We start from the raw sequence: 57,671 nt of genomic DNA, 5'->3' as shown, positions 1-57,671 counted from the left end.
CCCAGGCGAAGATGCCAAAAGCTTAAGTAATTCGTATTCTTTGAAAGTCAGAAAGACAGGTCGACCTCCTAAATATACGTCATAGCGACCAGTATCAATGACCAAATCCTCTACCTGAATAACCCCAGGCCGCTCAATTACCGTGTTGCGCCCGATCTGCTGCGATATCCTAAGCGATAATTCCCCTTTGGACCATGGAACAACTATAAAATCTGAAACATCTAAGGAGGAATCCACAAGGCCGATCTGGGCTGAAGCAATGGCTGCAATTACCGGTATTTTGGAAGGCTGCAGATGCCGAAGTATATTACCCATTTCATGCGGATGAATATCCAGCAGATCTAAAAGAAGGGCATCACTATTAAACGACTGCTCTTCCATCCCAAAATTCACATTCTCTCGCTCCATTGCTTCAATAAGCATTTTACTGGGACTATGTGAAAAAGTGCGGACAGAAACATGAAATCGCAATCTTTGCCTCCCATTGGCGTCTCCGGGAAAGCTATCAAATTTCCTTACCACCAAACCTTACCTTCTATTTCTTCTTGAAGATCCTCATACTCTTTAGACCACAAGCCTGTGCTCAGATATTTCCAGCCACCGTCCGCAAACAGGCAAACGATATTAGCTTGTTGCACTCTGCTTGCAATTCGGCGAGCAGCACCTAATACAGCTCCGGACGAAACTCCAGCAAAAACACCTTCATTTTTCAACAATAGCGAAGTCATTCGAAAACTCTCTTCTCCGCTAATCATTATTCTCGAGTCTAACAGCGACAAATCTAAGATCGGAGGAACAAATCCTTCTTCCAAACTTCTTAGTCCTTGAATACGATCGTCCACTTCAGGAGCAGCAGCAATTATTTCTATTGCGGGATTAATTTCTTTCAGGTAGCGCCCAACCCCCATTAGCGTCCCACCTGTACCAAGCCCCGCTACAAAATGTGTTATCTCTGGAACATCTCTGTAGATTTCAGGTCCGGTAGTTTCATAATGCGCTCGTGGGTTTTCATTGTTTCCATACTGATAAAGCATAAAAAATTTACTGTCTCTACCAGCCATCTCCTTAGCCATCACAATAGATCCGTTAGACCCTTGCTCTCCGGGGGAGTACACAATTTCGGCTCCGTAGGCCGTAAGCAAATCACTTCTCTCTTTGCTTACATTGTCAGGCATAACAGCCGTGAACTTATAGCCTAACCTCTGCGTAACCATTGCTAAGGAAATACCTGTATTACCACTAGTCGGTTCCAGGATAGTTTTTTCCTTGGATAACTGACCTGCTCTTTCGGCTGACTGGATCATACCTCGAGCAATTCGATCTTTTACTGAACCTGTAGGATTAGAACCTTCAAGTTTTGCAAAAATATGCACTTCTTTTTTGGGACTTAGTGAAGGTAATTCAACTATCGGTGTGTTCCCTATTGAATCTATAAGGTTATTGCTACGCATGACGTTATACCGATTCATCTCTGGACCGCTGGCTTGTATTAGTCCCTTAGTGAGTCGGAGAAGATGCCTCCTCAGTTGGAACTAAACCACAAAATATTTCATAGTCTATGAGCTCAGTAACCGTTGGTGTGTCGCCACAAAGAGGGCAATTAGGGTTTCTTCTTGTCCGTACTACTCTAAATTCCATGTTGAGCCCATCTACGAGCAACAGTCGCTCCGTCAGGGTTTCTCCCACTCCTAAAATGAGCTTTGCAACTTCTGTAGCTTGAATACTACCGATAGTGCCTGTTAATGCCCCTAAAACACCAGCTTCAGCGCAGTTGGGCACAAGTCCTGGAGGAGGAGGTTCTGGAAATAAGCAGCGATAGCACCCTTTACCGGGTTCATATACCGTTACTTGTCCATCAAAAATTAAAATGCTGCCATCGACCACAGGCTTACTACTGAGATAAGCCGCATCATTGACCAAGTATCTTGTGGCAAAGTTGTCTGCTCCATTAACAACAATATCGTACTGAGAGATCAATTCCATTGCGTTCTCTGAGTTAATTGGGAATTCGTGAGGAATCACATTTACTTCTGGGTTGTAGCGAGAAAGCGTTAAAATTGCAGATTCAACTTTTGGCATGCCTACCGTTTCACTATTATGTAAAACCTGTCGTTGTAGATTGCTTAAATCTACTGTATCGAAATCTACCAATCCAATAGTTCCGACGCCTGCCAACGCTAGGTACAAAGCGACAGGTCCGCCCAGTCCGCCAGCACCAACAACCAACACTTTTGAATCGATTAGTTTCCGCTGACCACCACTACCTATTTGAGGCATGATTATGTGCCTGCTATACCTTTTTACTTGTTCTGGTGTCAGTTGCAATGCCGTAGCCATTGAATCTCCTATTCTTTAAACAAATCTAGGCTTTTTAATTAATAATTAACAAAATTAAGCGGTTGAACTACCTTCTTCTTTTGCCGAAACGCAAGCTCGCCAATCGAAGTGGTCGTTAGAACTGCGTTGATAGCCTCTTCAACGTCGCGCCATATATCTCTTTGTGCGCAGTCATCTGAAACAGCACAACACGAAGAATCATCAAAGCATTCTAATGGCGGTGTTCTTCCTTCGAGGGTGGCCACCACTTCATCCAGCGTGATTTCAAAAGAAGGTCGCGCAAGAACATGCCCTCCTTGAGGGCCTCGCCGGCTGCGAATAAAACCAAATTTATTTAGCGTAGTGAGTACTTGGTCAAGGTACGGTTCAGGTATTCCTTGCCTCTCTGCAATTTCTGCAGTTCGCACAAGCTTTCCTGATTCTATATTCTGAGCAAGTTCAATTAATGCCCTTACCCCATAGTCCACTTTCATAGGAATTCGCATTTGACCACCTCCTGCCAAAATGATGATACATGCCCATTTCACTTAAAGTCCACTTAATAGATCGACAATAGGTTATTGGCAAGCAAGTTACTGGAAAGAGAACAGCTATTCTGATATCCTTAGATGGCCCTGATCGCGGGGCAGTTTTTTTGTAAAGGCAATGAAAATGGAAGAGGCTATAGTAGAAGCAGAAAACCGGGTCGCTCTCGGTAAAAAAGTCGGAGCACTCCGACGATCTGGGATCACTCCTATTCATGTATATGGTAAAGGAGGCGAATCGCTTTCACTCCAAGCAGATACCTATAATCTCATCAAAACACTCGGCATAGTTGGCCACACTTCACCACTCACCGTTCGTGTAGGTAACGATGAGCATTTTGTCATGGTTCAGGGTATACAAAGACACCCAGTTACGGAGAGGTTACTCCATGTAGATCTGCTTCGTATTTCTAGAACTGAGAAAGTTCATGCGTCAGTACCTCTACATTTCCAAGGTGAGTCCCTAGGTGCACGGGGTGGAGCTCACCTCTCTGAAGACCTGCACGAAGTTGAAGTCGAAGCATTGCCTTCTGAAATCCCACACGATCTTATTGTTGATATCTCCGTTATGGATTCACCTGACTCTGTAATTCGTGCTGGTGATCTCTCATTACCGGCGGGTGTAACGTTGGTTACAGACCCTGATTCTTTCATTGCTCGTGTTATACAACGGAGAGGGGCTACTGCCGCGACCTCAGCCGAAGAAGCTACCGCCCCTTCCGGTGAAGAAATAGCAGTGAGTACTAACACTGTTAGCGACACCACTGAACCAGAAAGCTCCGAAGGCTCATCAGAGGAAGCTGAAGTTTCTACCGAAGAAGCTGATTAAGAAGGAAGCGTTGAATTAACAAATTCTTTTCGGCTTAGGATAAAGTCTTTTATTGACATGCCTTGCTTCCCTTCGGGTTTGACTACCTTCAGTGCTAAGGACCCTGCGCCTGTTCCTACTAGTATCTCGGTATTGGACAACCTGACTTCGCCTACTTTCAAACTTAATATCTGCGTAGATACCTGCGCTTCTAAAATTTCTAATTTTAGACCCTTCCACTGGGTCGAAGCCCCAGGCCATTGGTCAAATGCACGTATTTTACGCTCAATTATCTCTGCCGACTCTTGCCAATTTATTGTCCCGTCTTTTTTTGACCATCTACCATAAAATGAAGCCCCCTTCTCATTTTGAGGCTCCTCCATAACTCCTTCTCGTATCAATTTTGGCAGTAGTTCTTTTAGCATCTCTGCCCCCAGAGAAAACAATTGCCGCGTTAGCTTTTCGCTAGTTTCATTGCCTTGAAGTGCTACTTTTCTTTGGCTCAGTAAAGGGCCCGTGTCCAAGCCTTCGTCCATGCGAATTATTGACGTTCCCGTTTCCATCGCTCCTTCCAAAATTGCCCCCGCGACAGGAGCAGCTCCTCTATATTTTGGTAATAGGGAGGGGTGAATATTAATTGCTCCAAAAGGAGGGTCAAATAAAAAAGGAGGAGGTAAAAGTAAACCGAACGCCGCAAGAATTACCACTGTTGGTTCTAATCTTCTAAATTGCGCTATTGTACCTGCCTCCGTTAGTTTAGGAGGTGATAGAACTTCGATTCCTAACTCTTGAGCTCGTTCCTTTACCGGAGATGCAGTAAGTACCTGGCCTCTACCTTTTGGCTTATCTGGGGCCGTATAGACACAGGTCAGTTTCCATTTTTCTTCTTTACATATTTGATTTACTACATTGAGAACTGGCACCACAAATGCGGGGGTACCCATAAATACAACGTTCATTTGCTTCATGCTCTGATTTTACCATTGGAATTCAAGCCCATTTCATTTTTATGGCCATTATCTGCTTCATCTATAGTTTCCAATCTTGCAAGTGAAAACATCACCAAAATCCCTCCAATTCTGTCCTTGGTTTCGCTTCGGTTTCTAAGATAGGTTATTAAAACTTGAAGGTTTCTCCTTCAACACTTTTAATAATTTATCTTTCGGAGGCTAGGTTGTCAGAACCGGCAAACCGTCTTTGGGACGCTGCCCTCGGCAGGATTCAACTACAAATACCCCGGCCAACTTTCGACACTTGGCTCCGCAATACCCATGCGTTGCGCCTCGAAGGCAACCATTTGGTTGTCTCTGTTCCATCTACGTTTACGGCCCAATGGCTTGAAGACCGGCTACAGAAACTAATCCTAAAAACGTTATCTTCAATTTCAAGCCAGGAGATTACGGTGGCGTTTGTAGTCGGCACTGAAAATCCTCGGGGTAATTCCTTCTCGGAACCCGTAAACCCTAACGCTCCCTCTAGCATAAATAACCCCTTAGGAGGGACTGCATTCTATCCAGAATATACATTTAAAAATTTTATAGTTGGGCCTTCTAATCAACTCGCCTACGCAGCTGCATATGCCTTAGCCTCTGGTTCGCCTTCAGCATATAACCCTCTTTTCCTTTATGGTGGCGTCGGACTTGGAAAAACACACCTTATGAATGCAATCGGGCAGTTTGCTACTTCAATCGGGAAGCGGGTAATTTACGTTTCTGCAGAACAATTTACCAATGAATACCTGCGTGCAATCAAGGAGCGTAAAACCGATGGCTTTAGAGATCGTTATCGATCCGTAGATCTTCTTATGGTTGACGATATTCAGTTCTTAAATGGTAAAGAAGCAACCCAAGATGGTCTTTTCCATACATTTAATGAACTTCATCGTTCCGGCGGAAAGTTGGTCATGAGCAGTGATCGCCCCGCGGGCGAGCTACGGCTTTTAGAAGCCCGTCTACGCTCACGGTTTGAGGCTGGTTTGCAAGCAGATTTAAGTGCGCCAGAATTCGAAACAAAGCTTGCGATTTTAAATGCCCTCACTGAGAAAATATCGAACCCTATCGCTCGCGAATATTTAGAATTCATAGCAACGCATGTTCATGACAATGTTAGAACCCTTCAAGGAGTTCACAATCGCCTCCTTGCATTTATTGAGTTCACAGGGCAAGAACCCAGCTATGAATTGGCAAAAATGGCGCTAGGCCCATCTGCATTAAAAGAAACACCCCCTATCTTAGACCAAGGAATGATCTTAGATTTTTCTTCAAAAGCATATGGTATCTCGGTGAAGGCACTGATCAGCCCACAAAGAACTAAAGAAGCATCTAAAGCCAGGCAACTTGCTGCATACCTCTTGAACTCTAAACTCCGTTTTAGCCCTGATCAAATAGGGCAAATTTTGGGGAAAAGAGACAGAACTACAATTACTTATGCTATAGGACAAGCAAAGGAAGCATTAATAACAGACCCTCAGTTCAAAGAATTTGTCCTTTCATTGGAAAAAAATAAACAACATTCAGGTCATTTCAACAAAAATATAGAGTCCGCTTAGGTGATATTCAGGAAGGATATTATAGTTTTCCCTCTACTTTTCCCCGAAAACCTATCCTATTACTATTCTTATTACTCTATATAATTACTTAAGTACTATGGAAGATACAAAAAGATTAATGGTAATAGCAGGAGCAGGTGGAAACGGATCTGTTTCTTTTTTACGTGAAAAATTTAGACCGAACGGAGGACCTGATGGTGGCGATGGTGGCGATGGTGGGCCTATTATTCTTAGAGGTAGGCAGAACCTAAGATCACTTAATCATCTCGAAGGGGTTAATAAAATAATTGGAGAAGATGGCCTCCCAGGTAAAAGTAAACAAAGAACCGGGCGTAAGGGCAAGCCCTCTTTTTTGGATGTCCCTCTTGGAACAGTTGTTTGGTCCATTGATTTAAATGAGGAAAAACAAAGGCTTACAGAAGTTTTAGAAGATGGGGAAAAAATCTTAATAGCTTATGGGGGGCAAGGTGGAATAGGGAACACTCACTTTGCAAGCTCGGTTAATCAAGAACCGTTAATTGCTATTGGTGGAGAGCCAGGTGAAGAGAGGGACATTTATCTGGAAATTAAATTATTAGCGGACGTTGGCTTAGTCGGATTGCCCAATGCAGGGAAGTCTTCATTACTGAATGTTGTCACCAGAGCGAATTCAAAAATAGGAGATTATCCGTTTACCACTCTTGAGCCTATTTTAGGGGTGGTCAAAGTTTCAACAGGTTCTCTAGTCATGTTAGATATTCCCGGACTTATCGAAAATGCACATTTGGGCAAAGGACTTGGGTTAGAGTTTCTTCGCCATTGCGAACGGTCTGCTATTTTGCTTCAGCTAATTGATGGGCTTTCAGACGATTTTGTTCTTGATTACAAGACAATTAATCAAGAGCTTATTCTTCATAATGCAGGTCTAATTGAGAAACCAAGGTTTGTAATTGTTACAAAAGCGGACATCCCTGAAGTCAAAGAACGATTTGAAGCACAGAGAGAACTGTTGCGGGCAGAAATAGGTGCGGAGCCTTTTTTACTATCGTCAGCCACGGGTGAAGGACTTGATGATTTATATCATCTTTTAGATAACTATACGGATACGAGCGTAGGGGAAATGCAGCCACGCGGGCTCAAATACATAAAACCTTTACCGCCGGTTTCGCAGCGCCCCAGAGTAACAAAGGACGAGAGTGGCTTTATCGTCACATGTCCGCCTGCGGACCGGATTTTAGCTACAATTAATTTAAACAATTGGCGTGCGCGCTTACAATTTCACAACCATCTGAAAAAGATGGGGGTGATGGAGGCCCTAATCCGTGCAAAAATAGAAGAAGGCGATACCGTTTTTCTTGGGGGGTATGAATTTACGTGGGAATGAAAAATGCGTAGAGGAATATTAGGGGGCACCTTCGATCCTATCCATACAGGGCATTTGATCCTCGCACAAGAGGTCCTTTGGAGGTTTGGCCTAGATCAACTCTGGTTTGTTCCTACGGGTCTTCCTTGGATGAAGCGGGACGAAACAATTACAGACGGATATCATCGGCGAGCAATGGTAGAGCTTGCAATTAAGGAAAATAATGCTTTTTTCCTTTCTACCTCAGAGCTGAACAGACCAGGGGAAACGTATACGGTGGATACGCTTGAAGAAATGCGTTCAGGAGATATGGCGGAAGATGAGCTTTTATTTGTAATGGGTGCAGACACATTACATACTCTACACCTCTGGAAGGAACCGAAACGAATCCTTGAGCTAGCTAGAATTATTGTGGCCCTGCGTCCAGGGTATGGTCCTATCAACTTAGATCCTTTGCTTGAAATTGATCCCACGGCAGCAGAGAGGATTATGACAGTACAAATGCCGCTCATAGAAATAAGCGGCAAGGAACTACGAAGGCGCGCTAGTCATGGAGAATCAATTAGATACTTGGTTCCCGGCCAAGTTGCAGAGTATATTGACCAGCAAGGTTTGTATCGATCTTAGTTTCTATGGGGCATTTAAATGAGTACTCAACAGGAAATTGCTAAAGCTGAAGAATTACTGCTTTTGGCTACAGAATTAGGCGCATTGAGGTTTGGAGATTTTGTGTTGGCCTCGGGCCAGAGAAGCACATATTATTTTGATGGCCGACTCTTAACGCTTTCTCCTGCGGGTGCTAACTTAATTGCTGGATTACTATTACCTGCTTTACGAAGGTATGGGGCCCAAGCGGTCGGAGGGCCGGCGGTTGGAGCTGTGCCTTTAGTCACAGAAATAGCCATGCTGAGTGGTCTTGATGGCGGAAATCCTCTTCCTGGGTTTTTTGTAAGGAAAGAAGCAAAAGCCTATGGATTAGGAAACGCTATTGAAGGACCTCTTCAAAATAAAAATCCCGTAGCAATAGTTGATGATACTTGTTCAACGGCAGGATCTTTGTACATGGCTATCAATGCGGTAGAAGAGGCCGGGTACAAAGTTGCGGTGGTCGCTAGTATTCTCGACCGGGATCAAGGCGGAAGGGATCGACTCACATCTGACGGGTATACGTTTCATACTATTTTTCGTGCTAATGACGCTGGCGAAGTTACCCTTGCTGAGAATCCAGGCTAAACGAATTAGACGTCCAAGTTTTTAACCTGCCGAGCATGAGCTTGAATCCATTCTTTTCTAGGTTGAACTAAATCTCCCATTAGTTCGCTAAATGCCTTATCGGCATCAGGCTCATCAGGGACTCCTACTTGGAGCAAGGTTCGTGAGGAAGGATCCATAGTTGTTTCCCAAAGTTGATCAGGGTTCATTTCCCCAAGTCCTTTATAGCGTTGCAGACCAATCCCCTGTCGCTCTGAATTTCTTTCAAGGATTTGGGCCAAGTCTTGCCATTTAACATCATCTGCAACGTCACTATCCCGTCGAGAAACTTTGTAGGTGTGCCCGTTAACCCAATCGGCTAAAGAAGGAAATAGTTGCTGAGCTCTATGAGCTGCGGCTGACTCCAAGACCCTAGGGACATTTATCGTGCCATAACCAGGGAATTCAAGAAGAAATTCATTTTTCTTTGCGTTTATGATTGGCTTGCATTCAAAGCCTTGTTTTTGCATCCAACTTGCAACAGTATTGAGAGTTTCTTCTCCTTCAAAGGCTAAGCGATATGCACCATGTTGAGTTCCTTGCATAAATGGTCCGATTAATTCGGGTGCCAATCCAAGATTAAGTAATGGTTGCGTCCAACTAGAAAATTCCTTTAATCGTTCTACGAGCCCCTGCAATTTAGCCCCAGACATCGAGACGCTACCGTCACTAGAAGAGACTGCGATTCTGCCAAAAAGTTGCTTGGCTAACCAGGCATCCTTGTCATTTTCCGAATATTTGTACTCAACAGCACGGCCTTTGGATGTTCGGTACAAAGGAGGCTGGGCAATATATAAATGCCCTGCGTTGATAAGGGTAGGCATATTCCTAAAGAAGAAAGTGAGTAGAAGTGTCCTGATGTGAGCACCATCGACATCTGCGTCTGTCATGATGATGACTTTGTGGTAACGAAGTTTCGTAAGATTAAAATCTTCGCCCAGCCCGGCACCTAGAGCCGTGATGAGAGCGCGAATTTCTTCATGCGCAAGCATTCTGTCGGGGCGTGCTTTTTCAACATTTAGGATTTTCCCTCGAAGTGGCAGGATAGCTTGGTACTTCCTGTCTCGTCCCATCTTTGCAGAACCACCCGCAGAGTCACCTTCTACGACATAAAGCTCAGAAAGCTCAGGGTTTCTCTCTGCACAATCTGCAAGCTTGCCGGGAAGGGAACCCCCCTCCATTGCATTTTTACGAATAACTAGATCCCTCGCCTTGCGTGCAGCTTCTCGTGCACGCTGTGAAGTAAGGCACTTTTCGAGAATCCGACGTCCTTCGTGAGGGTGTTCTTCAAGGTAAAACTCTAAACCTTGAACAACGCTTTGCTCAACAGCATTTTTTATTTCGGCGTTACCTAGCTTTCCTTTCGTTTGCCCTTCAAATTGTGGCTCTTCAAGGCGTACACTGATTATTGCAGTGAGTCCTTCACGAGCATCATCGCCGCTGAAATTAACGAAATCATCTTTGAAAATTTTGCTCTTTTTGGCGTAGTTGTTGATGGCACGAGTCAGGCCTGTTCTGAAACCTACCAAATGAGTGCCACCGTCAGCTGTATTGATACAATTCGCGAAAGTTAATGTTGATTCGTAGAAACCAGAGTTGTACTGCATTGCGATTTCAACTTTAGCTTTACTGTTTTCCTTTGGTACTCCTGTTTCAATATCTAGTTCATAATAGAAGGGTTCATCCTGTAAGACTTCACGGTTTTGGTTAAGGTGCCGTACAAAACTTGCTATTCCGCCTTCAAAGTAAAAAGTTCGATCTGTTTCAGGGTGAGCCTCTGCAACAAAAGAAAGCCTGACTCCTTTGTTGAGGTACGCCATTTCCCTAAATCGTTGCACTAAGACATCACGATCGTAATTGGTAGTTGTAAAAATTTCAGAATCTGCTTGAAAACGAACGAATGTTCCCTGAATATAGGTATCGGCTGAGTCTATGGCTCCTTCATTTACTAAATCACCGGTAGGAGCACCGCGTGTATATTCTTGGGAATAAATACGACCATCTCTTCTAATTTCAACTCGCATGCTTTCAGCAAGTGCATTTACTACGGAAGCTCCTACTCCATGCAAACCTCCTGAGACGGAGTAGGCCTGGCTATCAAATTTTCCTCCCGCATGAAGGGTTGTCATAATGGTTTCTACCGCAGGTCGCCCAGTTTTCTCATGCTTGTCGATAGGGATTCCACGCCCATTGTCCCTGACGGAAATTTCGTTATTCATGTGCAAGGTGATCAAAATGTGATCGCAGTACCCTGCCATTGCTTCATCTATCGAATTATCTACGATCTCATAAACTAAATGATGTAACCCTCGGTGGTCGGTGGAGCCGATATACATTCCGGGGCGTCGCCTGACAGCTTCAAGCCCTTCCAGTACTTGAATGTCACTAGCATCGTATTGATCTTCTTTCCTCTTTGCCATCCAATGCTCCTATTGGCCGGTGAAGGTGAATAAGAACTGCATCTTAATAAATTCCTATCCATAAAGTATGCAATTATCATGCATTATTCTACTAAATATACGAGTAATGGTCAAAGGAAATGGATATATATTGTGGATTTACACTAATGTTCGCTTACTTGACGTATAGAAAGTTCGGACGCAAGATGCTCGCATGCCATATCCGAGCATATTTGCAATTGATGGTCCAGTTGCCTCTGGTAAAACTACAGTGGGACGAGAGCTTGCTAGGCAATTAGGCTATAGGTTTGTTGATACGGGCATGCTTTATCGCGCGTTGGCATATTGTTCTATTCAAGCACAAATCAATCCCTCAGAAGAGAAACGGTTAGTTCAGCTTGCGCATGAAACACGATTTACACTATCTGCTGCAGGTGAAATGATTTTTTGTGACGGCGTTGATGTCACAGAGCAATTAAGAACGCCTCAAGTTGAGGAAATAGTCTCTTTGGTTGCAAAAGTAAAAGCTGTTCGTCAGGAATTGCTCGGGATCCAACGAAGTATAGCGGAGGAAGGAAACGTCGTAATGGTTGGCAGGGACATAGGGACTATAGTTGTTCCTGATGCGGCAAAAATTTTCCTTGAAGCCTCTTTAGATGAAAGGATTCGCCGTCGATTTACTGAAGTTCAGGCCAAAGGGTCTGAGCTTTCTAGGGAGCGCATCAAGTTAAACCTACAGTCAAGGGACACCTTAGATTCTGAGAGGGATGAAGCACCGCTTAGAGTTGCAGAAGGATCAGTAGTAATACCAACTGGCGAGAACGATGTTGAGGGCGTAGTTGGCCACATCCTCCAAGCTTTTACTATAGCGGAAGGAGGCTAATTGGACTTACTCTACCGACTAGGCCGAATCCTTTCGTTTATTTTTCTTCCAATATTTGGTCAAGTGCAAGTAATAGGGAGGCACCATATTCCTCGAGAAGGAGGATTTATAATTGCGTGCAACCATCAAAGCATCGCTGATCCTCCTCTCATTGTTTACTCCATTAACAGGCCAGTCTTTTTTATGGCTAAGAAGAGCCTTTTCAAAACCAGAGCAATTTCACGCATGCTACGTGCCTTACACGTCTATCCCGTTAACAGGACGGGAGTAGACATCGAGGCAATTAAATGGGCCCAAGCTATTTTAACGAAAGGTCATGTGTTATTAATTTTTCCAGAAGGAACTAGAAGCCCATTCCATTTAAGTAAAGGAAATGATGGAATTGCATATATTGCTATGCAAGCGAAAGTTCCTGTTGTGCCGGTGGGAATTACAGGAACTGAAAGTATTACGTCGTTTATTAGGATTCCATTCCATTTCAAAAAAGTAAAAGTTTTTATAGGTGAGCCATTTTACTTGGAAGCACGCGATACGAAATTGGAGCGATCCGTACTTACGCATAACACAGAACTCATTATGCGCAGTATTGCGCAGCTATTACCTCCCAATTATCGCGGCGAGTATTTAGGCAATAATGATTAATAGATGATGCGAAAATGCTTTTCTATTTTCGCTGTACGGCGCTAGACTGCGGGCATCGATAGTGCTAGCATCTTTTGCCGTCGCCGGTAGTCAAAATATGGCGATGGACACTCGTAAGTTGGTACTGAAAACATATTTTAAGGAGCCTAGTTAATGACGACCACTTCGGTCGGCAAGATGATATACCGCCTCCAGGAAGGCGGAGCCACCATGGTGAACCTTCTCGGTGGAAAAGGGGCTCACGCAAGTGAAATGGCTAGGATAGGAATTTCAGTTCCTCCTGGTTTCGTCATAACTACTGAAACATCACTAGAGTATTTTCGTTTAGGCCATCAATTTCCTTCAGGTTTATGGGACGAAATTGTACGCCATGTAAGCATTTTGGAAGAACAGACAGGCCGAAAATTTGGCGACCCTAAGGCGCCATTGGTTATTTCTGTTCGCTCCGGAGCCCCAGTATCGATGCCAGGCATGATGGACACCATTCTCAATATGGGAGTTGTAGATAGCACTGTTCAAGGCGTAGCTGAGATGATGGGTGACGAACGGCCGGCCTTGGATGCATATCGTCGGCTTATTCAAGGATTCGGTAATGTTGTGCTCGGCATAGAAAAACATCGATTTGAAGAACTTTTAGAGATAACAAAAAATAAACTTGGGGTTGAATTTGACTACCAACTCCAGCCCGATGCGCTCAAAGGGCTAATCTCTGAATTTAAAGACGTAATAAAAGAGGATACGGGTAGTGAACTGTCACAAGATCCTTGGGAATTACTGAAAGCAGCAGTTGATGCCGTTTTTGATTCTTGGAATAACCCTCGCGCTATTACTTACAGAGATTTTCAAGGTATTTCACATGACGTCGGGACTGCTTGTGTAATCATGGCAATGGTTTTCGGCAATTTAGGTGACGATAGTGGAACAGGGGTTCTTTTTTCTCGAAGCCCAGCAACGGGTCAAAAGATGCTTTATGGTGAATTTTTACCCAACGCGCAAGGCGAGGATGTTGTTGCTGGCATCAGGACCCCTCACAGGATAGAAAGCCTCAAGGACACTTGGCCCAAAATATTTGAAGAAATAGAGCAGACGGCGCGACTGCTTGAGCAGCATTACAAAGATGTTCAAGATATTGAATTTACCGTAGAGCGTGGCAAGTTATACATCCTACAAACTAGAGCAGCTAAACGAACTGCTCCCGCCGCTGTCCGAATAGGAGTTGAGCTTGTACATGAAGGGGTAATTTCCAAAGAGCAGGCACTCGGAAGGATTGAAGCATCTGAGGTTTCTGCAGTATTAATGCCCCATTTTGATCCTACTGCAAAGCAAGCTTCAATGAAAAGCGGAGACTTATTTGCAGTCGGAGTAGGAGGGTCCCCAGGGGCAGCCTCAGGGATTGCCGTTATGGACCCTGATAGGGCAGTTTTGAAGGCAGAGTCTGGGGAGAAGGTTATTCTCGTACGTCATGAAACAAATCCCGATGATGTGCATGGAATAATTAAAGCATCAGGTGTCCTTACTAGCAGAGGAGGCATGACGAGTCATGCTGCGGTGGTGACACGAGGTCTAGGAAAGCCGTGCGTAGTAGGTTGTGAAGAATTACATTTTGAACAAGATGGGATGTCTGCGACGTCACGTGGGAAATTAATTAAAGAAGGTGATCTCATCAGTATTGATGGGGCCACCGGTGAAGTGTTTTTAGGACTAATCGATACAGTAGCACCTTTATCAGAGGATCTAGAAGAATTAAATGAGCTTCTAAGCTGGGCCGATAGCGCAAGGAGATTAAAAGTTTGGGCGAATGCTGATACGCCTGAGGATGCTTCTCTTGCAAGGGCCAATGGAGCCGAGGGAATAGGTCTTTGCAGAACAGAGCATATGTTTTTTGCAGAAGAAAGGCTTCCACACATACAAAAATTGCTGGCGATTGGACCCGAAGCTTCACAGCTAATTGATCATGCAAAGTCAATCGAGCATCTTCTTCAAGATGCACCAGCATCTGAACGCCACGCACTACAGAAAAAACTAAAAATTGCCAATGAAGAAATTGATAATTCTGAAGCTGTAATAAATTTCCATCAGGAATTATCCAAATTAGAGAGCTTCCAGACAGGCGACTTTTATGGCATTTTCAAGGCAATGGCAGGCTTACCTGTTGTAATTAGATTATTAGACGCTCCCTTACATGAATTTTTACCTAGCTATGAATCCTTGCTGCACCAAGTTTCGGACTTACAGCGCAGATTAGAAGGAGAGGGTAAAGCTTCAGCCTGGGTTGAACGGGGCAGAGACCTATTGAATGAGGCTGCTAGCGAGTTAATGAAGGTTCCATCAGGTGAGAAAATAGTAGATTGGCTTTCCGAACATGCTGATCATGTGGATGTCTTGAGTGAAGAGAAGCTCCATCGATTGCTTGATGAGAAAGAAGAAATGCTAGAACTTGTGGAAAAGCTTCATGAGTCTAATCCTATGCTTGGTCATCGAGGATGCAGAGTAGGTTTAACAATGCCTGAAATATACGAAATGCAGGTCCGTGCGATCGTAACTGCCGCCTGTAGACTCAAGGAAGAAGGGTTGGACGTTTCACCGGAAATAATGATTCCTATTGTTTCTCATGTTAATGAGTTGAAATGGCTGCGTCCGCGGCTAAGAGAAATGGCAAGTAGAACCAGAGATGCACTAGGAGTTAAAGTCTCATATTTATTTGGAACAATGATTGAAGTACCTCGGGCGGCACTCACTGCAGGGGAGATTGCTTTAGAGGCAGAATTTTTTTCATTCGGCTCTAATGATTTGACGCAAATGACCTTTGCATTTAGCCGAGATGATGCTGAAAGTAAATTCCTGAATCATTACGTTGATACAGACATTCTTCCCAAGAATCCATTTAATAGCCTTGATGTTTCAGGGGTTGGGAAGCTAATGTCTATGGCAACTTACGAAGCTAGGCAGGTAAACCCCGATTTCACAATTGGGATTTGTGGTGAGCATGGAGGTGATCCTTTAAGCATTGCATTTTGCAATGAGCTTGGCTTGAACTATGTAAGTGCGTCTCCTTTCCGGGTGCCTGTTGCTAGGCTAGCTGCCGCACAGAGCTCTTTGGGCTTGATTAAATCATAAGCAACTTCAGTGTCGTGAAAAATATCACAAAATAATTGACACAAGTTTCACAATCTCCTAGGATTTTGTAGCCGCCGGGGCGACGCCCCGGTTTTCTTATTTGGTTGGGAAGTTACGGGGGGCCGATGGCCGCTGATAATAATAGCGAAGAAGCACGACAGTATGTTCTCAGGAGTGCACAAGAGAACGACGTTAAATTTATTCGCCTTTGGTTTACAGATATTTTAGGTAACTTAAAGGGGTTTGCTATAACGGTCGCTGAACTTGAAGGAGCAATGGAAAAAGGCATGTCCTTCGATGGTTCTACTGTTGCAGGTTTTGCTCGCCGCGATGAAAGTGACATGGTGGCAATGCCTGACCCTACGACATTTTCTATTCTTCCTTGGAGACCGAGGCAAAATGCAGTTGCAAGAATGTTTTGCGATATTCTTCGGCCAACCGGAGAACCATTTGAAGGAGACCCTAGGCATGTTTTGAAGATTGCGTTAGGACGTGCTGCAGACTTGGGCTTCGAATTTCAGGTTGGTCCTGAGCTAGAGCATTTTTATCTGAAGTCTGCGGATGATCCGACGCCTCTTGATGTGGGAGGGTATTTTGATCTGACCACGCCTTTGGATACCGCATCTGACCTTCGACGTGAGACGGTATTGTCCTTGGAAGAGATGGGTATTCCGGTAGAGTATAGCCATCATGAAGTAGCTAATAGCCAGCATGAAATTGACCTGCGTCATACAGATGCACTTACTATGGCCGACACGGTGATGACGTACAGGCAAGTTGTCAAAGAAGTTGCAATGAGCCGTGGTGTTTACGCTACCTTTATGCCCAAACCCTTTGAAGGCCAAAATGGCAATGGAATGCATGTAAACATGTCTCTATCAAAAGGAGAAGAAAATATATTTTTTGATTCTTCTGCTGAATTTAAACTATCCGCAGTTGCTCAAAAATTTATTGCAGGTCTTTTGTGGCATGCTCCTGAAATCGCGTGTGTTTGCAATCAATGGGTTAATTCGTATAAGCGCTTAGTTCCTGGCTTTGAAGCACCGTCATTTACTACATGGGCCCCAGTGAATAGGTCCGATTTAATTAGAATTCCTGCGTACAGACCGGGGAAAGAAAGTTCGGTGCGAATAGAATTTCGCCAGCCAGATCCGGCTTGCAATCCCTATTTGGCGTTTGCTTCAATGCTGACGGCCGGTCTCGAGGGTATAATTAAGGAATATCCTGAAGTACAGCCTGCAGACATGGATGTTAATGAAATGACGGAGGCTGAACGGAAAAATAAAGGGATCCGTCATCTTCCAGGAAGTTTATACGAGGCATTGCAACTAGCAGAAACTAGTGATGTGCTACGTCTTGCATTAGGCGACTATACGTATGAATCTCTTATGCAGAATAAGCGGATTGAGTGGGATCGTTATCGGTCGGCAGTTACTGATTATGAACTAAAAAGGTATTTGCCGAATTTATAACGAGGCTTGATTAGCTCGGAGTATTTTTTTGAACTATCCAAAATCAAAAGGGACATTATATTCACCCAAGTACGAGCACGATGCTTGTGGGGTCGGTGTTGTTGCCAACATCTCAGGTGAAAGGAGCCGTGATGTTTTGGATAAAGCATTGGAGACGGTTGTTAATGTAACTCACCGAGGGGCAGTTTCTTCTGATGCAAAGACAGGGGATGGGGCAGGAGTTCTTACCCAGATTCCTTCAGAGATTTTTATACCGGCTGCTAAAAAATTTGAAGCCGATATAAAGAATGATGGAGATCTGGGCGTAGGTGTTATTTTCCTTCCTCAGAGTGATCAACCTAGAGCTCGCAAAATAGTAGAGGAAGCTATATCCGGTAGGGGCTTAAATATTATTGGATGGAGACCAGTTCCAGTAGATGAATCTATTCTCGGCGAGCAAGCATTGGCTACTTTGCCTCAAATTGAGCATATTTTAGTGTCTTCTCCCCATTCTCACGATCCTATTTGGTTTGAGCGCAAGCTTTTTGTGGCAAGGAAAATTGCAGAACGAGCGTTTCTTGCAAATCAAATCGAGTGTTATATTGCATCGCTATCTTGCCGCACTATTGTATATAAAGGACTATTAGTAGCGCCTCAGCTAGAAGAGTTTTACCTCGACCTTGCTGACAAGAACTTTCGAACGGCAATTGCCTTGCTCCACCAGCGGTATAGCACGAATACATTTCCCAATTGGGAATTATCACAACCGTTCAGAATGCTAGCTCATAATGGTGAAATTAATACGCTTGACGGTAACCGTGGGTGGATGCGTGCGCGTGAATTTGAAGAGTCTATATGGGGTAACGAAGCTGCGGAAATCTTCCCGGTTATTCAAGAAGCTTTCAGTGATTCAGCAAGCTTAGATAATGCATTAGAACTCTTAGCGCTTTCAGGTAGAGGACTCTTGCATTCGATGGCGGTTTTAATCCCTGAAGCATGGGAAAATATGCCTAATATGGATCCCGCTCTCCGTGCTTTCTATGAGTATGGTGCATGTCTTACAGAGCCTTGGGATGGTCCTGCAGCAGTTTCATTTACGGATGGGATTACTGCTGCAGCCGTATTAGACCGGAATGGGTTAAGGCCTGCACGGTACAAGATTGATGAAGATAACAATTTTGTGATGTCTTCCGAAGTAGGGGCAACGGCTATAGATGATGCCAAAGTCGTTGAAAAAGGACGGTTGGGCCCAGGCCAAATGATTGCAGTTGATACGGTTAATAGGAAGCTTCTTAAGAATGACGAAATAAAGGCTTCGCTTGCTGCTGCACAGCCGTTCGGTAATTGGATTCAGAATAAAATGATTTCAATAGATGGCTTAAAAACTAAAAAACAGGAAAAAACCTTTACGGGAGCAGACCTACAGGCTATTCAAAAGAGCTTTGCTTATACGACAGAAGAGGCACATTTAATACTGCGGCCTCTATACCTTGAGGGAGTTGAGCCGGTGGGTTCCCTCGGCGATGATACGCCCTTGTCCGTTTTGGCAACCAAGCCAAGGTTAATATACAGCTATTTCCGCCAGCGGTTTGCTCAAGTTACGAATCCTCCTATTGATTCGTACCGAGAACATTTAGTTATGTCTCTATTTACATATTTAGGAGCTCGCAAATCCTTATTATCGGATACGGAAGATCATGCAGCACTTATACGATTGAGCTCGCCAATTCTCACGAACGAGGAATTGAGTGCAATCAAGACAGATAGGAACTCACTGAGCACAGCCACAATACCTACCCTATTCTCCGTAGGTAAAGGTTCGGATGGTTTTAAGAATGCGATTGAACAAATATGCCAAGGCGCTGAAACTGCGATAGATCAAGGTAAAGAGCTAATAATTTTAAGTGACAGAGGGGTCAATAAGGATTTCGCTGCTATTCCTATGCTTGTTGCTGCTGGTGCAGTACATCATCACCTCATCAAAGTTAGAAAACGATTGCAGGCATCTTTGATTGCTGAAGTTGCAGATGCAAGAGAAATGCATCAGTTTGCACTGCTGATAGGTTATGGAGTTAGTGCAATCAATCCCTATATGGCATTTGACACTATTAAAGAGTTAATAGAACAAGGGCATGATCAAGAATTGGGAGAAGATAGAGCTCTTGCGACATACATAAAAACAATCAATAAGCAGCTTCTAAAAATAATGTCGAAAATGGGAATTTCTACTGTTACGGGATACCACGGGGCTCAGATTTTTGAAGCAATTGGATTAGATCAAGAGGTAGTGGATTACTGTTTCTCTGGTACCACTTCCCCAGTTGCAGGGATCGGGTTTGATGAAATTGCTCGGGAGACTATAGCGCTTCATCAGTCAGGATTTGCTGCTGAGGATCAATTAAAACTTGATGACTTTGGGTTTTACCGATACCGAAGAAATGGCGAGCCTCATGCTTTTTCCCCAATAAGTGTCAGAACTTTGCACAAGTCGCTCGAAGAAAATGGGACCGGCCGTGATGGCTACAATAACTACCTTGAACAAATCGGCAATACCGATCCCATTGCGTTACGGGACTTACTAGAAATTAAACCTCAAGGAACACCTGTCCCTCTGGAGGAAGTTGAACCGGCGAAAGAAATCGTCAAAAGATTTAATGGGGGCTCAATGTCCTTCGGGGCGCTTAGCATAGAGGCGCACGAAGCCATTGCGGTTGCATTTAATCGCATTGGTAGTAAAAGTGGGAGTGGAGAAGGGGGAGAAGATCCCAGAAGATTTAGAGAGCTTCGAAACGGAGAACAAACCGGAAGCAAAATGAAACAAATAGCCTCAGGTCGTTTTGGCGTCACTCCTGAATATTTGGCAATGGCTGAGGTTTTAGAAATTAAAATGGCTCAAGGATCTAAGCCAGGTGAAGGTGGGCAGCTCCCTGGACATAAGGTTACAGAAATTATTGCACGTGCACGGCAGACGCAGCCGGGTGTTCCTCTTATATCACCCCCACCCCATCACGATATCTATTCGATAGAAGACCTTAAACAGCTAATTTACGATCTTAAGATAGTTAATCCAAGAGCTACTGTAGCTGTAAAACTTGTTGCTGAAGCCGGCGTTGGTACAGTTGCTGCAGGAGTGGCAAAAGGGTACGCAGATTACGTATTGATCTCAGGCGCCGATGGCGGAACAGGTGCGTCACCTTGGATTTCAATAAAATATACAGGCTCTCCATGGGAATTAGGTTTGGCAGAAGCTAACCAAGTTTTGGTTATGAACGATCTCCGTGGTCGCGTTACATTAAGAACAGATGGCGGGTTCAGGCGTGGTAGAGATGTTGCGGTCGCTGCGCTTCTTGGTGCCGAAGAATTTGGATTTGGCACTCAGGCTATGGTTGCGGTTGGTTGTCAAGTTGCACGGCAGTGCCATTTGAATACTTGCCCTGTTGGGGTCGCGACCCAAGATGAGGACTTGCGTAAAAAGTTCTGGGGTAGTTCAGAGATGCTTATTCGCTATCTCTTTTACGTAGCTGAAGAGTTGCGAGAATTGATGGCTCAGCTTGGGTTTCGTACGGTAGAAGAGATGATAGGGCGCTCTGACTTGCTTTCCCAAAAGCATATTCCGGGTAATGAAAAAGCAAATTTGGTTGATTTGTCTAAATTACTCGCGGTTCCTGACCCTTCCGGAAGCAAGCCAAGGACTAAAATAATTGAGCGCAATGATGACGAGAGTGATGAAATTCTTGATGACAAATTAATGCCGCTTGTAAAGTCTGCAATTACATTGCAAGAACCCGTGAAAATCGAGCATGAAATACGCAACGTACATCGAACTGTGGGAGCTAGAATCTCAGGCGAGATAGCAAGAATACATGGCGATGAAGGATTGCCTGAAAATAGTATAGAAATGAGGCTCACAGGTTCTGCTGGCCAAAGTTTTGGTGCCTTTTTGATCAACGGCATGCATCTGCTTTTAGAAGGAGAGGCAAATGACTATGTTGGTAAAGGTATGCATGGGGGTGAATTGGTTATAAGGCCTTCTTCAAAAGCAAAATTCCACGCTCATGACAATGTGATCCTGGGGAATACGGTTTTATATGGAGCTACAGGCGGGAGAATGTTTGCCGCAGGTATTGCGGGAGAACGCTTTGCAGTACGGAACTCGGGTGCTTGGAGTGTAGTCGAGGGCGCAGGGGATCACGCTTGTGAATATATGACGGGCGGAGTGGTAGTGATTCTAGGCTCTACTGGCAGGAACCTTGGTGCAGGGATGTCTGGCGGCATCGTGTATGTTTTGGATTTGGATGAAGAGTTACAGCACAACATAAATCCTGAAATGGTTGGTGCCACAACCATTTCTGACGCCGATGATGAAGACTTGTTGTATGCCCTTGTTTCGCGACATGCTGAACTTACACATAGCCAAAGAGCAGATGAAATTTTAGCTAACTGGTCAATCTACTTACCAAAATTCCGTAAAATTTCGCCACTTCCGCATGTTGCTCCTCCTCTTCCTAGGGAGCAGCAACGAGCAAAGAGAGACGCTCTTCTAAAAGCGAGTACTCCTCGCGCAATAGGTTAGAATTAGACTTGCTAGTAGTATCCCTGGACTAAGTATGACGCAATATTCTATTTCAATTGACGAATTTTTAAAGCTAGGCTTAGAAGGTTATACCCTTATACCGGTATACAAAGAAGTCTTAGCTGATCTTGAAACGCCGGTTTCCGCATATTTAAAAATAACGCAAGGTTCCAACCGCCAAAATTCCTTCCTCTTAGAAAGCGCGGAAGGAGGCGAGCGGCTTGCGCGCTATAGCTTCATGGGGACAAACCCTTACAAGATTCTCAAGACGGATATGGATTCTCAAAACGTTGATCCTCTTTGCGAAATAGAAACAGAATTAAGCCGCCATAAAATTGCAGAGATAGAGGGTTTACCTCCATTTGTAGGCGGAGCAGTGGGATTTTTATCGTATGAGACAATTCGTCATTTTGAGCCCACAGTAGATACATTTAGCTCCGGAGCATATTCTATCCCTGAATCAGTATTCTTTTTTACGGATTCTTTGCTAATTTTTGATCATGTCACGCATAAAATAAAAGTTATTGCCATCGCAAGAATTCAAGATAATCCTAGTAAAGCCTATGAATCCGCAATAGATCGAATCGACGAACTAATTGAGAGGTTGAATAGTCCTTTGCCTTCGGATGAGAATCATATTTTCCCAGGCCAAATGTCTAATCCGGATGCAATGGATTTTCATCTTCAGTCCAATAAGACAAAAGCCGAGTACCATGAGATGGTTGATCGCGCTAAAGAATACATAGTTGCGGGCGATATAATACAAGTAGTGCCTTCCCAAAGGCTTGCAATAAAAGTTAAGTCAGCCCCTTTTAATTTCTATCGTTCCTTGCGAGCAATAAATCCTTCCCCCTATATGTATTTTTTACAAATAGAGGATTATTCAATAGTAGGAGCCTCTCCTGAAATGCTTGTACGCTCCGAGAATGGGATGGTAGAGACGCATCCAATTGCGGGGACCAGACGTCGCGGGAAGGATAATGAAGAGGATAATGCGTTAGAGCAAGAGCTTCTTCAGGACGGAAAAGAAATAGCTGAACATGTAATGCTTTTAGATCTGGGCCGAAATGATATCGGTCGCGTCAGTAAGCCAGGTACCGTTCAGGTAACGCAGATGTTAGAGGTTGAAAAATACTCACATGTCATGCATTTAGTATCGCATGTGACGGGACAGCTTAAGGAAGAGATGTCCTGTTTTGACGCTCTTCGCGCATGCTTTCCGGCAGGAACAGTTTCTGGAGCGCCTAAAATTAGAGCGATGCAAATAATTTCAGAACTTGAAGGTGAGAACCGGGGTCTTTACGCCGGAGCTGTTGGGTATTTTAGTTATTCGGGCAATATGGATACGGCCATAGCTATTAGAACAATGGTAATAAATAATGGTATTGCGTATGTTCAAGCTGGTGGCGGAGTAGTCTTTGATTCGGACCCAGAATTTGAAAGGCAAGAGTCATTTCATAAAATGAATGCACTTCTTCGAGTAATTGCATTAGCAGAGCAAGAGTCTTTGTGAAGGGTTATTAAATCGTGCTACTGATAATCGATAATTATGATAGCTTCACCTATAATTTATACCAATTTTTTGGCGAACTTGGTTCAGATATTCGGGTGATTCGGAATGACGATTTAATGGTAAAAGACATTAAGTCCCTTTCGCCTGAAAAAATAGTAATATCACCGGGCCCCTGTACTCCGAGTGAAGCGGGGATCTCAACAGAATTAATTACTCAAATTGGTCAATATGTACCAATTTTGGGTGTTTGTTTGGGCCACCAGTGCATCGCAAGTGCATATGGCGCCAAAATTAGTAATGCAGGTGAAATAATCCACGGAAAAACCAGTAAAATATCCCATGATGGGAAAGGGGTTTTTGCAGGGATACCGAATGAATTTAAAGCGATACGCTATCATTCGCTTGCTGTTCAAAAAGACACGCTTCCTTCTGTTTTGTCTGTCACTGCGACCTCTGAATCAGGTGTGATAATGGGGATCCGCCATAATCAATTAAAGGTTGAAGGTATTCAATTTCATCCGGAATCAATCATTACCGAGTACGGGAAGAAATTATTGCAGAACTTTCTTGAAATTAACGTTGATGGCTAATCAATATCCAAAGGAATACCCCTGGGTTGAATCAAAGGTGCTTAAAGCTCCTGCAGTTAAAGTTTTCAATCATTTGGTCGAACGCCTAAATGATAAAAAATATGAATTAATCGACTCATTGCCTGCTGATTTGGAAGCATCGGATTTTGAAAGCCGTTTTATTGCAACCCGTGAAATAGATATAACATCGATCAAAAGAAGAAATGGCAAAATCATGCTTTTTGCCGCTATCGTTTCTACGTTCGGTTTGTTTGTGATGCTAGCCGAGGATATATGGGCAGAAAGGGGCATCATTTCCACTCCACTTTTAGCGGTAGTAGTTTTGGGGGGATTGGGGTTAAATCGATTAAATATTCCGGTTCGTAAAAAACGAGAAATCATGGAATTTTTGGTCCAAGGGAAAAGCGGCAGCAGTACTACGATTACTGTTAAGGGTGCGTCTGGAATATCTGTATCTAGCCAAGACCCTGATGTTTGGACTAACGAAATAGGTAATTTACCTATTTTGGAATATCTTGAGGTGGTTAGCCTAGATGATTAAGGATGCAATTAATTTACTAATTCAAGGAAAGGCACTTACTGAAAAAGAGGCTTCAGATGCCGCTGAAGCCATTATGTCTGGAGAAGCGACGCCAACTCAAATTGCAGGATTTTTGGTCGCGCTGCGGCTTAAAGGCGAATCGGTTCAAGAAATTTTGGGCATGACTAAAGTAATGCGTGAAAAATCTTTAAAAGTGAATATTGTCGGCGAAGTAATAGATATTGTAGGCACCGGTGGTGATGGATTAAACACTTTTAACATTTCGACTGCTTCTGCTTTTGTTACCGCTGCGGCAGGTATCAAAGTAGCTAAGCATGGAAATAGGGCTGCCTCGGGAAGAATGGGGGCAGCAGACATTTTAGAAAGCAAAGGAACAAAACTGGAATTATCGCCTGGTGCAGTTGCTAGATGTATTGACGAGATTGGCATCGGGTTCATGTTTGCTCCAACCTTTCATCCAGCTATGCGTTTCGCTGGGCCGCCTCGTCGTGAACTTGGTATTAGGACTATTTTTAATTTTCTTGGCCCATTAACTAACCCCGCAGGGGCACAATATCAAGTATTGGGTGTTGCCCAGCCTAAGGATGCTAGCTATGACGTTGCCGAAGCTCTTGCCAACGTTTTAGCGGACCTAGGTACCAAGTCTACTTGGGTAGTAAGAGGAGATGATGGTTTGGATGAGCTCACTACTACCGGTTTTTCTCAGGTATGGGAGGTAAAGCAAGGAAACGTGAGGCATTTTAGGATTGATCCCACAGAATTAGGTCTTCAATTGGCTGATCTTGCACAATTACAAATTGAGACTACTGAGGATGGGGTTGAAAAATTTGACGTGTCACTCTCATCTAGTGACTCTCCGGAGCGAGACATAGTTCTCCTAAACTCGGCAGCTGCCTTGTTTACTTCTGGGAAAGTTGAAAGCCTAAAATCAGGGGTAGAGCTTTCACGAGATGTTGTCAACTCTGGAGAAGCTATGAATAAAGTTGCTGAACTTGCAGAGTTCACTCAGAGGCTTGATAAGGATGGCTGAAGATACTTTCCTGCAAAAAATTCTTTCTTCTAAGCGGAAAGAAATTGTAAGTCATCAAGAGACAATTCCATTGACGGAACTTGAGGCACAAGTTAAGACAACGCCTTTTCCTTTTAATTTAAGTGGAGCGTTAATGGGTGAAAAAGTGAGGCTTATTGCGGAAGTTAAAAAGGCTTCACCGTCTAAAGGTTTGCTTGCAACAAAATATGATCCTGCGTTGTTAGCCTCAACGTATTGCGAAAATGGAGCGGCTGCAGTTTCAGTTCTGACTGAAACTGACTTTTTCCAAGGGAGTCTCGCCCACTTGAGGCAGGTAAAGGCAAGTACAGAGAAGCATAGAACTCCGATACTAAGGAAAGATTTTTTACTGGACCCATATCAGCTGTTTGAAGCACGAGCAAATGGAGCCGACGCGGCATTATTGATCGTTGCCGCACTTGATGAAACTTTATTGGGCGAAATGCTTTCGGTTGCAAAAAGTATTTGGTTACAGTGCGTGGTAGAAGTACATAATTATGCGGAATTAGAGATTGCATTAAAATATGGGGCAGAAATAATTGGAATTAACAATAGGGATCTCAAAACATTTGAGGTTAATACTAACCTCGCAATAGAATTACGACCTTATATTCCCGCAGGGAAAATAATTATTGCTGAAAGTGGAATTAATTCCTCTGCTGACGTAAGCCCCTTAAAGAAACAAGGGATTAATGCAATTCTTGTTGGCGAGGCATTAATGAAGGCGGATAATATAGCTTTGAAGGTTCAAGAATTGTCAGGAGTGTAAAGTGACACACTTGAAGATCTGCGGGTTTCGAACGAGTGAGCATATCCTAACTGCTATAGAGGCAGGCGCTGACTCAATAGGCCTTGTATTTGTTGAAGGCGTGGCTCGTAGCTTAAATGTTGTGGAGGCTGGGGCAGTATTGAAAGAAGTCAGAAGCAAGTCCAAGGACTTACCGGAGTTTGTTGGATTATTTGCAGACCAGCCCTTTGAACAAGTTAATGAATATATAGAGATGCTTAAGCTTGACGCTGTTCAACTCTGTGGGAATGAAAGTATGGACTACTGCTCTCATATAAGCATTCCTATATATAAAGTAATCACTGTGGATCCCTTGGTTCCTATAGCTGCTCAAATGCCGAGAATTATGCTTATGCAGCAAAGGCATGCGCTTGCTGGACATAAAATCATAATTGATACGAAAGTTTCAGGTGAATTTGGCGGTACTGGCCAAAGCTTTGATTGGGATCTAGCTGCAGATTTAGCCAACTCTTTTGAAATGACTCTTGCAGGGGGGGTGTCGATAGACAATATCGGGCAGGCTTTGGATCAAGTGCGCCCGTGGGGAGTCGATACTTCCAGCGGAGTTGAAACTGATGGCCAGAAAGATCATGCCAAAATCATAGATTTTGCTGCAGTAGTAAGAGGCAGGGACCTTGCGAAGAAGGGTAATAGCCTATTTAGGTTTTTTAGGAGAACGTAATGACCGTTTTGCCGGATAGCAATGGACGATTCGGTATATTTGGAGGGCAGTATGTTCCCGAAACTTTGATGTCTGCGCTTCATGAATTGACGGAAGCATGGCTTGCAGCCAAAGTCGATGAAGATTTTCAAGCTGAACTGACCAATCTTCTTTGTAATTACGTAGGACGTCCAACTCCTCTGCACTATGCCGTTCGACTAACTTCATTGGGAGGGGGCCCGGGTATTTATTTAAAGCGAGAGGACCTTGCGCATACCGGAGCTCATAAAATCAATAATGCGTTAGGGCAAGGTCTACTTGCAAAGCGCATGGGCAAGAGTCGTATAGTTGCTGAAACTGGTGCCGGACAGCATGGGGTTGCAACGGCAACCGTATGTGCGCTTCTAGATCTGCAATGCGTTGTTTACATGGGAGAAGAGGATATTCGCAGGCAAGCACCTAACGTATACAGGATGAAAATGCTAGGTGCAGAAGTTCGTCCCGTAACCTCAGGAACACGTACATTAAAAGAAGCGGTAAGTGAAACCATTAGAGACTGGGTAACTAACGTAGAAGATACTCATTACATTATTGGGAGCGCTGTAGGACCGCATCCGTATCCTATGATGGTAAGAGACTTACAGCGCGTGATTGGTAAGGAATCGAGGACGCAGGTTTTGACGACATTAGGCAAGCTTCCAGATGCTGTTGTTGCGTGCGTCGGTGGAGGTTCTAACTCAATTGGGCAATTTTACGAATTTATACCCGATGAGTCTGTAAGATTAATAGGCGTTGAAGCTGCAGGACATGGAGTCGATACCAATATGCATGCCGCTTCAATTGGAGGGGGCAGGTTAGGTGTATTACATGGCTCAATGTCATACATTGTTCAGAATGACGATGGGCAAATAGAGGATACGCACAGTATTTCTGCAGGCCTTGATTACCCTGGGGTTGGACCTGAGCATGCGTGGCTTCGAGATTCGGGTCGTGCTGAATACGTAAATGTTACGGATACCGATGCCATAGAGGCGTTTAAATTGATTTGTAAATACGAAGGCATAATCCCGGCCTTAGAATCTTCCCATGCTGTTGCGTATGTAATTAATACCCTCGCTCCTAGTCTTCGATCAGATCAAAACGTGCTGATTTGCTTGAGTGGACGAGGAGATAAAGATCTCGATACGATCATGAACGTTAAATCATAAGCTAAACCTTATTGAAATGATAACTAATAGCTATAAATATTAGTTATCATTCGGATATAGTTGAGGAAGCAAAATAGCTTTGGTGCAATACAGAAATCATGTCTGATGGTTATGTAATTAACTGGACAGTAGTTGTATTAGCTTTTCTTGTCGGGCTAGGCGCAATGGGACTTATGTTGCTTGCGTCTGTGTTAATTTCGCCCCGCCGCCCTTCGGAAAAGAAAGGTATAGCATACGAGTCAGGGATTCTTCCCACAAAATTGAATTGGACGCAATTCAATGTTCGCTACTATATTTTTGGAATCCTTTTTCTGATCTTCGATGTAGAGGCCGTGTTTCTATTCCCTTGGGCTATAGTTTTTGCTGACAAAGGGATTCCTTCGTACGTGTTTTATGAAATGATCCTTTTCATATTGATCTTACTTTTAGGAGTTGTTTATGCATGGCGGAAGGGAGTTTTACGTTGGCGATAGAAAGTAACAACAAAGACGAGCTTCATATTTTTCGCCCTTCTGCGTGGCATCGTGACAGTGAAGGCCGGTTTTTTGATAGCCCTGAGAATGCATCTAATCCAGAAGGACGAGGGAATACGCCGGCTCCTAATTTATTGAAAAGTGCTGCACCTGGGGTGGTTACCTCGACGGTTGATCAATTAGCCGCGCTCGGCAGAAGCAATTCACTTTGGACATTGACCTTTGGGTTAGCTTGCTGTGCAATTGAAATGATTTCTACTCATATGGCTCATCATGATTTGGATAGGTTTGGCGTTGTCACATGGCCATCGCCTCGGCAATCCGACGTGATGATTGTTGCTGGGACGGTAGTTAAGAAAATGGCAGAGCCTATAAAGCTTCTTTATGAGCAAATGCCTGACCCCAAGTGGGTTATTGCAATGGGTACTTGCGCTACTAGCGGGGGACCATATTACCGCTCATATAGCGTAGTTATGGGTGTAGATCATTTGGTACCGGTTGACGTGTTTATACCGGGCTGCCCCCCAAGGCCAGAAGCTTTGATGGATGGAATTATGAAATTGCAAGAGAAAATTAAATTTGATGCTAAAAATGGGTATAGAAGCGCACCCATTAACCTTGAAACCGCTACTGAATTAGAGAACGAGGCGCATGACAGAACGTCCAACGGATAACCAAAAGCTTGATGAATCAATAGTTGATCTTACTGCTGGTAAGCCTTCAGAAACAGCAGTGGACGGCTTGAATCCAAAAGGGCAGGAGTTTTCCAAAATAATGGATAAGGCTTTGGCTGGATATAAAGTAACTTCAGGCGGCCGTGGTGATATGCCTAGTGTTCTTATCCAGAAAGATGATCTCACTGCTATTGCAGGTATGTGTAAAAAGGACCTTGGCATGGATATGCTGCATTGTCTTTTTGCCGTAGATTACGAGGACTATCTCGAGATCAATTACGTACTGTTTTCTATTCAGAACGACCAAAAATTACTTCTGAAAATTCATCTTCCTGCTGAAAAGCCACGTGTTAGTACGTTGGAACATTTGTGGATTTCAGCTAATTGGTATGAGCGTGAAACACGGGATTTGTTTGGGGTCGAATTTGATGGGAGCTCCGATCTTTCCCCCCTACTGCTATTTGATGGATTTGAAGGAAACCCTGGGTTAAGGAGTTTCCCTCTTCACGATTATGAGGAGTGGTAGCTGTGACTACGGAAGAAGCATTTGAAACTATAGATATGATGCTTAATATGGGTCCTCAGCACCCAGCGACGCACGGCGTTTTCCGGATGATGCTCACTGTGGATGGAGAGAAAGTGATAGACGTAACTCCCCATATCGGCTATTTACATAGGGGATCCGAGAAGCTCGCGGAAAACGAAAATTACGGTCAGGTTATAACGTTGTTTGATCGACTTGACTACGTTTCGAATTTAAATAATGAATTAATATTCTGTCGGGCGGTAGAGTCATTAATGGCTGTTGATGTTCCAGCCCGAGCGCAATATATCCGAGTAATCTTGGCTGAGTTGAATCGTCTAGCAAGTCATCTATTATTCATAGGTACATACGCTATCGATTTAGGGGCAATGACCCCAATAATGTATGGATTTCGAGAGCGTGAAAGGATTGAAAATTTATTCGAGTCGGTCACCGGAGCTCGGATGATGCATAACTTTATTCGAATAGGTGGCGTGAAAGAGGACGTTCCTGTCGATTTCATGCAGCGCACACGCGAGGTATTGGATAGAGTTGAGCATGGAGTGGCAGAGCTAGATAGGCTACTGACTTTCAATGAAGTTTTTCTTGCGCGAACCCAAGGGGTCGGAAAAATTGACGCCGCTATGGCGATTTCCTGTGGATTAACGGGCCCAAGCTTAAGGGCTAGTGGTGTTCCGTATGATGTAAGGAAAGATGATACGTATGAAATTTATAGGAACCTGAATTATAAGGTTCCTATCGGAGAGAACGGAGATTGCTGGGACCGGTATTATATGAGAGTTCTGGAATGCAATGAATCAATCGCAATGATACGCCAATGCCTTGAGCAAATAGAAAAAGGACCTGTAATTGCAGAAATACGTAGGATAGTGCGTCCTCCAAAGGGTGAAGTATACGTTCATGGTGAAAATCCTCGAGGGGATATCGGGGTGTTTTTGGTGAGTGACGGCAGTGATAAGCCGTATCGCGTAAAAGTGCGACCTCCTTCATTTTGCAACTTGGTAGCATTACGCCCAATGATGAAAGAGGCATACATTGCAGATGCTGTATCTATATTGGGTTCCTTAGATATTGTTCTAGGCGAGGTAGACAGATGAGGAGTTTGCCTGCTCAATTATTGCTTTTCGCAATTATATTAGGTGGGTTCTTGGCGATCATCTCCGCTTTTGTAATAAGCGTTAACCTGTTAGGTGATCCCTCTAGTCAATTAACGGTATTTTTAATCCTGAAAATTGTAATTGCGCTATTTGCTCTCTTAACTATGGTTACAATATTTGGGATTTCATTAGTTTGGCTTGAAAGGAAAGAATTAGGGCACTTGCAAGGGAGAGTTGGCCCGACTCGTGTAGGGCCATTGGGCCTTTTGCAAGTCGTAGCTGATGGAATCAAACTTGTAACAAAGGAAGATGTTGCTCCAGATAAATCTTCAAAAATTTTGTTTAATGTTGCACCTTTGCTAGTTTTTGTCCCGAGCTTCGTTGTATGGATTACTATTCCACTTTCTCCTGGATTGGTTGTTAGGAGTTTGGACTTAGGTTTGTTTTTCTTTATTGCGATTTCAGTGTTAAGTATTGTGGGCTTGGTTTTAGCGGGGTGGAGCTCGAATAGTAAATATGCAATTTTGGGTGGGTTTAGATCTGCAGCTCAGCTAGTTAGCTACGAGATTCCGATCATTATGGCAGTTATTGTGGTGGTGATGATGACGGATTCAATGAATTTTTTGGCGGTAGTGGATGCTCAAGCAAAAGTGCCTTATATTGTGATTCAGCCCTTAGCTTTTTTGGTGTTTTTGATAGCAGGTTTGGCTGAAGTTGGGCGAACGCCATTTGACATTTACTTTGCTGAATCAGAAGTAGTGGGTGGTCCTTTTGTGGAATATAGCGGAGCGCATTGGGCTATTTTCTTCCTCGCAGAATACGTGAATACTTTTGTGATAGCAGCGCTTGGAGCATTATTGTTCCTTGGCGGCTGGAATTGGCCATTTTCAGACCTGCCAATGATCTTGGCTCTTCTAGTGTTTGTAGCGAAGACATATTTTCTTGCATCAATAATCTTTTGGATTAGGGCTACATATCCACGGCTTCGAATTGATCAATTAATGAGCTTTGGTTGGAAAGTTTTAATTCCTCTCGCCTTTGCAAGTATTTTCGCCACTGCGGTGCAAATTTTTTATGGATGGCCAGTGTGGACATTGACAGTGATGTCATTGGTGCTAATAGCGATACCTGCAATTATTCAAATACGCTTCCAGCGCAAGGGCACACTCGCTATTGCACGGAGGTATGCTGAGCGAGCAGTTCAGGTTAATGCTGTTCAGAGAATCAAGGAGCCATCGAATGATAGCTAGTGTAAAAGGCCTTCTAACTACTTTGGGCTGGTTATTTAAACGGCCTGTGACAGCACATTACCCTGAAGAGCATTTGCAGATTCAACCTAGGTATATGGGTTTTCCCGCATTATTAACAGACCAAACGGCAGAAGAGCCATTCTGTACAGGCTGTATGGTATGCGTCCGTGAATGTCCTACTCAATGCATGAAAGCAGTGATGTATGACAACCCCCAATACGCTGAAGGAACTAGTCACAGAAGAAAAATAATTCAAGAATTTGAGATTAATTTAAATCGATGCATTCTTTGTGGTATTTGTGTAGATGTGTGCTCTTTTGATGCTATCGAAATGTCATACGAGCATGAATTGGCTAGCTTTGCGCGAGCCGGTGCTCGGGCTAACCTTGAAACCTTATTAGTGCAAGGACGTAGATATATGGATGCGAGCAACTGGTCCCCTGCGAACCCTGAAAAAAATGTTGCAGGAGTTGCGTTGAAGAAAAAAGCTACTAGTTCTGCACCCATGACGTTGGTAAAAGCTAATCCAGAAAAACCAGCGGAGGATGAGAACTAAGTGACGCAATTGGCTTTTTATTTGGCTGCGGCAGTTACGCTGTTTTCAGCTATAGGAGTAGTAAGTGCCAGGAATGTGGTACATGCTGCTCTTTTCCTTTTACTTTCATTGGCAGGAGTTGCAGGCCTTTTTGTGTTGCTATATGCGGAATTCCTCGCACTGGTTCAAATATTGATTTACGGCGGTGCCGTAACTATCGTAATTTTATTTGCTCTAATGCTTACGAAGAATGAGGAGTTTGAGAACCAGTCAGACAATCGTAGGCGCCCATTTGCACTTGCAGCCGCATTAATTCTTTTCTTGTTTATGGCGTTTGCGTTTGTAACGGATGCAGAGAAATTTCAAAGTGAAAACTTGCAATCAATTAGCTTAGATAAGCTGGCAGAAACTCTTTTTGTCGATTGGGTGATTCCTTTTGAGATAGCCTCTATTGTCTTGCTGATTGCCTTGGTGGGAGCGATCGTTATTGGGCGGACAGATAAAGAGGAAGATGAAACTTTTCCGGATATAGAACCTCTACTGCAAATACCTTTTATAGGAAAGAAATTACCGAAATCTAATGAATCGGGTGGTTCTGGTGCTTCAAAATCCTCAAGATCTAAGAGGCAGAGACGTAGAGGTGTAGAGTGACATTACTTCATTTCCAGTTGCTCAGTGCACTCTTATTTTGCGTTGGATTGTATGGGGTGTTGGCTAGGCGCAGTAGCGTTCTTGTATTAATGGCCATAGAGCTGATGCTTAATGCGGTCAATGTATACGTAATAGCGGTTGCATCGTATGGCAAAGCGAGCGTTGCGACCGGTCAAGTAATTGCTATTTTTGTTATTACAATTGCCGCTGCCGAGGTGGGTCTTGCCCTCGCTATAGTTATGCGACTCTATCGAAGGCGTGATTCTGTAAACACCGATGAAATTACAGAGATGAAGGGATAACGTGGAGCTAGCCTGGGTCATACCAATATTTGGAATTAGCGCTTTCTTTGCGCTTGCTCTTTTTCGCAATTACTTACCCTGGCAAGGAAAATATATTGCTGTAGTTGCAGCATTATTAGCTTTCCTTGGTGCTTGGGTGGTCTTGTTGGATTTAATTGATCAAGGCCCAGCTTTATACCACTATCCCAGAGAATGGTTTAGTGCAGGTTCTATCGCTGTTGGATGGGGGATTATTATTGACCCTCTGACAGTTGTGATGCTAGTACTCGTTACTTTTATTTCATTAGTAGTACAGCTGTATTCGCTGGGATATATGCGCCGGCATGTAGGAGGCACGGAGAGAGATGATCCTCGAATAGGTTGGTATTTCGCTGCACACTCTCTTTTTGCAGCGAGTATGTTGACTTTGGTGCTAGCGGATAATTTATTGCTTCTCTACGTAGGGTGGGAATTGGTTGGCCTATGTTCCTACCTTCTCATTGGATTTTGGTACGAACGAACTTCCGCATCACAAGCTGCAAAAAAAGCATTTATCACAACGCGCGTAGGTGATGTGGGCTTATTGATAGGTATTGTTCTTTTGGTAGTCGAAGTTGGGTCATTTGACATCATTACAATATTAAACAGTGTTACGGCAGCTGAGACTGATCAGTCTATTACGACTGTAAGTGCGTTTTTAATATTTTTTGGGGCTATGGGGAAATCAGCTCAATTTCCATTGCATGTGTGGCTTCCAGATGCGATGGAAGGTCCGACTCCTGTAAGCGCCTTGATACACGCAGCGACCATGGTAACTGCAGGTGTGTTTCTTGTTGCAAGGCTATTTCCTTTATTCGAGGCCGTTGAGAGTGTTCAATTAGCAATCGCAATAGTGGGGATTATTACTGCTCTGGCCGGGGCTAGTATGGCCCTGGTTATGACAGATCTGAAGCGAATTTTGGCGTACTCTACAATGAGCCACCTCGGTTTTATGATGCTCGCACTCGGTGCGGGGGGGTATACAGCAGCTGTGTTTCATTTGCTTATGCATGGGGTTGCCAAGGCAATGCTTTTTCTTACTGCAGGCTCAATTATGCATGCAATGCATGACCAAACCGACATTACAAAAATGGGTGGGCTGAGATCGCGGATGCCAATTACCTCTGCGGCATTTTTGGTGGGAGCATTGTCCTTAGCAGGAATTCCTCCATTGAATGCTTTTTGGAGTAAAGACGAGATTGTATTGTCAGTTGCAGAGAATCTTAATCCAATTTTTCTAATTCTATTACTTATCGCGATAGTAATAAGTGCGTTATATATGTTTAGAGTTGGATGGTTAGTATTTGGTGGAGACATAAAGGCGAGCAATAAGGATGTGAGAGAAGCTCCTAGGGTAATGTCTGCACCTATTGCTGTTCTTGCAATTCTTACTTTGTGTACGGGCTTTTTGGCATTGCCCTTATTTGATGGGTATGGAGGGATAGGGTCGTTTGTTTATTCGGCTGGGCATCCACATGCATTTGAGTTCAACTTTGTCTGGATGGGGATCAGCGTAGTTTTGGCATTCTCTGGCATCTTGCTCGGTTATCGTTTGTATGTACAAGATCATACATTGTTAAACACGGTGTCTATGAAGCTTGAACCTCTGCATAGGGTTTTAATTAATCGCTTTTATATGGATCATTTATATGAATGGCTTGTGAAGAGAATCGTAAACACCAGTAGCGAACTGCTTGGTCACTTTGACAGAAAAATTGTTAATGATTTAGGAGTTGATACTCCTGGGCTTGTGACCGTTCAGCTAGGTCATAGATTACGAAGGCATGTAACAGGATTTTTTTCGGACTATGGCTTGGGGATGATAATTGGAATATGTGCGTTGATACTTTTCATTAGGTTGAGTAACTGATATTCATGGATCGTTATATTCTTGAAATACTAATTTTCCTACCAGCCTTAACTGCGGCCCTGTTAATGGTTACTCCTGCAGCGTGGGTTATGGCAATACGATGGGTTTCTATTAGTGCTGGAGCGCTATTAATGTTCGCTTCTGCATATGTGTTTATCGGATTTGATCAGAACTCTAGTGCCGACGACTTCCAATTTGTAAAAGAATACGAGTGGTTGGAGAGTGTTGGCATAGGTTTTAGTTTAGGTGTTGATGGAATTGCAGCACTCATGGTGTTACTAACTGGTATTGTAAGTGTTACTGGGCTTGTGGTCGCAACCAATGTTGTAAAACAACCGAAAAATTACTACATACTGCTCTTTGCGTTGATTGCGGGTGTTTACGGTACTTTCGTTTCTATTGATCTGTTCTTTTTCTTCTTCTTTTACGAATTGGCAATTGTGCCAATGTATTTGCTGATAGCGGTTTGGGGATCAAGTTCTAAATTCAAAAACTTTTCTAGGACCAAAGAATACTCGGCACTTAAATTAGTTTTGATGATTGTGGCGGCAAGTGTTTTAGTTTGGATAGGGGTTATTACGATTTATGTTCAGACTGGTTCTCTCACCTTTAATATGCTTGAGTTGCGAGAGTTAATACAATCATCCGATGCACCTCTTTCAAAAGATTTTCAGAATATAGTATTTCCTTTGATGATGATTGGGTTTGGTTTACTTGCTGGCTTATGGCCTTTTCATACTTGGTCTCCTGATGGACACGTCGCTGCACCTACGTCCGTAAGCATGTTGCATGCAGGCGTATTAATGAAATTAGGAGCATTTGGGATTATCCGTGTCGGGATGACGCTTTTGCCTGAAGGATTTGAGACATGGTCTTTGGCGTTGTTAATACTCGGGACAATTAACGTTGTCTATGGCGCAGTTTCTGCTCTTTCACAGACAGACTTAAAATATGTAATCGGATATTCCAGTGTGAGCCATATGGGGTATGTTCTTATGGGGATAGGTACGGTTGACATAATTGGCCTGACAGGAGCATCACTACAGATGTTTTCTCATGGAGTTATGACCGCTCTATTTTTTGCAATTGTTGGAGCTATTTATGAACGAACTCATACCCGCGATACCCTAGTGTTAAATGGGCTGTCTGCAAGAATGGGTTGGGCTTCAGGGTTTTTTATTGTGGCAGGGTTAGCTTCACTGGGTCTACCGGGATTGAGTGGATTTGTTTCAGAGCTATTGGTTTTCATTGGGACGTTTCGGACGGAACCTATACTTGGGGTCCTGGGGATTATTGGTGCAGCAATCACCGCAACGTACATATTGAGGCTTATAGGGAGGGTATTCTTTGGTCCTATTGACCCTAAGTGGGAAAGTTTAAAAGACTTATCGCCTAAAGAATTTGGGGTTGGAGCCTTTTTACTTACCCCGATAGTTGTCGTTGGAATTTTCCCGGCTCCGTTTTTAGATGTTATTAGGCCTAGTGTAGATGTGATATTGAGAGGGATGTCCTAATAATGCCTAATTTTGGACTTTTAATAACAGAATTTTTGATTGCCGGTTTAGGATTTGTAGTACTTATTGCCGATTTTTCAATTCCTTGGCGTTCTCGGAGAGCGCACAACCTGACATTGGCTCTGCTGGCCTCCATTGGGCTTATTTTTATTGCAATATACAGTTTTGCGAATCGTTCAGTAGATCCTGAGCATTTATACGAACAATTAATTTTTGTTGATGGGTTTTCCTTAATTTTCAAAATTTTGGCAATGGGAATTGGCGCTGCAGTTACATTAATTTCGATTGATTATGTATATCGTAAAATTAGAAACCCTGGGGAATTCTATGCGCTGATAATTTTTGCAGTACTAGGGGCCGATTTAGTCGCTTCTTCTGGTGAATTGCTAACGGCTTATATTTCCATAGAAGTAATGGCTTTTTGCCTCTACGTACTTGTTGCAATAAGTAGAGGAGATGGTCGTTCTGCAGAAGCGGCAGTTAAATATATCCTTCTTGGATCGCTCTCTTCTGCATTGATGCTTTTAGGTATTGCTATTCTTTTCGGTGCAATTGGCGAAACAACGTTCAGGTACATGGAAAGCGTAATGAGCGCTCTCTTGGGAGGCTCTGGTAACGACCCATCAATGACAGTGATTTTAGGATTGGCATTATTCTTTGCAGGCATAGGTTTCAAGCTGTCCTTAGTTCCTTTTCATTTGTGGGCCCCCGATGTTTATGAAGGTGCACCTACTCCGATTACCGCTTTTATAGCGGTGCTGTCTAAGGCTGCGGTTATTGCTTTGTTAATTCGTTTTCTTGCGGAAGCGGGTTATCGAAGCATGGATGATTGGCAACTCCCACTTGCCATACTTGCTGCTGGCACAATGACTATTGGGACTTTGACAGCATTGGTACAGCAAAATATAAAACGGCTTTTTGCATACAGCAGCATCGCTCAAGTTGGATTTATTCTCGTTGGGTTAATTTCACTTAATGAAAATGGTGTGAATGCTGTTATCTTGCACATGTGTGGCTATGCCTTTACCAACCTTGCAGCATTTTCTGTAATTATGGCAATTGAAGTAGGGCAAGGAGATGAAAGCATTGAGGGATTTAGTGGATTGGCATCACGTTCGCCTTTCATGGCGATGGTAATGGCCTCGTCGCTTTTTTCACTTGCCGGGCTTCCTATTTACGCAGGGTTCGTCACGAAATTTTTATTGTTCACGTCTGCAGTTCAAGCAGGCCTGACATGGTTAATGGTAGTTGCTGTAGTTAATAGCTTAATTTCTCTTTACTATTACATCAGAATAATTAAGCAAATGTACGTCTATGAGGCGGTCAATAGCGTGAGAGTTTCTCCTAGTATTGTGGCTTCAATCCCGATCTGGCTGCTCTTTATTGGTATGGTTCTTATCGGTATATACCCACTTCCTTTGATGACTGCCATAGATAGTGCCACAAATGCTTTAGGTCCATTTTTGGGCTAATGGTAGACGATGCTTTGAATATTGAAGCCTTAAAGCCTAGAACTCTAATAATTTCGGTGATTGGTGGCGCAGATCCTCCTAAGCATGCAATTGATATGGCCTATTCGGTCGGTCAATTACTTGCCAAAAAAGGTGTAGCTGTTGTTTGTGGAGGATTACGAGGCGTAATGGAAGCGGTATGTCGAGGAGCTAAGTCCGAAGGTGGGATCACGATTGGGATATTGCCTGGCAACGATCCAAATTTGTCGAATGAATTTATTGATTTTCCCATCATGACAGGCATGGGATACGCGCGGAACATAATAGTTGTAAAAACTGGTCGTGCTGTAATTGCTATTGACGGAGCGTATGGAACACTTTCAGAGATAGGTCACGCCCTTGGGGACGGGATCCCCGTGATCGGGCTAGAAACTTGGAAGTTGCCAGAGCGTTCGGATTTGCCGATAGGACTGCAAATAGCCAGCTCTCCTTCAGAAGCAGTCAATAAAGCTATTGATGCGGCCTTAGCTCGCAGTAATTGAATATTTTAAATAGTGATGGTGATTGAATGTCGCGAATATTAAAGGTCCATGCAAGGGAAATCCTCGATTCTAGAGGGCTCCCAACTGTGGAAGCAGAGATAATCTTAGAAGATGGCTCTAAAGGATGGGCTGCTGTTCCTTCAGGTGCAAGTACGGGAAGCCATGAGGCACTAGAACTTCGAGATGGAGATAGCCTGCGCTTTGCAGGAAAAGGTACCCAAAAGGCTGTATCTAATGTGAACGAAGTGATTTCTAAAGGTATTGTTGGCCTTGATGCAAAGAACCAAGAAGAAATAGATAATACGATGCTTTCACTGGATGGGACTCCAGATAAATCAAAAGTAGGTGCAAACGCCACTCTTGCAGTCTCGTTAGCTAATGCGCATGCAGCCGCAGCTTCTACGGGCGTGCCTCTTTTCAGATACTTGGGAAATGGTGTGACGTTACCCTCCCCTATGCTGAATCTTTTGAACGGAGGACGACATGCTATGGATTCCACGGATTTTCAGGAATTTATGGTGATGCCGCTGAAATTTGATTCATTTAGAGAGGCTTTGCGGTGTGGAGCTGAAGTCTATCAATCATTAAAATCGATAGTCGGTGCCCGAGGCCTTTCGACCAACGTTGGAGACGAAGGAGGAGTTGCTCCGTCATTGGATACCAACGAAGCTGCGGTTGAACTTTTAATAGAAGCCATTGAAAAAGCTGGATATCGCCCTGGAGAGGATTGCTCTATTGCCCTTGATGTTGCGGCGAGTGAGTTTTACGAAGATGGCAAATACTTTCTCGCAAAAGAAGGAGCAAAGCTATCGAACCTTGAGCTTGTGGGCTATTACGAAAGTTGGATTTCAAAATACCCCATAGTGAGTATTGAGGATGGTCTTACAGAGGATGATTGGGAAGGCTGGAGTATGCTCACTTCTAAGCTAGGAGGGAAAGTTCAACTGGTTGGTGATGATCTATTTACTACTAACACTGAAAGAATTTCACAAGGCATAGATTTGAAGGCAGGTAATGCTGTTTTGGTAAAACTGAACCAAATTGGAACACTTACTGAAACGCTCGCTGCTATAAATATGACAAAATCTGCAAATTGGAATGCAGTAATCAGCCATCGTTCTGGAGAGACAGAGGATACAACTATTGCAGACCTTGCTGTTGCTACTTCAGCTGGTCAGATAAAGACAGGAGCTCCAGCTAGAAGTGAGAGAGTAGCAAAATATAACCGGTTACTGAGAATTGAAGACGAATTGCAGTCGGAAGGTTATTACGCTGGTATTAAACCTTTCCAAGGATGGCGATAGGGATCTCTTGTCCAATGCTTAGTGTCTAGGTAGCATTGGGATTGCTAAAAAGCACAGTTATGGAGGCAAAGTAAGTATGAGTACTAGGGTTGGAATTAATGGTTTTGGGCGTATTGGCCGGCAGGTATTGAGAGCTACGCTAGAGCGCCATTCAAATGAATTAGAAGTGGTGGCAGTCAATGACCTTGCTGCTCCAGAAGTTAATGCGCACCTCTTAAAGTATGATTCCAATTACGGCAGATTCCCTGGCACTGTTAAAACCGTGGATGGGGGGATAGAAGTAGATGGAAAACTGATTAAATCGCTTTCGGAGAGAAACCCCTCAGACTTACCATGGGGAGATCTAGGAGTCGATATCGTTATTGAGTCTACCGGTATATTTACGCAACGCGAAAAAGCAGCTGGGCATATTGAGGGAGGTGCTAAGAAGGTAATCATCTCAGCTCCAGCCTCTGGCGAAGATAAGACATTGGTATTGGGCGTAAATGCTGATCAATATGACCCCGATACCCATCATGTAATTTCAAATGCCTCATGTACTACAAACTGCGTTGCTCAATTAATAAAAGTTTTGAATGATGAATTCGGCATTGAGCATGGACTGATGACCACAGTGCATGCTTACACGAATGATCAGCAAATACTTGATCAAGCACATTCTGATATGCGCAGGGCTCGCTCCGCAGCACAGAATATAATTCCTACTAATACCGGTGCAGCCAAAGTCGTGGGAGTTGTGATTCCGGAATTAAATGGCAAGCTTCATGGAATGGCTTTGCGTGTGCCTGTTCCAACTGGTTCGATCACGGATTTTGTTGCTGACCTTGGCAGGAAAGTGACAGTTGATGAAGTGAACAACGCATTTAGAAGCGCCGCGGAAGGTCCTCTCAAAGGAATTCTAGAGTACACAGAGGATCAAATTGTGAGCAGCGATATCAAAATGAACCCGGCAAGCTGTATTTTTGATGCAGATTCGACGATGGTAATGGAAGGAACAATGGTAAAAGTCCTAGGTTGGTATGATAACGAATGGGGCTATTCCTGCCGAACTTCAGATTTGACTGCGATGATTGCGCGAAAAGGATTATGAATAAATAGATATAGCGGAGACTAGTAACCTGGATCTCCGGGTATTTATTTTTATGCGTAGGTTTCGTTTTGAATAATTCCCGCGCCCTAATAAAGCAGAGGAAAACCCAAATAATCTTGGGTTTAATTTTGCTTCTTTCTCTTGCTTTGCGTATGCAAGGACTTGATTGGGATGGAGGAAATTTTTACCATCCTGACGAGCGCTCGATATATATGCGGGCTGAGTGCATGCATTTAACTTTGACTGAGCAACCAGGGTGGCAATCTTGCCAAAATAGAGACTTCCCGAAGGATGCCCCTGGTTTACCTGGGGTGAGCGTATTTTTTGATAAAGATGCAAGCCCTTTAAATCCTCATTGGTTTCCATTGGGGTCAATAATAATCTACCTTTTAGTGGCCGTTCGCTTTGGGTTAGATTTCTTTATGGAAGAGATCAGACTTCAGGATTTGGCGACGGCAGGCCGTATTATTGCTGCATTAGTAGATACTATTTCTGTCGCGTTTCTTTTCTTTCTCGGGCGCAGACTATTTGGGGTCGCTACAGGGTTATTTGCCGCAGCATTGATGGGGCTGATGGTAATTAATATTCAGGTGAGTCATTTCTATAGGCCAGAGTCTTTTGTGATGCTCCTTGCGATAATGGCGTTTTGGTGGATGTTAAACGTTGTTGAGAAGCGGCGACTCGTTGATCACATTGCGTTAGGTCTAGTGATAGGTGTTACTTTTGCATTTAGAGGTAGCAGCGCTCCAATACTTGCCCCTCTTGGGCTGACTTATGTGTATTTAATATGGAAGAATTATCAAGATAAGGGGCTATGGGTGGTAGCGCTCCGCCAAAATTTTACTCCGGTATTATTGGCGTTCATTTCAAGCCTTTTTGTTTTTTTAATTTTGCAGCCGTACGCTCTCCTTGATTTCCATAAGTACTTTGGAGATTTGGGATGGGAAACAGGGATTGCACGTACCGCAGGGTTGGTTCCTTATACTTTGCAATACGTTGGGACTACTCGTACAGGATTGTATGAACTTCAACAAACAATCGTTTGGGCATTAGGTATACCTCTCGGATTACTTGCCTGGGGGGGATTGGTTGCAACTACAGTTCATGCACTTAAAAAACCAGCCTACAAGAATTGGCTGTTGCTCTCGTGGGTATTGTTTTTGCTGGTAGGCGTCATTCCCTTTTTTGAAGTTAAATTTCTACGATATGTAATTCCTGTATTACCAGTGATGGTTTTATTCGGCAGCTATTGGTATGTGCAGCTCTATTATCAGATTAGAAAGAAGTCTCACTTTGGCGCCTATTTAGTGTGGGTAACGGGAGCTTTAGTTTTGCTTCTGACGTTCTTTTATGCGATCTCTTTCGTCGGTATCTATAAACAAAGCCACCCTGGTATTCAAGCCTCAGAATGGATAAATGCTAATGCGCGTTCTGGAGACTTTTTAATTACGGATAATCACTGGGATGAAGGGTTTCCAAATCTAGGAAAGTTTTCAGTAGTTCAGCTACCAATGTATGAACAAGATTCTTTACGTAAAGTAACCGAAATTACAAATCTTTTGTCTGATGCAGATTACATTATGTCTTATAGTAATCGCCCTTGGGGAAGTATTGCACGATTGCCTGACAGGTATCCTTATAGTAGTGCCTATTACCATGCACTATTTTCAGGAGAATTAGGGTATGAATTAGTGCATGGATTTTCACGTAATCCTTCGTTCCTAGGCATTACTTTATCGCATGATCCTTTTACCAGAGCTGGAGTGACTCGACCAGAATTGATTCCAGGGATAGAGGACTCTTTCTATAACATCAATCTTGGTTACGCGGATGAGAATGTAGTCAATTATGATCGCCCGTTAGTTCTTATTTGGCAAAACAAATCTAGGTTTAACGTTGAAAAATTGCGTACGATTCTTTTAACGAATGCGCCAAGTTCACCAGAGCGTGCATTAATGTCCGCTGATGTTGCAAAAATCCAATACGAAGGTGGCACGTGGTTAAATATTTTCTCGGATGATGGGTTAAACAAACTCGCGCCATGGCTAATATGGCTACTTGCTATTGAATTAATATATGTGATCACGATTCCTATTGCCCTAAAGGTCATGAGATGGTTACCAGACAGAGGGTTTGTACTGGCTCGGCCATTAGGTCTTTTACTGGTGTCTTGGTTGGTTTGGTGGGGTGCTAGTACAGGAATATGGGAGTTTTCTCGCGCTAGCATTCTAATATGTGTATTAATAATAACGTTCGTATCAACGGGGATTTTGTATCGGAATCCTCAATTACTGAAGTTAGCTCGTCGGAATTGGCGATATTTGCTGAAGGTAGAAATACTGTTTCTTTTGGCATATTCCACATTTGTGCTTATACGAGCTGCAAACCCAGAGCTTTGGCACCCATGGAGAGGTGGGGAGAAGCCGATGGATTTTACGTATTTACTTGCAGTTGTGAAGTCCACGGTATTTCCTCCGTATGACCCATGGTTTTCGGGCGGATTCATTAATTATTATTACTTTGGGTTTGTCATAGTGGCGTCCATAATTCGATTAACGGGAATAATCCCTGAGATAGCCTACAACTTAGCTATTCCTACATTCTTTGCAATCGCGTTTTCAAGTGCTTTCAGCATAGGGTACAACTTCGCTCAATCTATGAGGCGAAAAGCCAATTTGAAAGTGAGACATTCGTCAGCGTACCTTGCCGGACTGTTGGTGGCATTTTTTGTAATGGTGCTTGGAAATATTGACGGGATTGTTCAAGTAGGGCAGGGCTTTCTAAGAGTGCTGCAAAATGAAGCTTTTGGATCCTTTGATTATTGGCGCAGCAGCAGAATGATGCCAGGGGAAATAGCAATCACAGAGTTTCCTTTTTGGACGTTTTTGTTTGCAGATCTTCACGCACACCTTATCGCTATTCCTGTACAACTTTTAATTATAGGTTTAGTTTTGAACCTTATTCTCTCTGGATATAAAGACGCTCTATTGTCGCGATTACTGCTTCCTGTAAGTGTACTTGCTTTGGTAGTAGGGAGCCTTGCTGCAATTAATACATGGGATGTTCCGGCGTACGGACTGATTAGTATTGGCACGATAATTTTCCTGTTTTATTTAAGAGGGAGAGAGCCTAATTTGCTAATGGTTTTGGCCAAATGCTTCGCTGCCTGCGTAGCATTTGCAGGCATTGCATACCTTTTGTGGTTTCCGTTCCATCTATCCTATGATTCTGCATTCTCAGGATTCAGGATGAGCCAATGGAGGACCGAAGTTTGGCAATATTGGGGGATTCATGCGCTGCTAGTATTGACTGCGATTTCATGGGTTAGCCAGCAGTTTTACCAACGGTTTCATTTCAAGCGAAAAAGATATTTTACTAGTGCGCTTCTCGTAGTAACAGGAATACTTATTCTCAATTTCAGCCCATACCAAGAATGGTTAAATGCTGCACTCCTATCTATTTTATTGCTACCAATAATCGCTATTGGTTTTTCATGGCTAAAAGAAAAATCTAACCCTGAAATGCCGTTTTCTATATTTTTGATTACATTGCTGTTACTAAGCTTGGGCATTGGAGTCGGTGTAGACTTTGTTACGGCGGAAAATGATATCGATCGAATGAATACCGTATTCAAGTTCTACCTCAATGCTTGGATTTTTTGGGGAATTGCAGGCAGTCTTGGCCTGTGGGTAATGTGGGCAAAGGGAGTGTTAAATTTCGAAGGGACCCGAAATGTCCTTGCATATAAAAGTATTTGGCTTACTGTCTTAGCATTAGCGATAATTAGTTCTGGAATTTTCCCAATTATGGGAACTTACGCTCGTGTAAAAGACAGGTTTGATGCTGGCAAGGAATGGTCCTTAAACGGCCGAGCCTATCAAGATAGCTCGATTTACACTGACCCTGGCCCTACTTCTAGCGAAATAGATGATACTCCTTATGGGTTTAGAGAAGATGCGGCCGCTATTGAATTTATTAGATCGGAAATTAAAGGATCTCCCATATTTCTTGAAGGAGTCACTGAACATGCATATAGATGGTACCCACGGGTTGCAAAATACACTGGATTACCTTCGGTCCTTGGATGGAATTGGCATCAGATTCAACAGAGAGGGGCTGGTGGTAGAGAGCCTGAATTCGTGACGCAAAGGCAGCAGGATGTATATACAATCTATGAATCTGAGGATTTGGAATTAGTTGAAAAATTATTGAGAAAATATGAGGTTCAGTACATATACATTGGACCTACGGAACGAGTTTACTTTGATTCAGAAGGAATAGGTAAATTTAGCAAGATGGAGGGACTCCAGTTACAAGTGATTTACCAAAACCCAGGAGTTACAATTTACGAATTTTTAGCGAAATAACAGCTATGTCTCACTCAACGTAAGATTGAAGCATTTTGAAATGAATGCTAGCCTAGATATGCTTGATGGAGAAACAATGGAAGACTTTTTGAATAATGTTCCGGATATTTTGATTAGCGCCTATTTAATCGTAGGGATTTTTGTAGCGCTTGCTCTTTTTGTCTTTGCATTCTTAATCTTTAGGGCCGTACTTGGTGTTATAAAGTCAGTAGGGCGGGTAGTTAACAACGTAGAACGAGCTTCCGATGTCGCTGTAGATCGTATAGTGACTCCTTTGGAAGAAGGGCTTTCTTTTGCAGCAGCAGCAGGCAATGCTGTTGGATTTGCTACAAGTTTCCTTTCTGGATTAACGGGAAAGTCGACGAAAAAACAATCGGACAAATCAGGTAAAGGAAAAGGCGAGAGTAAGAAAAAACAAGAATGGGGCTAATGCCGCCTTGGATAGGATCCGAGGATTTTCATTAGTGAAGCTTGTGTTGATATAATGTTGAGTAGCTTAATAATTTCTGTATCCGTCCGATGCCCCTCAAAGTCCATAAGAAAATAATATTTTCCCAGCCCTAGTCTTGTAGGGCGCGATTCTATTTTCGTCAAATTGATGTTACGTGCAGCAAATTCTTTTAAAACTGAGAATAATTGACCTGCACGATCCTCTGAAAAAGAGATGGCAATGGAAGTTAGGTCATTGCCTGTTGAAGGGCTGTCATTTTTACTCAGAACCACAAAGCGGGTGTAATTATTATTATCATCCTGGATTCCTTTTTTCAGTACTGTAGCTCCGTAGAGATCCGCTGCTCTTATTGGAGCTATCGCAGCCGCTGGTATATCAGAGTTTAACGCGTCATTCACAGCTCCAGCAGTGCTAAGTGCAGCAGCTAATTCAATATTTCCCAATGCAGAAAGGTACTTTCGGCATTGGCCTAAGGCTTGTGGATGAGAGTAGATTCGTTCAATTTGAGCAATCGTTGTACCAGGTTTTGCCATAAGGGTATGTTCAATCTTTAAAGCTAATTCCCCTCGTATATGTAGGCCTTCTTGATGCAATAAAGCATCTAGCGTATCTGTTACTGCCCCTTGAAGGCTATTTTCAATGGGGCATAAAGCTGCATCGGCTTCATTTTTTAATACTGCTAATGCTGAATCGCCAATTGACGGGTAAGGGAGTAAAAGAGCAGAGGGATAGCTGCTGACCGCAGCCTGTTCAGTAAAGGTCCCAGGAGGCCCTAAGTAAGCAACTTGTCGTATTTCATTATTCAGGTTTTTAGTTTCCAAATTTTTCGAGAGTATCCTCTGGACCAGCAAGAATCAGCTCATCCCCTGTTTGTATTACTTCGTCTTTGGAGGGACTTAATATAGGAATGGAACCTCGGTTTATCGCAATAATAGTGGTTCCTGTTACATCTGAAGAAATGGTACTTAGACCTGCTTTTTCCAAAGTAAGCCCCACCATTTTAGTGGTTACGCTTACTTTACTGAGACCAAACGTATCATTTAATTCCATATACTCGAGTACTTCACGCTGGAAGAGGCTGTGGGCAGTGCGCAGTCCGGTTTCTTGTTCTGGGTAAATAACTCGATCAGATCCTACTGCCTCAAGCGTTTTTCCATGTAGTTCGTTAGTTGCCCTTGCTACCACCTCGGGAACTTCAAAAGTACGCTTGAGAAGCACAGTAGTCAGTACGCTAGCTTGAATATCTCCAATTGCTACTACTGCGGTATCAAAATTTCTGATACCGACTTCATCAAGGAATTGCATGGATGTCGAATCACCGGTAACCGAATAAGTTACTAGGCCCATCATTTGCTGAGTCAGTGTTTCATAACGGTCAACTGCAAGGACGTCATGCCCGATACGATAGAGCTCGCAGGCAAGACTTATTCCAAACCTACCCATTCCTATAACTGCTACTTGATGGGACATATCAAACCCCTATTACCCAATTCTAACGCGTTCTTCAGCGTACCGATATACAGGTTTCTTTTCTTTAAATGCTAATCCTAAGATTATAGTTAAAGGACCTAGGCGACCGATTAGCATTGCTATGGATAAAACAAATTTACCTAATTCTGAAAGTTCGGGAGTGATACCTTTAGAGAGCCCAACTGTGCCGAACGCAGAAACGGTTTCAAACATAATGTCCCTGAATGAAAAGATACCCGAATCAAGTTTTTCTAATTCTGTGAAAGAAAGAGCTAAAACGAAGAAAATTACACCAATTGCGGCAAGTATAAGTAAGGCTAAGGCACGAGCAACTTGCGAGTAAGGAATTTCCCTTCTCATTACCTCAATATTTGGCCGACCTCTAATTGCGGCTAAGGCTGCAATTGAAAGTACCATAGCGGTATTAATTTTAATGCCTCCAGCAACAGAACCTGATGCACCGCCGACAAACATTAAAAGCATAAATATAAAATCAGTTCCTGCACGTGTTTCACTAAAATCTATAGTACTGAACCCTGCTGTCCGGGAAGTGAACGCCTGAAAAACCGTATTTGTTATTTTTTCACCAAGCGGTAAATTCCCTATAGTTTGCTGATTCGTGCCTTCAAATAGAAGTATTGCAATAATTCCAAGAACCCAGACTCCTAATGTGCCAATTACTACAAATTTCGTATCTAAGGTCCATCTGCGGTAACCCTGTCGCCTAGCTAATTCATTGATTACAGGGAAACTGAGTGAACCTAAGACAATACTGACACCGATAATTCCTTGCACGAAAGGATCTGACTGGAAGGATTGTAGGCTTGTTGATTCAGGGAAAATGGTGAAACCGGCGTTATTGAATGCGGAAATTGAATGGAAGAAGCTATGCCATAAGGCTTGCCCTAATGAGTAATCCGTAATTAATCGAAGGAAAAGTAATATGAAAGTAATAAATTGGACAGATACTGCAAAAGCAACAATTAGGAACCCTAATCGCGTAACGTTTCCTAATGGCACGGCTCCACCAAGTGTTTCACGAATCAATAACCTTTGAGTAAGGGAGATACGGCGTCCGACTGCTACAAGCATAAGCAACCCAGCACTCATTATTCCGAGTCCACCCACAAACATAAGTATAGAAATAATAAATTGCCCAAAAGGACTCCAATAGTCATTACTTGATACAACTACCAGACCAGTTACGCAGACAGCAGATGTTGCAGTGAACAGAGCATTAATTATCGATACCTGTTCCTCTTCGACTGTTGAAATTGGGAGACTTAATAGAACAGTCCCAATTAGAATTAGAATTACGAAGGAAAGTGAGAAAGTAAGCAGAGCAGAAAATTGGGATGGTAAAACTGATCTGCGTCGGCTTGTTTCTTGAATAGTTTGGCTACTTGATGGAGGCAAAAATACACTCTTTCTATTTTGTTTTATTGAAAGATAGTCTTTCGAAGGAGTCAACGATAAAGGCTGCCCAATTGCGGTCTTTTAAAAATAAGGGAAGTATTTGAGATGGATGAAATTAATCGAGTAGGTTTGTTTGGCATGGTTGGGAATACACCTATTGTTGAGTTAACCAGGATGACTCCTAACCCGAGAGTCCGTATTTTTGCAAAACTAGAAGGGCAAAACCCTAGCGGTAGCATAAAAGATCGCATCGTCCTATCAATGATTGAAGCTGCTGAGAAACACGGCGATTTAAAAATGGGGGATACGATTGTAGAAGCTAGTACGGGAAATACGGCGATTGCTGTTGCCGCATTAGCACCCAGGCGTGGATATAAAGTACATGTAGTTTTACCTAGAGGAATAGTGCCTAGCATAGTGGATATATTAAATTTGTATGGCGCGCATATAGAGTGGGTGGAGCCTCAATCGGGAATGGGAGGAGCATTGAATAGGGCGCAAGAGTTGCTGGAAACTCCTGGTTATCACGCTCTCGGCCAATTCACGAATCAAGCGAATGTCAATTGCCATTACAGCACCACTGGCTTAGAAATCGCTAATGAGATGAAGCAAGTGGATGTTTTTATTGCTGGGATAGGTACCGGTGGCACTATTATGGGTGTCGGCAAGAAACTTCGAGAGAAATGGCCTAATTTAAAAATTGTAGGTGTTGAACCTCGCCTCGGAGAGAAATTACAAGGACTTCGAAGCCTATCAGAAGGATTTATTCCTCCATTATTAGATTTAGACTTTTTGAATGGTAGGTTTATGGTGGAGAGCTCCCATGCAATCAGAACTGCAAGGCAAGTTATCCACGCTGAGGGTATTTTCGCAGGCGTTTCCTGCGGGGCTACCCTGCATACTGCTCTTCGAGTAGCCCAAAATATGGAAAGTGGGAACATTTTAGTAATGTTTTCTGATGGAGCATGGAAATACTTGCCATCAAAACCTTGGGATGCAGCAGAGGTATCTAGCCCTGATTTAGATGAAATTCACTGGTGGTAAGAAAAGAAATTGGGTTATTTCAACACTTCTTCAAGTGCCCTTCGTGCGAAAACAACCGACATATCTTTTTTGTACCACGCTGAACCTCGCGGATCGTCCGTAGGGTCAACTATTTCCGCAATAGTTTGCGAAATTTCCTTTAGCTTTTCGCGAGTGAGGCTAGATTGTTTCATTCCTACTAGAGCGTTTTCAACAGTAGCCGCGCGAATGGCAGTAGAAGAAACTGCGCCAAGTGCAATTCGCGCTTCTGCTACTTCTCCGTTTGTGATTTTTCCAATAGCTGCTACGGAGACCGTTGCGTAATCATCTTCCGTCCTAGGAAGATATTTTATGTAAGTCCAATTTGATCCCGCAGGTTGAGCGGGTACATGGATTTGAGTGATAATCTCGTCGGGTTCCAAAGTCGTTTCATAGTAGTCAGCATAGACTTCTTCGATAGGTAATGTTCTTGAGCCTTTTGATGAAGTAGCAGTTATGCTTGCATTGAGAATTAGCAACGATGGGGGTGGGTCCATTGCAGGGTCGGCTTGTGCAATTCCACCGCCAACGGTTGCAACATTTCGTATCCGGACAGTGGCAACTCGTCGATATGCATCTGCAAGTAGAGGCGCGTGTTTTTTAACGATATCGGAGAGTTCAACTTGACGCTGTGTGACCAGCCCGCCAATATTGAGAGTATCTCCTGAAACCTCAATTGAATTGATTTCCGTGATTTTATGGAGGCTGATTATATGAGCCGGCGCAATCAAAGACTGCTTTAATAATGTAGTTAGAGAAGTTCCGCCAGCCATAATTTTTGCATCATCATTATGTTTGGAAAGAAGAGTAAGAGCTTCGTCTAAGGACGCAGGGGCGTGAAATTCAAAATCATGCATCTTAGTTTGCCTCCGCAGCGGCTTGGATAGATTCAATAATCTGATAATAACCCGTACATCTGCAAAGATTACCCATCATCCATTCTTTAATTTCTGGTTCACTTGGGTGAGGATTGTGCTCCAAAAGGGCTTTTGCTGCCATTATTTGGCCTGGCGTACATGCACCGCACTGGAAGCCACCATGATTGATAAATGCTTCCTGAATAGGATGGAGCTTTTCGCCATCGGCAACGCCTTCTATGGTAGTTATATTGGCACCATCTGCCTTAACCGCGAGAGTTATGCATGAGGCGGTAATATTGCCATCCATTTCAATTGTGCAGGCGCCACAGACACCCACACTACAGGCTTCTTTTGTTCCTGTAAGCCCCACATCGTATCTGATGAAATCAACCAAAGTTCTGTAAGTTGGAATCTCTTTGGTATACGCTTTTCCATTTATTGTTACAGTAATTGACTGTTTTACTGGTGTTGTCGTCATTAGAGTGCACCTTCTCCATAGTTTGCAGCAATTATGGATGCTATCGCAATCGAGGGCGATAGCCAAGAGAAAGCGGCCTATTCTAGCGTGATTTCTTCCAAATTAGCTTCCAAATGCCTAAAAGAAACACTGCAGTAAAGAAAATTGATATCACTGCAAGAGCTGCGGCTTGCCCTGTATCGTAGCCCCAAAGCTTCCAGATTAATGTGCTAATTAAATCAGGAGGGCCGCCACTATGTATTATCAGGGGCAGAGTCAGTTCTTTTAGCGAGTAAAGCGAAAGTAATACCCAAGCACCTGCCCAGTTAGACTTTAAGAGAGGCAATGTGATAAATCTCAAGGTAGCCCATAACCCAGCACCACTTGTAGCAGCAGCTTCATCTAATCTTGTGTCTAATTGCGCAAAGCCTGCTTTCTGGATTCTGTAAGCTATTGAAATTCTGTATGTGTAAGCAAATATTAGTACTACCAGAGTCCCCCAAAGCGGTACCCATAAAGGCAATAAACTATTTAGGCGCAAATAAAATAGCAATAACCCGTTTGCTGCAATAACACCAGGTATCGCAATTGATGATGAAGCTAGTAGGTCCAGTAATTTTGCAAGCTTTGCTGTAGCAAGATTGCGCTGCGTTGACCATGCTGTGATCACGGCAATAAATACTGCAAGTGTAGGCGCTACAGTTACGACGATCATTGTATTGGTCAGTGCAGGTAAGAAGCGAGAATCTTCAAGTAAATTCCTATACTGATCAAGAGAAATTAGATTTAATGAGCTGAAAGATGGCTGGATGTAATGATCATGAAGACTGGTCCAAATCAGTACCGCAAAGGGCAGAAGAACTGTGACGAAGAAGAAAAGTGTAATAATTGCGATTGCTGGTAATTGCCATTTACCTAGTCGAATCAAAGAAGATTTCCTCATAGGAATCATTCGGTACGAGTATGATTTCCTTACAAGCTGAGCATATAAATAAAACAGAATTGAAGTAATTAATAGAAAATGAAGCCCAAGAGCACTTACTGTTCCGTATTCTGGAGCGTTTCCTGCAGCGTCATTTAACGCGAAGAAAACTCTACTCGCTAGAATATTCGCATCGGCTCCCAATGCAAGGAATAGTGGTACCTCAAAGGCTTCAATTGAAAAGATAAGTGCAATCAAGGCACCTGCAAGTAGATGAGGTCTCAGTAAAGGAAGCGTGATAGAGAATAAAATCCTGCGAGTATTGGCCCCAGATGCTTGTGCAGCTTCTTCTAATACGTTGTCAAACCCTCTAAGAGCTGCAATGAAAAAGATAAAAAGTAGCGGAACTAACGATAAGCCCTGGGCTAGAATCATGCCAAACATAGAGAAAATATCTATGGGGCCACTTTGTAAGAAAGGCAGTACAGTGCGGATCAATGAATTAATCATTCCCGTACGCTCACCTAAAAGCAGAATCCATCCGATAGTTGTTATTACTGGTGGTACAAGAATAGGAATTATTATTCCAACCACAACGATGTTCTTAAAACGTAGATCAGTGCGTTCCACTAACCATGCAAAAATTATTGAAATTATGGTCGCAAGTAATGTTGAGGCCCCTGCGAAAATTGCAGTATCGAGTAAAGTTTTATGCAAAGCACCCTCTGCATAAAGATTCGTAAAGTTTGTAATCCCCCACGAAGAATCGGAAATAAAAAGTTGCGACTCCGGCGGAACTTGAAATGCACTAAAAAATGTAAATACTAAAGGTGGTCCAACGAATAAGAGTATCCCTAATAATGCAGAAACTGGATAAATGACATGATGATATCTATGCCACGCTGAAGAAGCATGTTTATGGAGCGTAATTCTCACTATTACATAATTATACGACTTGCGTAGCGCCTAGCGTTTACCTTCAAATAGCTTCTCTTGGAAATAGCGAGTTCGTTCGCTGCGGAGGCGATAGGTATCAGTGCTTTCAAATACCATTTTGTCATAGTCAAAATGAGGAGCTACTTCGTGGAGAGTTCCATATGCTGGCCATCCCTGCCGAATGGATTGCCAAGATATATCTGCCGCACGCTGAGAGGATGACCACGCAGTGAATAGTTTTGCGGCGTTAGGGTGAGGAGCGTCTGCGGCAATTGCGTGGCTAAAAAGATTAGCTCCTAAGCCGGGATTCCAGAAAGGCTCAATGTAGCCGGTATCAAGCAAATTATAGGGTAACCCATACCCCATGTAGGTAAGCGGTCGTTCACCCGATACGAGGAGGGCATCGCAATCATTAGTCACGAGCATGTCATTTTCGTCAATTAGGTGTCGGTGTAATTGAATCATTACCTCTGGATCATAAAGTAGGCCTAGGAAACCATTGCCCGCTCGAAGTAGGAAATCTGGTGCACAAATGAGGCCTTTGTATTGGGGGTCTGCCCAATCAAATATGGTAGCAGGCATTTCTTGGATGTAATTGGTATTAGCAAAATGCGTGTACTGGCTCAGAATTACGCCAACTGCATTTCCGCGTTCACCATCAGACCAAATTTTACTTTGATTAATACCTAAAGACTCCCAATCTGTAGTAGAGGCTAGACCTTTGTCAAAATACTGAGCCATTTGCGACATTGAGAGATAGGCAACATCTGTTTTTGGCTGTTTTGCGTCACTCTCCGCTGCCAGCGATGTAATAATTTGCCTCGCGCTTACCCCTCTGCCTGAACAAGGGACATCGAATTCATTAGTAAATGCTGCGCACCAAGCGTCAATTTGCACTTGATTGTAACCGGACCAATAGATTCCTCCTTCAAGCCGAGCAGCCTTCACAAGCCGATTCAGTCTCATAGGATCAAGTTTCCAGTCTGCTTTCAGAAGGGAAAAAGTTCGTCCTGAGTTGAGTGATTCTATAGGCAATGAAGGTGAAATTGAGGTGTCAAAAATAGATGCAGTACTACTCGGCGCTTCATCGGTCTGTGCGTCACTGCAGCCTAGTAATGCTGAGCTCATAAGTATCAACATTACATATGCTATTTTGGGGAAAATGATTCTAGAAGATTGCATATAGGAATTACCGGATACGCGATAATTTTACGGCATACATACCCAAGATCCAACTCCAAAAGTACTAAGTTTTAGAACGTACTCCAATCAATTCAGCGTGAACTAAGAATCGCTTTTCATAAGTTAAGCGAGGGAAACACGTAACAAGAACTACTTCGGAACGTAGAGAATTGGTTATCTTTAATTCATTTTCTGGTAGTAAGTCTGTTTTGTAGGCGGAGTAGAGGTATTCATCGTTTTCAGTACTTAGCAATATATGAACCTCATCACCTGTACGTAGTAATTCTGCAATTTTAGGTAATTGCGAAAAAACATTGCCCTCGCCACCCACTGGATTATCTAGATGACCAAAGTACCAACCGCTTCCCTTAGAACCAGGGTTAGGTGTAGCGGGTATATGGCCTACAGTAAATTTTGGAGTTTCATACTCAAGGCTTGACCCTAGGTTGGACAATGCAAGTTCAACGATACTTGCTTGAAGATTTAATTGAGGGATTTGAATTTCCAATGCCCTACCCTGGAGCCCATGAATAATTGGCTGTTTAATACTGCTTAAAGGTACGAAGGGGCCGCCGGATAATTGATTAAGAGGGAATGTTCCTCTTGGATCTGACCATTGCCTTACAGGTAGTTGGTTACCTGGGTAGAGACTATTGTTTCCACTCTGGCTTGGTGACAGTGAATCGTATGCAGATGATGTAGTAATTATAATTTCATCATCTGCAGGAGAAGAGAGGTATAAGTAAAGTGCATAGGTTGCCGTTAGAACCGTAACAATTAAACCTATGGAGAATAAGGCTAATCCGATTTTCTGAGTTATATATCTTGGCATATTGTTCACTAATATCGGAAGCTTTTCCTAGGTGATTGTTGAAAGATTACCTTGCACATAAAGTCTGTGTACAATAGATATCCCCATGAGGGCGGTTAGCTCAGTTGGTTAGAGCGTCGCGTTGACATCGCGGAGGCCAGAGGTTCGAGTCCTCTACCGCCCACCACTTTATACACAAGAGAATTAATGTATTTATGAAATTATTAGTGTTAATTCTACTGTTCTCAGTAATTTTATGCTCCTGTGCTTCTGCAATAGAAGATAATTTGCGATACAGCGGGATTTTAGCCGCTTCTGAATTTATCCCAGGGAAAAACCGTGTTCCATTTGGGTTAGTTTCAATGAATGGGGATTTTCTTGAAAATGCTGATGTAGTAGTAAAAATAGCGAAGCTGGAAGACGAAGGCTGGAAGGTTACGGATGAGAAAAAGCCAGAATGGCATGTTATTAAAGGGATCACTCCGCACAAGCACCCAGACGGGGAAGTGCATCTGCATTTAGATTTCCAAGGTATATATATCCTTAAGGATGTGCACTTTGATTCAGCAGGTATCTGGTCTTTGAACTTTAGCATCGCCGATGGAACACCTACTGAAGAGGCTGTCTTCCGTGTGAAAGAAACAGGATCTGCTCCTAAAGTTGGAGAAGCAGCAATTCCAATACGTAATTTAACGATATCCCAGGTAGATAATTTTAATGAGATTTCTAGTCGTGCAGTTTTACAGGACGGGATGCACGAGTATTCAGTAGCGGATGCATTGGAGCTTAGTGAACCATTTGTGGTGTTTTTTGCGTCTCCTCAATTTTGTATTACCGCGCTATGCGGGCCAGTAACTGACACTTTGGAAGCGGCGAAAAAGGCATTAGATGATCGAGTGATTTTCATTCATATTGAACCTTGGAATCTAGCGGTAGCGCGTAATGAGGGCAAGTTAGTTAAAAGTGAAGCTATGGAGCAATGGCGCCTACCAAGTGAGCCATGGACGTTTATTGTTGACCATCAAGGTGTAATCACAGATAGATTTGAAGGGATTGTGACGGAAAATGACATACTTGACTCAGTAAATCGATTGTTAGATAGCAATACCAATAAGACGGCCAATTAGGAACGCAATAGCTACTCCAACGCCTGCAAGAAAGATCATTTCTAAGCCATTGATCAAAGCGTTCCCGCGACTGAGAGCGGCCCGCCAACTGCCTATCCCAAAAAGAGCTATGCCGGTGAATGCGAAAGAGGCAATAAGCGCATTTTGACCAGACATAAACAGATATGGCATAACAGGGAAAAATGCCGCTAATGCGAACGCAAACCCGATAATTAGGGCAGAAAAAATTGGACGAGGAGGGTGGTCAGGGAAGCCAAGTTCTTCAGTCATCATTATTTTTATCCATCGCTCGTGATCCTTAGTCACTGCATCTACAACTTGGCTTAGTAGTGGTTCTTCAATTCCTTTTTCGGCAAAAATCTTTTTAGTTTCGTCTATTTCTTTCTCGCGCAAGTTTTCTATTTCCCAGCGCTCTCGAGATTCTTCCGAAGAACGGAAATCACGTTCGCTTTTTGTAGAAACATACGCACCAAGGCCCATTGAAATAGCCCCAGCGACTAGGCCTGCAATTCCTCCAAGAATAATTATCTCTGCATCAGAAGTACCCCCTGCTATTCCAGCTACTAATGCAACATTTGAAACAAGGCCGTCATTGGCACCAAAAACCACTTCACGTAGTGCTACCCCTTCATCAGGGTGGTCTTCATCATGGTCATGCCTTCTTGAGACCCAAGGCCTTATGATCTTTCGTACTCTACGAACACTTGAGTCCCATATCGAGTAATTGTTCATTAAAAATACAGCCCCGCTTGCGGTAGCAAAAGGATATCTTCCAATACTTGTTTGCCCGAGATTGTCATAGCGTTGAATATACTAGTGGCAACCTCTTCAGAAGTTAGCATTTCTTCGGGCGGTAACGGAGTCGATAAGCCTTCCCAAATGGGCGTATCAACTGGTCCACAGTAGACATTAATAACCTTTACTCCCTGACGCCTGACCTCAGTCGTAAGAGCACGAGCAAAACCTGTAACAGCATGCTTAGTGGCTCCGTAACCAGTCATATTTGCATAACCCCTGTGAGCGGCAATAGAAGAAAGTATTACGATATGGCCAGAGCCTTGCTGGAGCATTC

General features: G+C 43.3%; 50 protein-coding genes, 1 tRNA gene and 1 pseudogene (1 of these 52 running past the window's edge). 36 read left to right on the top strand and 16 right to left on the bottom strand.

Annotated features, from left to right (window positions below):
- From MK127_02020 to MK127_02005, 4 genes and pseudogenes are all read right to left on the bottom strand, one after another.
- Window positions 1-72: pseudogene (locus MK127_02020) on the bottom strand (winged helix-turn-helix domain-containing protein); it reaches 156 nt to the left of the window's first position.
- 443 nt (window positions 73-515) lie between these two features.
- A complete protein-coding gene (locus tag MK127_02015) occupies window positions 516-1,451 on the bottom strand; it encodes a cysteine synthase (protein ID MCH2531576.1) in 936 nt (311 codons plus the stop codon).
- Window positions 1,452-1,497: 46 nt separating this feature from the next.
- Window positions 1,498-2,337 carry a molybdopterin-synthase adenylyltransferase MoeB gene (gene moeB / locus MK127_02010; GenBank protein MCH2531575.1) on the bottom strand — a complete coding sequence of 280 codons (840 nt, stop codon included), beginning with the start codon at window positions 2,335-2,337 and terminating at the stop codon, window positions 1,498-1,500.
- Between the two features lie 38 nt (window positions 2,338-2,375).
- On the bottom strand, window positions 2,376-2,822 hold the full coding sequence (locus tag MK127_02005; GenBank protein MCH2531574.1) for an Rrf2 family transcriptional regulator: 447 nt from the start codon (window positions 2,820-2,822) through the stop codon (window positions 2,376-2,378).
- 166 nt (window positions 2,823-2,988) lie between these two features.
- On the opposite strand from MK127_02005, the gene MK127_02000 reads away from it, so the two are divergent.
- Entirely contained in the window at window positions 2,989-3,690 is a 702-nt protein-coding gene (locus MK127_02000; protein ID MCH2531573.1) for a 50S ribosomal protein L25, read from the top strand.
- Here the strand turns inward: MK127_02000 and fmt are convergent.
- Window positions 3,687-4,637 carry a methionyl-tRNA formyltransferase gene (gene fmt, locus MK127_01995; GenBank protein MCH2531572.1) on the bottom strand — a complete coding sequence of 317 codons (951 nt, stop codon included), beginning with the start codon at window positions 4,635-4,637 and terminating at the stop codon, window positions 3,687-3,689. The two genes, MK127_02000 and fmt, sit on opposite strands and share 4 nt — an antisense overlap.
- 206 nt (window positions 4,638-4,843) lie before the next feature.
- Between fmt and dnaA the strand changes: the two genes are divergently transcribed.
- The 4 genes from dnaA to pyrE all read left to right on the top strand — a co-directional run bounded on the left by dnaA (window position 4,844) and on the right by pyrE (window position 8,792).
- Window positions 4,844-6,217 carry a chromosomal replication initiator protein DnaA gene (gene dnaA, locus MK127_01990; protein ID MCH2531571.1) on the top strand — a complete coding sequence of 458 codons (1,374 nt, stop codon included), beginning with the start codon at window positions 4,844-4,846 and terminating at the stop codon, window positions 6,215-6,217.
- A gap of 97 nt (window positions 6,218-6,314) precedes the next feature.
- Complete coding sequence (obgE, locus tag MK127_01985; protein ID MCH2531570.1) at window positions 6,315-7,580, top strand: GTPase ObgE; 1,266 nt, start codon at window positions 6,315-6,317, stop codon at window positions 7,578-7,580.
- A 3-nt stretch (window positions 7,581-7,583) separates the two neighbouring features.
- Window positions 7,584-8,186, top strand: coding sequence for a nicotinate-nucleotide adenylyltransferase (nadD, locus tag MK127_01980; GenBank protein ID MCH2531569.1), 603 nt, complete (start codon window positions 7,584-7,586; stop codon window positions 8,184-8,186).
- Window positions 8,187-8,204: 18 nt separating this feature from the next.
- Window positions 8,205-8,792 (top strand): orotate phosphoribosyltransferase, encoded by a 588-nt coding sequence (pyrE, locus tag MK127_01975; GenBank protein ID MCH2531568.1) that lies wholly within the window; start codon window positions 8,205-8,207, stop codon window positions 8,790-8,792.
- 5 nt (window positions 8,793-8,797) lie between these two features.
- Here pyrE and gyrB read toward each other — a convergent pair whose 3' ends face one another.
- On the bottom strand, window positions 8,798-11,230 hold the full coding sequence (gyrB, locus tag MK127_01970; protein ID MCH2531567.1) for a DNA topoisomerase (ATP-hydrolyzing) subunit B: 2,433 nt from the start codon (window positions 11,228-11,230) through the stop codon (window positions 8,798-8,800).
- Window positions 11,231-11,423: 193 nt separating this feature from the next.
- Here gyrB and cmk point away from each other — a divergent pair, with 193 nt between their 5' ends.
- From cmk to MK127_01830, 28 genes are all read left to right on the top strand, one after another.
- A complete protein-coding gene (gene cmk, locus MK127_01965; protein MCH2531566.1) occupies window positions 11,424-12,092 on the top strand; it encodes a (d)CMP kinase in 669 nt (222 codons plus the stop codon).
- On the top strand, window positions 12,093-12,734 hold the full coding sequence (locus tag MK127_01960; GenBank protein MCH2531565.1) for a 1-acyl-sn-glycerol-3-phosphate acyltransferase: 642 nt from the start codon (window positions 12,093-12,095) through the stop codon (window positions 12,732-12,734). It abuts the gene before it with no gap.
- Between the two features lie 153 nt (window positions 12,735-12,887).
- The gene (locus tag MK127_01955; protein ID MCH2531564.1) at window positions 12,888-15,851 is read left to right on the top strand and encodes a pyruvate, phosphate dikinase; all 2,964 of its coding nucleotides are present in this window, start codon (window positions 12,888-12,890) and stop codon (window positions 15,849-15,851) included.
- Between the two features lie 125 nt (window positions 15,852-15,976).
- Window positions 15,977-17,323 carry a glutamine synthetase family protein gene (locus tag MK127_01950; protein MCH2531563.1) on the top strand — a complete coding sequence of 449 codons (1,347 nt, stop codon included), beginning with the start codon at window positions 15,977-15,979 and terminating at the stop codon, window positions 17,321-17,323.
- 28 nt (window positions 17,324-17,351) lie between these two features.
- Window positions 17,352-21,875, top strand: a complete 4,524-nt coding sequence (gltB, locus tag MK127_01945; GenBank protein ID MCH2531562.1) for a glutamate synthase large subunit — start codon at window positions 17,352-17,354, stop codon at window positions 21,873-21,875.
- Between the two features lie 34 nt (window positions 21,876-21,909).
- Window positions 21,910-23,388, top strand: coding sequence for an anthranilate synthase component I (gene trpE / locus MK127_01940; protein ID MCH2531561.1), 1,479 nt, complete (start codon window positions 21,910-21,912; stop codon window positions 23,386-23,388).
- 14 nt (window positions 23,389-23,402) lie between these two features.
- Window positions 23,403-23,978 carry an aminodeoxychorismate/anthranilate synthase component II gene (locus MK127_01935; GenBank protein MCH2531560.1) on the top strand — a complete coding sequence of 192 codons (576 nt, stop codon included), beginning with the start codon at window positions 23,403-23,405 and terminating at the stop codon, window positions 23,976-23,978.
- Complete coding sequence (locus MK127_01930) at window positions 23,971-24,519, top strand: hypothetical protein (protein ID MCH2531559.1); 549 nt, start codon at window positions 23,971-23,973, stop codon at window positions 24,517-24,519. The genes MK127_01935 and MK127_01930 overlap by 8 nt, the downstream gene beginning before the upstream one ends.
- Window positions 24,512-25,549, top strand: coding sequence for an anthranilate phosphoribosyltransferase (trpD, locus tag MK127_01925; GenBank protein ID MCH2531558.1), 1,038 nt, complete (start codon window positions 24,512-24,514; stop codon window positions 25,547-25,549). Before MK127_01930 ends, trpD begins: the two co-directional genes overlap by 8 nt.
- Window positions 25,542-26,336 (top strand): indole-3-glycerol phosphate synthase TrpC, encoded by a 795-nt coding sequence (gene trpC, locus MK127_01920; protein ID MCH2531557.1) that lies wholly within the window; start codon window positions 25,542-25,544, stop codon window positions 26,334-26,336. The genes trpD and trpC overlap by 8 nt, the downstream gene beginning before the upstream one ends.
- 1 nt (window position 26,337) lies before the next feature.
- Entirely contained in the window at window positions 26,338-27,036 is a 699-nt protein-coding gene (locus MK127_01915) for a phosphoribosylanthranilate isomerase (protein MCH2531556.1), read from the top strand.
- On the top strand, window positions 27,036-28,223 hold the full coding sequence (gene trpB / locus MK127_01910; protein ID MCH2531555.1) for a tryptophan synthase subunit beta: 1,188 nt from the start codon (window positions 27,036-27,038) through the stop codon (window positions 28,221-28,223). Before MK127_01915 ends, trpB begins: the two co-directional genes overlap by 1 nt.
- A gap of 98 nt (window positions 28,224-28,321) precedes the next feature.
- Window positions 28,322-28,696, top strand: coding sequence for an NADH-quinone oxidoreductase subunit A (locus MK127_01905; protein MCH2531554.1), 375 nt, complete (start codon window positions 28,322-28,324; stop codon window positions 28,694-28,696).
- 134 nt (window positions 28,697-28,830) lie between these two features.
- A complete protein-coding gene (locus tag MK127_01900; protein ID MCH2531553.1) occupies window positions 28,831-29,370 on the top strand; it encodes an NADH-quinone oxidoreductase subunit B in 540 nt (179 codons plus the stop codon).
- Window positions 29,348-29,896 (top strand): NADH-quinone oxidoreductase subunit C, encoded by a 549-nt coding sequence (locus tag MK127_01895; GenBank protein ID MCH2531552.1) that lies wholly within the window; start codon window positions 29,348-29,350, stop codon window positions 29,894-29,896. Before MK127_01900 ends, MK127_01895 begins: the two co-directional genes overlap by 23 nt.
- A gap of 35 nt (window positions 29,897-29,931) precedes the next feature.
- On the top strand, window positions 29,932-31,011 hold the full coding sequence (locus MK127_01890; protein ID MCH2531551.1) for an NADH-quinone oxidoreductase subunit D: 1,080 nt from the start codon (window positions 29,932-29,934) through the stop codon (window positions 31,009-31,011).
- Between the two features lie 5 nt (window positions 31,012-31,016).
- Window positions 31,017-32,261, top strand: a complete 1,245-nt coding sequence (gene nuoH, locus MK127_01885) for an NADH-quinone oxidoreductase subunit NuoH (GenBank protein MCH2531550.1) — start codon at window positions 31,017-31,019, stop codon at window positions 32,259-32,261.
- Window positions 32,251-32,817, top strand: coding sequence for a 4Fe-4S dicluster domain-containing protein (locus tag MK127_01880; GenBank protein MCH2531549.1), 567 nt, complete (start codon window positions 32,251-32,253; stop codon window positions 32,815-32,817). Before nuoH ends, MK127_01880 begins: the two co-directional genes overlap by 11 nt.
- Window positions 32,818-33,447 (top strand): NADH-quinone oxidoreductase subunit J, encoded by a 630-nt coding sequence (locus MK127_01875; protein ID MCH2531548.1) that lies wholly within the window; start codon window positions 32,818-32,820, stop codon window positions 33,445-33,447.
- The gene (gene nuoK / locus MK127_01870; protein ID MCH2531547.1) at window positions 33,444-33,749 is read left to right on the top strand and encodes an NADH-quinone oxidoreductase subunit NuoK; all 306 of its coding nucleotides are present in this window, start codon (window positions 33,444-33,446) and stop codon (window positions 33,747-33,749) included. Before MK127_01875 ends, nuoK begins: the two co-directional genes overlap by 4 nt.
- A 1-nt stretch (window position 33,750) precedes the next feature.
- Window positions 33,751-35,637 (top strand): NADH-quinone oxidoreductase subunit L, encoded by a 1,887-nt coding sequence (nuoL, locus tag MK127_01865; GenBank protein MCH2531546.1) that lies wholly within the window; start codon window positions 33,751-33,753, stop codon window positions 35,635-35,637.
- Between the two features lie 5 nt (window positions 35,638-35,642).
- Window positions 35,643-37,151, top strand: a complete 1,509-nt coding sequence (locus tag MK127_01860) for an NADH-quinone oxidoreductase subunit M (GenBank protein MCH2531545.1) — start codon at window positions 35,643-35,645, stop codon at window positions 37,149-37,151.
- Window positions 37,152-37,153: 2 nt separating this feature from the next.
- Window positions 37,154-38,623 (top strand): NADH-quinone oxidoreductase subunit N, encoded by a 1,470-nt coding sequence (locus tag MK127_01855; protein MCH2531544.1) that lies wholly within the window; start codon window positions 37,154-37,156, stop codon window positions 38,621-38,623.
- The gene (locus MK127_01850; GenBank protein MCH2531543.1) at window positions 38,623-39,144 is read left to right on the top strand and encodes a TIGR00725 family protein; all 522 of its coding nucleotides are present in this window, start codon (window positions 38,623-38,625) and stop codon (window positions 39,142-39,144) included. The genes MK127_01855 and MK127_01850 overlap by 1 nt, the downstream gene beginning before the upstream one ends.
- Window positions 39,145-39,170: 26 nt before the next feature.
- Window positions 39,171-40,448, top strand: a complete 1,278-nt coding sequence (eno, locus tag MK127_01845) for a phosphopyruvate hydratase (GenBank protein MCH2531542.1) — start codon at window positions 39,171-39,173, stop codon at window positions 40,446-40,448.
- 76 nt (window positions 40,449-40,524) lie between these two features.
- Window positions 40,525-41,538, top strand: coding sequence for a type I glyceraldehyde-3-phosphate dehydrogenase (gene gap, locus MK127_01840; protein ID MCH2531541.1), 1,014 nt, complete (start codon window positions 40,525-40,527; stop codon window positions 41,536-41,538).
- Between the two features lie 152 nt (window positions 41,539-41,690).
- Entirely contained in the window at window positions 41,691-45,905 is a 4,215-nt protein-coding gene (locus MK127_01835) for a DUF2298 domain-containing protein (protein MCH2531540.1), read from the top strand.
- Window positions 45,906-45,945: 40 nt separating this feature from the next.
- On the top strand, window positions 45,946-46,335 hold the full coding sequence (locus tag MK127_01830) for a hypothetical protein (GenBank protein MCH2531539.1): 390 nt from the start codon (window positions 45,946-45,948) through the stop codon (window positions 46,333-46,335).
- Here the strand turns inward: MK127_01830 and pheA are convergent.
- The 3 genes from pheA to MK127_01815 are packed head-to-tail and all read right to left on the bottom strand — an operon-like array spanning window position 46,332 to window position 49,242.
- On the bottom strand, window positions 46,332-47,177 hold the full coding sequence (gene pheA, locus MK127_01825) for a prephenate dehydratase (protein ID MCH2531538.1): 846 nt from the start codon (window positions 47,175-47,177) through the stop codon (window positions 46,332-46,334). The two genes, MK127_01830 and pheA, sit on opposite strands and share 4 nt — an antisense overlap.
- Entirely contained in the window at window positions 47,167-47,826 is a 660-nt protein-coding gene (locus MK127_01820; protein MCH2531537.1) for a TrkA family potassium uptake protein, read from the bottom strand. Before MK127_01820 ends, pheA begins: the two co-directional genes overlap by 11 nt.
- 12 nt (window positions 47,827-47,838) lie before the next feature.
- Window positions 47,839-49,242: a Trk family potassium uptake protein gene (locus tag MK127_01815; GenBank protein ID MCH2531536.1), complete on the bottom strand. Its 1,404-nt coding sequence runs from the start codon at window positions 49,240-49,242 to the stop codon at window positions 47,839-47,841.
- A gap of 105 nt (window positions 49,243-49,347) precedes the next feature.
- On the opposite strand from MK127_01815, the gene MK127_01810 reads away from it, so the two are divergent.
- Window positions 49,348-50,286, top strand: a complete 939-nt coding sequence (locus MK127_01810) for a cysteine synthase family protein (GenBank protein MCH2531535.1) — start codon at window positions 49,348-49,350, stop codon at window positions 50,284-50,286.
- A 14-nt stretch (window positions 50,287-50,300) separates the two neighbouring features.
- On the opposite strand, the gene MK127_01805 is transcribed toward MK127_01810, so the two are convergent.
- From MK127_01805 to MK127_01785, 5 genes are all read right to left on the bottom strand, one after another.
- Window positions 50,301-51,161: a xanthine dehydrogenase family protein subunit M gene (locus tag MK127_01805; protein ID MCH2531534.1), complete on the bottom strand. Its 861-nt coding sequence runs from the start codon at window positions 51,159-51,161 to the stop codon at window positions 50,301-50,303.
- A gap of 1 nt (window position 51,162) precedes the next feature.
- Complete coding sequence (locus MK127_01800; protein MCH2531533.1) at window positions 51,163-51,642, bottom strand: (2Fe-2S)-binding protein; 480 nt, start codon at window positions 51,640-51,642, stop codon at window positions 51,163-51,165.
- Window positions 51,643-51,724: 82 nt separating this feature from the next.
- Window positions 51,725-53,260: an ABC transporter permease subunit gene (locus MK127_01795; protein MCH2531532.1), complete on the bottom strand. Its 1,536-nt coding sequence runs from the start codon at window positions 53,258-53,260 to the stop codon at window positions 51,725-51,727.
- Between the two features lie 249 nt (window positions 53,261-53,509).
- A complete protein-coding gene (locus MK127_01790) occupies window positions 53,510-54,661 on the bottom strand; it encodes a hypothetical protein (GenBank protein MCH2531531.1) in 1,152 nt (383 codons plus the stop codon).
- A gap of 64 nt (window positions 54,662-54,725) precedes the next feature.
- A complete protein-coding gene (locus MK127_01785) occupies window positions 54,726-55,493 on the bottom strand; it encodes a sortase (protein ID MCH2531530.1) in 768 nt (255 codons plus the stop codon).
- Window positions 55,494-55,582: 89 nt separating this feature from the next.
- On the opposite strand from MK127_01785, the gene MK127_01780 reads away from it, so the two are divergent.
- Window positions 55,583-55,659, top strand: a tRNA-Val gene (locus tag MK127_01780).
- Between the two features lie 28 nt (window positions 55,660-55,687).
- Window positions 55,688-56,599, top strand: coding sequence for a hypothetical protein (locus MK127_01775; protein MCH2531529.1), 912 nt, complete (start codon window positions 55,688-55,690; stop codon window positions 56,597-56,599).
- Here the strand turns inward: MK127_01775 and MK127_01770 are convergent.
- Together MK127_01770 and MK127_01765 are read right to left on the bottom strand one after the other, a co-directional pair.
- On the bottom strand, window positions 56,567-57,331 hold the full coding sequence (locus MK127_01770) for a VIT1/CCC1 transporter family protein (protein MCH2531528.1): 765 nt from the start codon (window positions 57,329-57,331) through the stop codon (window positions 56,567-56,569). The genes MK127_01775 and MK127_01770 overlap by 33 nt on opposite strands.
- Window positions 57,331-57,671: SDR family oxidoreductase (locus MK127_01765; GenBank protein MCH2531527.1), on the bottom strand; the 341-nt coding region annotated here is incomplete at its 5' end. The genes MK127_01765 and MK127_01770, both read right to left, overlap by 1 nt.

Source organism: Dehalococcoidia bacterium (assembly GCA_022449765.1).
GTDB lineage: Bacteria > Chloroflexota > Dehalococcoidia > Lucifugimonadales > Australimonadaceae > UBA2963.
Note: the sequence above shows the minus strand (reverse complement) of the source record. Positions and strands in the feature narration are given on the sequence as shown.

What these genes read in the sequence shown, in the direction of transcription:
- nadD (MCH2531569.1), top strand. Translation starts at nt 7,584, where the DNA reads ATGCGTAGAGGAATATTAGGGGGCACCTTCGATCCTATCCATACAGGG.
- MK127_01785 (MCH2531530.1), bottom strand. Translation starts at nt 55,493, where the DNA reads ATGCCAAGATATATAACTCAGAAAATCGGATTAGCCTTATTCTCCATA.
- trpE (MCH2531561.1), top strand. Translation starts at nt 21,910, where the DNA reads ATGACGCAATATTCTATTTCAATTGACGAATTTTTAAAGCTAGGCTTA.
- MK127_01835 (MCH2531540.1), top strand. Translation starts at nt 41,691, where the DNA reads ATGCAAGGACTTGATTGGGATGGAGGAAATTTTTACCATCCTGACGAG.
- MK127_01800 (MCH2531533.1), bottom strand. Translation starts at nt 51,642, where the DNA reads ATGACGACAACACCAGTAAAACAGTCAATTACTGTAACAATAAATGGA.
- MK127_01890 (MCH2531551.1), top strand. Translation starts at nt 29,932, where the DNA reads ATGATGCTTAATATGGGTCCTCAGCACCCAGCGACGCACGGCGTTTTC.
- MK127_01790 (MCH2531531.1), bottom strand. Translation starts at nt 54,661, where the DNA reads ATGCAATCTTCTAGAATCATTTTCCCCAAAATAGCATATGTAATGTTG.
- MK127_01830 (MCH2531539.1), top strand. Translation starts at nt 45,946, where the DNA reads ATGAATGCTAGCCTAGATATGCTTGATGGAGAAACAATGGAAGACTTT.
- MK127_01930 (MCH2531559.1), top strand. Translation starts at nt 23,971, where the DNA reads ATGGCTAATCAATATCCAAAGGAATACCCCTGGGTTGAATCAAAGGTG.
- moeB (MCH2531575.1), bottom strand. Translation starts at nt 2,337, where the DNA reads ATGGCTACGGCATTGCAACTGACACCAGAACAAGTAAAAAGGTATAGC.
- trpB (MCH2531555.1), top strand. Translation starts at nt 27,036, where the DNA reads ATGACCGTTTTGCCGGATAGCAATGGACGATTCGGTATATTTGGAGGG.
- MK127_01895 (MCH2531552.1), top strand. Translation starts at nt 29,348, where the DNA reads ATGACAGAACGTCCAACGGATAACCAAAAGCTTGATGAATCAATAGTT.
- MK127_01880 (MCH2531549.1), top strand. Translation starts at nt 32,251, where the DNA reads ATGATAGCTAGTGTAAAAGGCCTTCTAACTACTTTGGGCTGGTTATTT.
- trpD (MCH2531558.1), top strand. Translation starts at nt 24,512, where the DNA reads ATGATTAAGGATGCAATTAATTTACTAATTCAAGGAAAGGCACTTACT.
- fmt (MCH2531572.1), bottom strand. Translation starts at nt 4,637, where the DNA reads ATGAAGCAAATGAACGTTGTATTTATGGGTACCCCCGCATTTGTGGTG.
- gap (MCH2531541.1), top strand. Translation starts at nt 40,525, where the DNA reads ATGAGTACTAGGGTTGGAATTAATGGTTTTGGGCGTATTGGCCGGCAG.
- MK127_01850 (MCH2531543.1), top strand. Translation starts at nt 38,623, where the DNA reads ATGGTAGACGATGCTTTGAATATTGAAGCCTTAAAGCCTAGAACTCTA.
- MK127_01955 (MCH2531564.1), top strand. Translation starts at nt 12,888, where the DNA reads ATGACGACCACTTCGGTCGGCAAGATGATATACCGCCTCCAGGAAGGC.
- MK127_01905 (MCH2531554.1), top strand. Translation starts at nt 28,322, where the DNA reads ATGTCTGATGGTTATGTAATTAACTGGACAGTAGTTGTATTAGCTTTT.
- eno (MCH2531542.1), top strand. Translation starts at nt 39,171, where the DNA reads ATGTCGCGAATATTAAAGGTCCATGCAAGGGAAATCCTCGATTCTAGA.
- MK127_01855 (MCH2531544.1), top strand. Translation starts at nt 37,154, where the DNA reads ATGCCTAATTTTGGACTTTTAATAACAGAATTTTTGATTGCCGGTTTA.
- MK127_02005 (MCH2531574.1), bottom strand. Translation starts at nt 2,822, where the DNA reads ATGCGAATTCCTATGAAAGTGGACTATGGGGTAAGGGCATTAATTGAA.
- MK127_01805 (MCH2531534.1), bottom strand. Translation starts at nt 51,161, where the DNA reads ATGCATGATTTTGAATTTCACGCCCCTGCGTCCTTAGACGAAGCTCTT.
- MK127_02015 (MCH2531576.1), bottom strand. Translation starts at nt 1,451, where the DNA reads ATGCGTAGCAATAACCTTATAGATTCAATAGGGAACACACCGATAGTT.
- cmk (MCH2531566.1), top strand. Translation starts at nt 11,424, where the DNA reads ATGCCATATCCGAGCATATTTGCAATTGATGGTCCAGTTGCCTCTGGT.
- trpC (MCH2531557.1), top strand. Translation starts at nt 25,542, where the DNA reads ATGGCTGAAGATACTTTCCTGCAAAAAATTCTTTCTTCTAAGCGGAAA.
- MK127_01820 (MCH2531537.1), bottom strand. Translation starts at nt 47,826, where the DNA reads ATGTCCCATCAAGTAGCAGTTATAGGAATGGGTAGGTTTGGAATAAGT.
- MK127_02000 (MCH2531573.1), top strand. Translation starts at nt 2,989, where the DNA reads ATGGAAGAGGCTATAGTAGAAGCAGAAAACCGGGTCGCTCTCGGTAAA.
- MK127_01810 (MCH2531535.1), top strand. Translation starts at nt 49,348, where the DNA reads ATGGATGAAATTAATCGAGTAGGTTTGTTTGGCATGGTTGGGAATACA.
- gyrB (MCH2531567.1), bottom strand. Translation starts at nt 11,230, where the DNA reads ATGGCAAAGAGGAAAGAAGATCAATACGATGCTAGTGACATTCAAGTA.
- MK127_01775 (MCH2531529.1), top strand. Translation starts at nt 55,688, where the DNA reads ATGAAATTATTAGTGTTAATTCTACTGTTCTCAGTAATTTTATGCTCC.
- pyrE (MCH2531568.1), top strand. Translation starts at nt 8,205, where the DNA reads ATGAGTACTCAACAGGAAATTGCTAAAGCTGAAGAATTACTGCTTTTG.
- MK127_01770 (MCH2531528.1), bottom strand. Translation starts at nt 57,331, where the DNA reads ATGAACAATTACTCGATATGGGACTCAAGTGTTCGTAGAGTACGAAAG.
- MK127_01950 (MCH2531563.1), top strand. Translation starts at nt 15,977, where the DNA reads ATGGCCGCTGATAATAATAGCGAAGAAGCACGACAGTATGTTCTCAGG.
- MK127_01860 (MCH2531545.1), top strand. Translation starts at nt 35,643, where the DNA reads ATGGATCGTTATATTCTTGAAATACTAATTTTCCTACCAGCCTTAACT.
- obgE (MCH2531570.1), top strand. Translation starts at nt 6,315, where the DNA reads ATGGAAGATACAAAAAGATTAATGGTAATAGCAGGAGCAGGTGGAAAC.